The 54,598-nt window shown below is 69.0% G+C and carries 58 protein-coding genes (1 of these 58 running past the window's edge); 35 read left to right on the plus strand and 23 right to left on the minus strand.

The annotated features are described in order from the left end of the window. Positions 1-472 precede the first annotated feature (472 nt). From ACMGDM_RS10430 to ACMGDM_RS10445, 4 genes are all read right to left on the minus strand, one after another. Positions 473-679 (minus strand): DUF2842 domain-containing protein, encoded by a 207-nt coding sequence (locus ACMGDM_RS10430; RefSeq protein ID WP_436804059.1) that lies wholly within the window; start codon positions 677-679, stop codon positions 473-475. Then, the gene (locus ACMGDM_RS10435) at positions 676-1,227 is read right to left on the minus strand and encodes a 5-formyltetrahydrofolate cyclo-ligase (RefSeq protein WP_436804060.1); all 552 of its coding nucleotides are present in this window, start codon (positions 1,225-1,227) and stop codon (positions 676-678) included. The genes ACMGDM_RS10430 and ACMGDM_RS10435 overlap by 4 nt, the downstream gene beginning before the upstream one ends. Before the next feature lie 179 nt (positions 1,228-1,406). Beyond that, positions 1,407-1,712 carry a cell division protein ZapA gene (locus ACMGDM_RS10440; protein ID WP_436804061.1) on the minus strand — a complete coding sequence of 102 codons (306 nt, stop codon included), beginning with the start codon at positions 1,710-1,712 and terminating at the stop codon, positions 1,407-1,409. Further along, positions 1,712-1,888 (minus strand): hypothetical protein, encoded by a 177-nt coding sequence (locus tag ACMGDM_RS10445; RefSeq protein ID WP_223010091.1) that lies wholly within the window; start codon positions 1,886-1,888, stop codon positions 1,712-1,714. Before ACMGDM_RS10445 ends, ACMGDM_RS10440 begins: the two co-directional genes overlap by 1 nt. A 137-nt stretch (positions 1,889-2,025) precedes the next feature. Here ACMGDM_RS10445 and gap point away from each other — a divergent pair, with 137 nt between their 5' ends. The 3 genes from gap to ACMGDM_RS10460 are packed head-to-tail and all read left to right on the plus strand — an operon-like array spanning position 2,026 to position 4,686. Then, positions 2,026-3,027, plus strand: coding sequence for a type I glyceraldehyde-3-phosphate dehydrogenase (gene gap / locus ACMGDM_RS10450; protein ID WP_183920871.1), 1,002 nt, complete (start codon positions 2,026-2,028; stop codon positions 3,025-3,027). A 13-nt stretch (positions 3,028-3,040) separates the two neighbouring features. Then, complete coding sequence (locus ACMGDM_RS10455; protein ID WP_436804062.1) at positions 3,041-3,571, plus strand: MOSC domain-containing protein; 531 nt, start codon at positions 3,041-3,043, stop codon at positions 3,569-3,571. Beyond that, positions 3,496-4,686 carry a phosphoglycerate kinase gene (locus ACMGDM_RS10460; protein ID WP_436804063.1) on the plus strand — a complete coding sequence of 397 codons (1,191 nt, stop codon included), beginning with the start codon at positions 3,496-3,498 and terminating at the stop codon, positions 4,684-4,686. Before ACMGDM_RS10455 ends, ACMGDM_RS10460 begins: the two co-directional genes overlap by 76 nt. A 134-nt stretch (positions 4,687-4,820) precedes the next feature. Here the strand turns inward: ACMGDM_RS10460 and ACMGDM_RS10465 are convergent, their stop codons facing one another. From ACMGDM_RS10465 to ACMGDM_RS10480, 4 genes are all read right to left on the minus strand, one after another. Further along, positions 4,821-5,270, minus strand: a complete 450-nt coding sequence (locus tag ACMGDM_RS10465; protein ID WP_436804064.1) for a MaoC family dehydratase — start codon at positions 5,268-5,270, stop codon at positions 4,821-4,823. Between the two features lie 68 nt (positions 5,271-5,338). Continuing rightward, positions 5,339-6,658: an alkaline phosphatase family protein gene (locus ACMGDM_RS10470; protein WP_436804065.1), complete on the minus strand. Its 1,320-nt coding sequence runs from the start codon at positions 6,656-6,658 to the stop codon at positions 5,339-5,341. 218 nt (positions 6,659-6,876) lie between these two features. Further along, entirely contained in the window at positions 6,877-8,346 is a 1,470-nt protein-coding gene (locus tag ACMGDM_RS10475) for a hypothetical protein (protein WP_436804066.1), read from the minus strand. A gap of 52 nt (positions 8,347-8,398) precedes the next feature. Then, positions 8,399-8,710, minus strand: coding sequence for a hypothetical protein (locus ACMGDM_RS10480; RefSeq protein ID WP_436804067.1), 312 nt, complete (start codon positions 8,708-8,710; stop codon positions 8,399-8,401). 72 nt (positions 8,711-8,782) lie between these two features. Here ACMGDM_RS10480 and ACMGDM_RS10485 point away from each other — a divergent pair, with 72 nt between their 5' ends. Further along, positions 8,783-9,037: a hypothetical protein gene (locus ACMGDM_RS10485; protein ID WP_436804068.1), complete on the plus strand. Its 255-nt coding sequence runs from the start codon at positions 8,783-8,785 to the stop codon at positions 9,035-9,037. Here ACMGDM_RS10485 and ACMGDM_RS10490 read toward each other — a convergent pair. Together ACMGDM_RS10490 and ychF are read right to left on the minus strand one after the other, a co-directional pair. Further along, entirely contained in the window at positions 9,004-9,372 is a 369-nt protein-coding gene (locus ACMGDM_RS10490; RefSeq protein WP_436804069.1) for a hypothetical protein, read from the minus strand. The two genes, ACMGDM_RS10485 and ACMGDM_RS10490, sit on opposite strands and share 34 nt — an antisense overlap. Then, positions 9,369-10,469 (minus strand): redox-regulated ATPase YchF, encoded by a 1,101-nt coding sequence (ychF, locus tag ACMGDM_RS10495; RefSeq protein WP_436804070.1) that lies wholly within the window; start codon positions 10,467-10,469, stop codon positions 9,369-9,371. The genes ACMGDM_RS10490 and ychF overlap by 4 nt, the downstream gene beginning before the upstream one ends. 103 nt (positions 10,470-10,572) lie before the next feature. On the opposite strand from ychF, the gene ACMGDM_RS10500 reads away from it, so the two are divergent. Both ACMGDM_RS10500 and ACMGDM_RS10505 read left to right on the plus strand, forming a co-directional pair. Then, positions 10,573-11,157: a TetR/AcrR family transcriptional regulator gene (locus ACMGDM_RS10500; protein ID WP_436804071.1), complete on the plus strand. Its 585-nt coding sequence runs from the start codon at positions 10,573-10,575 to the stop codon at positions 11,155-11,157. A 400-nt stretch (positions 11,158-11,557) separates the two neighbouring features. Beyond that, positions 11,558-12,307, plus strand: a complete 750-nt coding sequence (locus ACMGDM_RS10505) for a hypothetical protein (RefSeq protein WP_436804072.1) — start codon at positions 11,558-11,560, stop codon at positions 12,305-12,307. 243 nt (positions 12,308-12,550) lie between these two features. Here the strand turns inward: ACMGDM_RS10505 and ACMGDM_RS10510 are convergent, their stop codons facing one another. From ACMGDM_RS10510 to ACMGDM_RS10520, 3 genes are read right to left on the minus strand one after another with little or no spacing between them, the layout of a single operon-like run. Continuing rightward, positions 12,551-14,071, minus strand: a complete 1,521-nt coding sequence (locus ACMGDM_RS10510) for an efflux transporter outer membrane subunit (protein ID WP_436804073.1) — start codon at positions 14,069-14,071, stop codon at positions 12,551-12,553. Beyond that, positions 14,071-15,642 carry an MDR family MFS transporter gene (locus tag ACMGDM_RS10515; RefSeq protein ID WP_436804074.1) on the minus strand — a complete coding sequence of 524 codons (1,572 nt, stop codon included), beginning with the start codon at positions 15,640-15,642 and terminating at the stop codon, positions 14,071-14,073. Before ACMGDM_RS10515 ends, ACMGDM_RS10510 begins: the two co-directional genes overlap by 1 nt. 1 nt (position 15,643) lies before the next feature. Beyond that, a complete protein-coding gene (locus ACMGDM_RS10520; protein ID WP_436804075.1) occupies positions 15,644-16,822 on the minus strand; it encodes an HlyD family secretion protein in 1,179 nt (392 codons plus the stop codon). A gap of 419 nt (positions 16,823-17,241) precedes the next feature. Here ACMGDM_RS10520 and ACMGDM_RS10525 point away from each other — a divergent pair, with 419 nt between their 5' ends. Next, complete coding sequence (locus ACMGDM_RS10525) at positions 17,242-17,982, plus strand: FadR/GntR family transcriptional regulator (RefSeq protein WP_436804076.1); 741 nt, start codon at positions 17,242-17,244, stop codon at positions 17,980-17,982. Between the two features lie 9 nt (positions 17,983-17,991). On the opposite strand, the gene ACMGDM_RS10530 is transcribed toward ACMGDM_RS10525, so the two are convergent. After that, positions 17,992-18,525: a molybdenum cofactor guanylyltransferase gene (locus tag ACMGDM_RS10530; protein ID WP_436804077.1), complete on the minus strand. Its 534-nt coding sequence runs from the start codon at positions 18,523-18,525 to the stop codon at positions 17,992-17,994. A 228-nt stretch (positions 18,526-18,753) separates the two neighbouring features. Here ACMGDM_RS10530 and ACMGDM_RS10535 point away from each other — a divergent pair, with 228 nt between their 5' ends. Both ACMGDM_RS10535 and ACMGDM_RS10540 read left to right on the plus strand, forming a co-directional pair. Next, positions 18,754-19,875 carry a M23 family metallopeptidase gene (locus tag ACMGDM_RS10535; protein ID WP_436804078.1) on the plus strand — a complete coding sequence of 374 codons (1,122 nt, stop codon included), beginning with the start codon at positions 18,754-18,756 and terminating at the stop codon, positions 19,873-19,875. A gap of 8 nt (positions 19,876-19,883) precedes the next feature. Continuing rightward, on the plus strand, positions 19,884-20,375 hold the full coding sequence (locus ACMGDM_RS10540; protein WP_436804264.1) for a bactofilin family protein: 492 nt from the start codon (positions 19,884-19,886) through the stop codon (positions 20,373-20,375). Between the two features lie 56 nt (positions 20,376-20,431). Here the strand turns inward: ACMGDM_RS10540 and purB are convergent, their stop codons facing one another. Together purB and radC are read right to left on the minus strand one after the other, a co-directional pair. Beyond that, positions 20,432-21,766 carry an adenylosuccinate lyase gene (gene purB / locus ACMGDM_RS10545; RefSeq protein WP_436804079.1) on the minus strand — a complete coding sequence of 445 codons (1,335 nt, stop codon included), beginning with the start codon at positions 21,764-21,766 and terminating at the stop codon, positions 20,432-20,434. A 109-nt stretch (positions 21,767-21,875) separates the two neighbouring features. Next, the gene (radC, locus tag ACMGDM_RS10550; protein WP_436804080.1) at positions 21,876-22,565 is read right to left on the minus strand and encodes a RadC family protein; all 690 of its coding nucleotides are present in this window, start codon (positions 22,563-22,565) and stop codon (positions 21,876-21,878) included. Between the two features lie 98 nt (positions 22,566-22,663). Between radC and ACMGDM_RS10555 the strand changes: the two genes are divergently transcribed. From ACMGDM_RS10555 to leuB, 12 genes are all read left to right on the plus strand, one after another. After that, complete coding sequence (locus ACMGDM_RS10555; RefSeq protein ID WP_436804081.1) at positions 22,664-25,759, plus strand: intermembrane phospholipid transport YdbH family protein; 3,096 nt, start codon at positions 22,664-22,666, stop codon at positions 25,757-25,759. Between the two features lie 32 nt (positions 25,760-25,791). Next, positions 25,792-25,956, plus strand: a complete 165-nt coding sequence (locus ACMGDM_RS10560; protein WP_436804082.1) for a YnbE family lipoprotein — start codon at positions 25,792-25,794, stop codon at positions 25,954-25,956. 12 nt (positions 25,957-25,968) lie between these two features. Next, positions 25,969-26,343, plus strand: coding sequence for a YdbL family probable chaperone protein (locus tag ACMGDM_RS10565; RefSeq protein WP_436804083.1), 375 nt, complete (start codon positions 25,969-25,971; stop codon positions 26,341-26,343). A gap of 193 nt (positions 26,344-26,536) precedes the next feature. Further along, positions 26,537-26,869, plus strand: coding sequence for an AtpZ/AtpI family protein (locus ACMGDM_RS10570; protein ID WP_436804265.1), 333 nt, complete (start codon positions 26,537-26,539; stop codon positions 26,867-26,869). A gap of 26 nt (positions 26,870-26,895) precedes the next feature. Further along, on the plus strand, positions 26,896-27,684 hold the full coding sequence (locus tag ACMGDM_RS10575; RefSeq protein ID WP_436804266.1) for a F0F1 ATP synthase subunit A: 789 nt from the start codon (positions 26,896-26,898) through the stop codon (positions 27,682-27,684). A 41-nt stretch (positions 27,685-27,725) separates the two neighbouring features. Continuing rightward, positions 27,726-27,953, plus strand: a complete 228-nt coding sequence (locus tag ACMGDM_RS10580) for a F0F1 ATP synthase subunit C (RefSeq protein ID WP_019515901.1) — start codon at positions 27,726-27,728, stop codon at positions 27,951-27,953. Between the two features lie 64 nt (positions 27,954-28,017). Then, entirely contained in the window at positions 28,018-28,512 is a 495-nt protein-coding gene (locus tag ACMGDM_RS10585; RefSeq protein ID WP_436804084.1) for a F0F1 ATP synthase subunit B family protein, read from the plus strand. Continuing rightward, positions 28,505-29,122 carry a F0F1 ATP synthase subunit B family protein gene (locus ACMGDM_RS10590; RefSeq protein ID WP_436804085.1) on the plus strand — a complete coding sequence of 206 codons (618 nt, stop codon included), beginning with the start codon at positions 28,505-28,507 and terminating at the stop codon, positions 29,120-29,122. Before ACMGDM_RS10585 ends, ACMGDM_RS10590 begins: the two co-directional genes overlap by 8 nt. Before the next feature lie 424 nt (positions 29,123-29,546). Continuing rightward, complete coding sequence (locus ACMGDM_RS10595) at positions 29,547-31,364, plus strand: DUF885 domain-containing protein (protein ID WP_436804086.1); 1,818 nt, start codon at positions 29,547-29,549, stop codon at positions 31,362-31,364. A 195-nt stretch (positions 31,365-31,559) separates the two neighbouring features. Further along, positions 31,560-33,479: an excinuclease ABC subunit UvrC gene (gene uvrC, locus ACMGDM_RS10600; RefSeq protein WP_436804087.1), complete on the plus strand. Its 1,920-nt coding sequence runs from the start codon at positions 31,560-31,562 to the stop codon at positions 33,477-33,479. Positions 33,480-33,654: 175 nt separating this feature from the next. Further along, entirely contained in the window at positions 33,655-34,386 is a 732-nt protein-coding gene (gene recO / locus ACMGDM_RS10605; RefSeq protein WP_436804267.1) for a DNA repair protein RecO, read from the plus strand. A 28-nt stretch (positions 34,387-34,414) separates the two neighbouring features. Next, complete coding sequence (gene leuB / locus ACMGDM_RS10610; protein ID WP_436804088.1) at positions 34,415-35,467, plus strand: 3-isopropylmalate dehydrogenase; 1,053 nt, start codon at positions 34,415-34,417, stop codon at positions 35,465-35,467. A gap of 174 nt (positions 35,468-35,641) precedes the next feature. Here the strand turns inward: leuB and ACMGDM_RS10615 are convergent, their stop codons facing one another. Further along, positions 35,642-36,883: a glycosyltransferase family 39 protein gene (locus tag ACMGDM_RS10615; protein ID WP_436804089.1), complete on the minus strand. Its 1,242-nt coding sequence runs from the start codon at positions 36,881-36,883 to the stop codon at positions 35,642-35,644. A 197-nt stretch (positions 36,884-37,080) separates the two neighbouring features. Between ACMGDM_RS10615 and ACMGDM_RS10620 the strand changes: the two genes are divergently transcribed. The 4 genes from ACMGDM_RS10620 to ACMGDM_RS10635 are packed head-to-tail and all read left to right on the plus strand — an operon-like array spanning position 37,081 to position 40,011. Continuing rightward, complete coding sequence (locus ACMGDM_RS10620) at positions 37,081-38,286, plus strand: trans-sulfuration enzyme family protein (protein ID WP_436804090.1); 1,206 nt, start codon at positions 37,081-37,083, stop codon at positions 38,284-38,286. A 14-nt stretch (positions 38,287-38,300) separates the two neighbouring features. Further along, positions 38,301-38,699 (plus strand): Co2+/Mg2+ efflux facilitator ApaG/CorD, encoded by a 399-nt coding sequence (apaG, locus tag ACMGDM_RS10625; protein WP_436804268.1) that lies wholly within the window; start codon positions 38,301-38,303, stop codon positions 38,697-38,699. Continuing rightward, positions 38,696-39,487, plus strand: a complete 792-nt coding sequence (locus ACMGDM_RS10630; protein ID WP_436804091.1) for a LysR family transcriptional regulator — start codon at positions 38,696-38,698, stop codon at positions 39,485-39,487. Before apaG ends, ACMGDM_RS10630 begins: the two co-directional genes overlap by 4 nt. Further along, positions 39,484-40,011: a GNAT family N-acetyltransferase gene (locus ACMGDM_RS10635; protein WP_436804092.1), complete on the plus strand. Its 528-nt coding sequence runs from the start codon at positions 39,484-39,486 to the stop codon at positions 40,009-40,011. The genes ACMGDM_RS10630 and ACMGDM_RS10635 overlap by 4 nt, the downstream gene beginning before the upstream one ends. A 74-nt stretch (positions 40,012-40,085) precedes the next feature. On the opposite strand, the gene ACMGDM_RS10640 is transcribed toward ACMGDM_RS10635, so the two are convergent. From ACMGDM_RS10640 to ACMGDM_RS10650, 3 genes are all read right to left on the minus strand, one after another. Continuing rightward, positions 40,086-40,700: a hypothetical protein gene (locus ACMGDM_RS10640; protein ID WP_436804093.1), complete on the minus strand. Its 615-nt coding sequence runs from the start codon at positions 40,698-40,700 to the stop codon at positions 40,086-40,088. A 77-nt stretch (positions 40,701-40,777) separates the two neighbouring features. Beyond that, positions 40,778-42,208 (minus strand): AMP nucleosidase, encoded by a 1,431-nt coding sequence (locus ACMGDM_RS10645; protein WP_436804094.1) that lies wholly within the window; start codon positions 42,206-42,208, stop codon positions 40,778-40,780. A gap of 81 nt (positions 42,209-42,289) precedes the next feature. Continuing rightward, on the minus strand, positions 42,290-42,769 hold the full coding sequence (locus ACMGDM_RS10650) for a peroxiredoxin (RefSeq protein WP_436804095.1): 480 nt from the start codon (positions 42,767-42,769) through the stop codon (positions 42,290-42,292). Between the two features lie 97 nt (positions 42,770-42,866). Here ACMGDM_RS10650 and ACMGDM_RS10655 point away from each other — a divergent pair, with 97 nt between their 5' ends. Continuing rightward, positions 42,867-43,427 carry a YqgE/AlgH family protein gene (locus ACMGDM_RS10655; RefSeq protein ID WP_436804096.1) on the plus strand — a complete coding sequence of 187 codons (561 nt, stop codon included), beginning with the start codon at positions 42,867-42,869 and terminating at the stop codon, positions 43,425-43,427. Positions 43,428-43,500: 73 nt separating this feature from the next. Continuing rightward, entirely contained in the window at positions 43,501-44,973 is a 1,473-nt protein-coding gene (ahcY, locus tag ACMGDM_RS10660; protein WP_436804097.1) for an adenosylhomocysteinase, read from the plus strand. A gap of 113 nt (positions 44,974-45,086) precedes the next feature. On the opposite strand, the gene ACMGDM_RS10665 is transcribed toward ahcY, so the two are convergent. Further along, entirely contained in the window at positions 45,087-45,896 is an 810-nt protein-coding gene (locus ACMGDM_RS10665) for a shikimate 5-dehydrogenase (protein WP_436804098.1), read from the minus strand. Between the two features lie 46 nt (positions 45,897-45,942). Then, on the minus strand, positions 45,943-47,019 hold the full coding sequence (gene dinB, locus ACMGDM_RS10670; RefSeq protein ID WP_436804099.1) for a DNA polymerase IV: 1,077 nt from the start codon (positions 47,017-47,019) through the stop codon (positions 45,943-45,945). Between the two features lie 71 nt (positions 47,020-47,090). Between dinB and ACMGDM_RS10675 the strand changes: the two genes are divergently transcribed. From ACMGDM_RS10675 to ACMGDM_RS10710, 8 genes are all read left to right on the plus strand, one after another. After that, on the plus strand, positions 47,091-47,753 hold the full coding sequence (locus ACMGDM_RS10675; RefSeq protein ID WP_436804100.1) for an epoxyqueuosine reductase QueH: 663 nt from the start codon (positions 47,091-47,093) through the stop codon (positions 47,751-47,753). A gap of 145 nt (positions 47,754-47,898) precedes the next feature. Then, the gene (locus ACMGDM_RS10680) at positions 47,899-48,609 is read left to right on the plus strand and encodes an AAA family ATPase (RefSeq protein WP_436804101.1); all 711 of its coding nucleotides are present in this window, start codon (positions 47,899-47,901) and stop codon (positions 48,607-48,609) included. After that, positions 48,609-49,004, plus strand: a complete 396-nt coding sequence (locus ACMGDM_RS10685) for a ribbon-helix-helix protein (protein WP_436804102.1) — start codon at positions 48,609-48,611, stop codon at positions 49,002-49,004. Before ACMGDM_RS10680 ends, ACMGDM_RS10685 begins: the two co-directional genes overlap by 1 nt. Further along, complete coding sequence (locus ACMGDM_RS10690; protein WP_436804103.1) at positions 49,001-50,236, plus strand: tetratricopeptide repeat protein; 1,236 nt, start codon at positions 49,001-49,003, stop codon at positions 50,234-50,236. The genes ACMGDM_RS10685 and ACMGDM_RS10690 overlap by 4 nt, the downstream gene beginning before the upstream one ends. Before the next feature lie 72 nt (positions 50,237-50,308). After that, positions 50,309-51,118: a TIGR04290 family methyltransferase gene (locus tag ACMGDM_RS10695; RefSeq protein WP_436804104.1), complete on the plus strand. Its 810-nt coding sequence runs from the start codon at positions 50,309-50,311 to the stop codon at positions 51,116-51,118. Then, positions 51,115-52,038, plus strand: a complete 924-nt coding sequence (locus tag ACMGDM_RS10700) for a glycosyl hydrolase (protein WP_436804105.1) — start codon at positions 51,115-51,117, stop codon at positions 52,036-52,038. The genes ACMGDM_RS10695 and ACMGDM_RS10700 overlap by 4 nt, the downstream gene beginning before the upstream one ends. Continuing rightward, on the plus strand, positions 52,035-53,006 hold the full coding sequence (locus ACMGDM_RS10705; protein WP_436804106.1) for an MDR/zinc-dependent alcohol dehydrogenase-like family protein: 972 nt from the start codon (positions 52,035-52,037) through the stop codon (positions 53,004-53,006). Before ACMGDM_RS10700 ends, ACMGDM_RS10705 begins: the two co-directional genes overlap by 4 nt. Continuing rightward, complete coding sequence (locus ACMGDM_RS10710; RefSeq protein WP_436804107.1) at positions 52,999-54,003, plus strand: Gfo/Idh/MocA family protein; 1,005 nt, start codon at positions 52,999-53,001, stop codon at positions 54,001-54,003. Before ACMGDM_RS10705 ends, ACMGDM_RS10710 begins: the two co-directional genes overlap by 8 nt. 61 nt (positions 54,004-54,064) lie before the next feature. Here ACMGDM_RS10710 and ACMGDM_RS10715 read toward each other — a convergent pair whose 3' ends face one another. After that, positions 54,065-54,598 carry the 3' portion of an NADH:flavin oxidoreductase/NADH oxidase gene (locus ACMGDM_RS10715; RefSeq protein ID WP_436804108.1) on the minus strand. 588 nt of this gene lie beyond the right edge of the window, so 534 of the gene's 1,122 nt are visible here — the last part of the coding sequence; the start codon falls outside the window, past its right edge; its stop codon occupies positions 54,065-54,067.

A 54,598-nucleotide genomic window follows, 5' to 3' on the forward strand; every position in this document is an offset into this window, starting at 1 on the left:
CGGGTGTAGCTCAGTTGGTTAGAGCGCCGGCCTGTCACGCCGGAGGTCGCGGGTTCGAGCCCCGTCACTCGCGCCACGGTTGGTGGTGTTGATCCTGCGCGGCAGCGTCTTTCTGACAAGTCTTCCGAGTTGCGCCGAGCCGTGCGCTCGCTACCTGATGCCGTCATTCACGCGCGGGCGAGATCAAGAGGCGCGGACATTTCAGCTCCAAGGCCGAACGGCGGCGCACCTGGGTTCTCGCCGTTGCGAGCTCCCTGAGAAACCACTTCGGTTCTCTCGGGCCTTACCCGGAATCCGTCGTGCCCCGTACGCCCAGGCCGTTATTTTGTGATGCCATGGACCCGGGCTCAGGGCCGGATGACGAAGTTCGAGCAGTTTCGCCGTGACCTCGCCTTCGGGCGGATAATGAATCGGAGTGAGGCGCTTTCGTGAAGAGGCGCGAGAAGGAAAACGTCCGAAACTCGCCGTCACCTCAGCGCCAGCGACCGGTCTCCATCCAGCGTAGCAGCGGCTTGAGCGGCGTGATCCAGATGATGCCGGTCACGAGGTAGAAGCCGAGCTGGAGCAGCGCAGGCCAGCGCCCGATCACGCCGGAGAGCGACGCGATCGCCACGCACCACAAAGCGATCAGCAGCAGGATCGCGAGCATCCCCACCGGCTTGCGCCACGACGGCGTCACCGCGACGGTCCCGCGATCCAGCCGCGCTCGGTCACGATCGCGTCGAGCGGGGCGTCCCAAGGGTCTGGAGTGATCGAGTCGAGCTGTTGCACGCTCCACGCGATACCGATGCGCCGCGCCGCGGGATAGGCCGCGAAGGCGCGGTCGTAATGGCCCGCGCCCTGGCCGATGCGGTTGAGCGCGGCGTCGAACGCCACCAGCGGGGTGAGCACCAGGTTGGGCACGACCTCGGCGTGCGCACCATCGGGCTGGCGCAGACCGAACGGTCCGGTCGCCAGTGCGTGGCCGGCGTTCCAATCGACGAAACGGATCGGGGTGGCGCGATCGACCACATGCGGCAGCGCGAGCCGGCAACCGGCGGCGCGGGCGGCGTCCTCCAGCGCGGCCGGATCGGCCTCGCTGCCGATCGGCGCGTAGCTCGCGACGACGAGGCCGGGCGCGAGCAGCGCGACGAACTCCTGCGGGCAGGGAAGGGCTGGCGCACCCGCCGCGACGAACGAGTCGCGTGCGCTGCGCGCCGCCGCACGGAGTGCGCGCTTATCGATCATGGGGAAAGCGGGTGGCGGGACCGCCGTGGCCGTTGGCCGATGTATCCACTGACGCCCAGTACGTCAGGTGGGGATCATGTACGTCGGACCAGGATCCGGGCAGGGACAACCCCCATGGAAGATGAATAGCCTCAGGGATATTTATAAGCTCGTACCGGGCAGAACCCGCCGACCCCTATCTAGGACGTCGGCGGCGCCTGCTCAAGGGCCGCGGCGAGCTTCTCGAGCCGTTCCGACAGGCGATCGAGCGCGATCCCCTCCGGCGTCTCGGGCGGGGGCGCCTCGCGCGCCTCGATCAGCGCGTCCGCGACCATCAGCGCGGCGAGCAGCATCGTGCGATTGACCCCGCCCGCGCCCGCGGCGCGGCGCGCGTCCTCCCAGCGCTCGTCGATCAGCGCGGCAGCCTGCATCAGTCGCGCCTCGCCGCCGTCACCGCAGCCCAGGTCGTAGCTCGTCTCGCCGATCTTGAGCGTCACGCGGGCCATCAGTCCTGCCCCCCGCGTGCGATGATCTCGTCGAGTGCGGCGACCGCCTCGCCCATCTTCTCGCGAAGCGCTTCGTGGCGGCGCGCGAGCGTGGCGGCGGCGGCGAGGCGCTGTTCCAAGACGCGTTCGACGCGGGTGATGGCGGCATCGAGCCGGTCGATCGCTGGGTTGTCCATAACGAGACGCGATAGGATCGCGCGCGCGCGCCGACAAGATGGCGCGGAGACGAGTGGATGCACCGCAGCGGTTGACGGCCGCGCGCCGTCCGGCGCAAAGACCCGCGCGACACCGAACTTACGGCGGAGACAGGCGCATGACCAAGGTAGCGATCAACGGCTTCGGACGGATCGGGCGGCTGGTGGCGCGCGCGCTGATCGAGCGTGGCAGCGACCTAGAGCTGGTGGCGATCAACGATCTTGCCGACACCAAGTCGAACGCGTGGCTGTTCAGCCGCGACAGCGTCCACGGCAAATATGCCGGCACGGTCGAGGCCGACGGGCAGGACATGGTGATCGACGGCAAGCGTATCCGCGTCACCGCCGAGCGCGATCCCGCCAACCTGCCGCACAAGGAGCTGGGCGTCGACATCGTGCTGGAGTGCACGGGCTTCTTCACCGATCGCGCCAGCGCGCAGAAGCATATCGACGCCGGCGCCAAGAAGGTGCTGATCTCGGCGCCCGCCAAGAACGTCGACCTCACCGTGGTTTACGGCGTGAACCACGACAAGCTCGAGGCCGGACACACGATCGTGTCGAACGCATCGTGCACCACCAACTGCCTCGCGCCGGTCGCGAAGGTGCTCAATGACGCGATCGGGATCGAGCGCGGCTTGATGACCACGATCCACGCTTATACCAACGACCAGAAGATTCTCGACCAGATCCACAGCGACCTGCGCCGCGCCCGCGCGGCGGCGATGAACATCATCCCGACGACGACCGGCGCGGCGCGCGCGGTGGGCGAGGTACTGCCCGAGCTTAAGGGCAAGCTGGACGGCTCCGCGATCCGCGTGCCCGTGCCCGACGGCAGCCTCGTTGACCTCACCTTCACGCCGAAGCGCGACACCAGCAAGGAAGAGGTCAACCAGCTGCTCAAGGCCGCGGCCGAGGGCGCGATGAAGGGCGTGCTGCATTATTCGGACGAGCCGCTCGTCTCGATCGACATCGTCCACACGCCATATTCGTCCACGGTGGACAGCCTCGAGACCGCGGTGATCGACGGCAAGTTGGTGCGCGTGGTCAGCTGGTACGACAATGAGTGGGGCTTCTCCAATCGCATGGTCGACACCGCGACCGCGATGGCAAAGCTCGGCTGAGGCGAGCACGGGCGTGGCGGGTGTGCTGCTCGGCATCGCGCGCCACGCCCGCTCGCGCGCACCGGTCGAGACGGTTGCGCGCGTCGAGGTTTCGCTCGCGCGCGGCGTCCAGGGCGACTTTCGCGGCGCGATGCGCGGCAAACCCTACAAGCGCCAGGTCACGCTGATCGAGCGCGGCGACTGGGAGGCGGCGTTGCGGCTGGTCGGTCATACGATCGACTGGTCCGAGCGGCGGGCGAATCTGCTGGTCGACGACCTCGACCTGCCGCAGCGCGCGGGCGCGGTGCTCCGCATCGGTGCCGACGTTTTGCTCGAGGTCACGCGCGAGTGCGATCCATGCCAGCGGATGGAAGCGCTCGCGCCCGGCCTCAAGGAAGCGATGAGGCCCGACTGGCGCGGCGGCGCCTGCGCGATGGTGATACAGGGCGGCACGATCGCCGTCGGTGACAGGATCAGGATCGAGGACCCATGGCCAAGTCTTTTCGAACGCTCGACGACATCGGCGACGTCGCCGGCAAGCGGGTCCTCGTCCGCGAGGATCTGAACGTCCCCTTCAAAGACGGCCACGTCACCGACGACACGCGGCTGCGCGCCACCGTCGCGACCGTTGCCGAACTGGCCGACAAGGGCGCGATCGTGCTCGTCCTGGCGCATTTCGGCCGCCCCAAGGGGCAGCCCGCCCCCGAGTTCTCCCTGGCGCAGATTACCAAGCCGTATGAGAGCGTGCTCGGCCGCCCGGTGCGCTTCGTCGACTGGGCAGGCGCCGCCGAATCGATTGCCACGCTCCAGCCCGGCGACATCGCGGTGCTGGAGAACACGCGCTTCTTCGCCGGTGAGGAGAAGAACGATCGCGCGACGATCGACCGCATCGCTGCGCTCGGCGATCTCTTCGTCAACGACGCCTTCTCCGCCGCGCATCGTGCTCACGCCTCGACCGCCGGACTGGCGCAGGTGCTCCCGGCTTTCGCCGGGCGAGCGATGGAGGCCGAACTGGACGCGCTTCAGAAGGCGCTCGGCACGCCCGAGCATCCCGTCGCTGCGGTGGTCGGCGGCGCCAAGGTCTCGACCAAGCTCGACGTGCTCAAGCATCTCGTCGGCAAGGTCGATCATCTCATCATCGGTGGCGGCATGGCCAACACCTTCCTCGCCGCGCGCGGCGTGAACGTGGGCAAGAGCCTGTGCGAGCACGATCTCACCGGCACGGCCGAGGAGATCCTCGACGCCGCCGACCGCGCCGGCTGCACCGTCCACCTGCCCTATGACGTCGTGGTGGCGACCGAGTTCCGCGCCAACCCGCCGGTGCGCACCGTCAACGTCCACGAGGTCGCCGCCGACGAAATGATCCTCGACGTCGGGCCCGCTGCGGTTGAGGCGCTGGGCGATGTGCTCAAGACCTGCCGCACCCTCGTATGGAATGGCCCGCTCGGTGCGTTCGAGACGCCGCCGTTCGATGCCGCGACGGTGGCGCTGGCGCGCACCGCGGCGGCGCTGACCAAGGAGGGCAGCTTGGTCTCGGTGGCGGGCGGCGGCGATACGGTCGCGGCGCTCAACCAGGCCGGGGTGGCGAAGCAGTTCAGCTTCGTTTCGACCGCAGGCGGCGCGTTCCTCGAGTGGATGGAAGGCCGCGAGCTGCCGGGCGTGGCTGCGCTCCAGCGCTGATCAAGGTGAGCTGAGGGCAGCGCTGCGCTCAGCCGTGCTCCTGCGCACGCAGGAGCACGGTGCAGCGAGCGCCCCCACTCATTATTCTAGGCTCCTGCGTGCGCGGGAGCACGGCAATCGCTGGACCTGCTCGCTCACCCAACCGGCCGCGTCGCGATCAGCGCGTTGGACACCATCGTCAGCACGGCGACATCGTGCTGGTTGAAGGCGGTGAGCCGGCTTCTGAAGATCCCCATCTCGGGTCGCGATCGTGAGACGCGCTTGTCGAGTACCTCGGTCTCGCACCGCAGCGTATCGCCGGGGTAGACGGGGGTGAGCCAGCGCAATGCGTCGATGCCGGGTGAGCCGAGCCCGGCCTGTTCGACCGAACGAAGATGCTCGACCAGCATCGCCATCACCATCGCGCAGCTGTGCCAGCCACTCGCCGCGAGCCGGCCGAAGTGGGTGGCCGCGGCCGCTTCGTCCGAGAGGTGGAAGGGCTGCGGATCATACTTGCGCGCGAACTCGATCACCTCGTCGCGGCTGACATGATACGCGCCGAAGCGCGCGAGCGCGCCGACCGCGATGTCCTCGAAATATTGCATGGCGCGCTCCTCTCTCCGTCAGCACGCCGCCACGATCGCGGTCGGTGGTCAAGCCTCTCGCGCGGGGGTCAGCGGCGCAGGACGCCACGAAACGGCGCATCATCGCCGTCAAGCGCGACGCCGCCCGGCAGGCCGAGCAGATCGCGCAGTAAGGGTGCCACGTCGGTGTTGTCGAAGGTCCGCAGCCGCTTGCCGGCGGCAAAGGCCGGTCCGTTGGCAATGAACAGCGCCCGCATGTCCGGCGAATCATTGTCATAGCCATGCGCGCCGCCGTCGGTCGCCTCATCGGTCGCGCTCTTGGCGAGGATCCAGCCGCCCGCGGCGCCGTCCTCGGCCAGGCAGAGGAAGGCGGGCACGCGCGAATTGTGCCCATAGCGGAAGCGCGGCGGCAGCGCCTCCTTGCGCCAGCATGTCATATGCGGGTGCGGGCGCAGCAGCGCGCGCGCCACCGCTGCGTCGCGCCCGGGCAAAGGGGCGAAGGTCGCATAGGGGCCGCTCTCGATCACTCGTGCGTCGCTGGCGGAGACGATCGAGTCGATTACGATGCGCCGTTCGGGTGCGATCGGCGCCATGCCATGATCGGCGACGATGACGAGATTGGCCGGCTGGCCCAGCGCGGCGAGGTCGTCGACCAGGCGTCCGATGCTCGCATCCGCCGCGGCCACCGCCGCGAGCGTGCGCTGATCGGCCGGGCCATATTCGTGGCCGGCGGTGTCGACCTCATCGAAGTAAAGCGTAACGAAGCGCGGGCGGGTCGCGGCGGGCCGCCGCATCCAGTCGATCACCGCGTCGACCCGCTGCCGGTCACTCACTGCCTGATTGAACTGCTGCCAGTCGCGCGGGCGCGTGCCGCCGCTGGTCTCGCGCGGTCTGGCGGGATCGCGCGTACCGCCCCAGGCGACGTTCGAGCCGGGCCAGAACATCGTCGCAGTCGGGATGCCGGCGCGCTCGGCGGTGACCCACAGGGGTTCGGCCGCTTTCCACCAGAACGGATCGTCGCTCGCCATGGTGAAGGTCTCGCCAGGTCGCGCCGGATCTTCCAACGAGTTGGCGGTGATGCCGTGATGATCGGGAACGAGCCCGGTGACGAGCGTCCAATGATTGGGGAAGGTCTTGGAGGGGAAGGAGGGTCGCATGGCCGCGCTCACCCCACGTGCTGCCAGCGCGGAGAGCCGCGGGGTCACGCCGCGCTCGAGGTAATCGGGGCGGAAGCCGTCGATCGAGACGAGGATGGTGACGGGCGGGCGCGCCTCCGAGGCGGCGAGGCGCGCGGGTGCGGCCGTTGCGGGGACGGCCGCGGTAACCGGCGGAAGCGCGCGAGGCGTATAGGGATAAGCGCACCCGCCGAGAGCGAGTAGCGCGGCGGGCAGAACCGAGCGAAACGTCATGCCGCGCGCCTTACGCCGTGGACATGACGGCGAGAAGTCTGCGAGGCGAGTGGCGCGTCGCCGTAGCCCTTGCAAGCGCTCATGCTGCTGCCATCGCTAACCGGTTTCCGGACTACCGGATTGGCCGAAAAGCCCCCTCCTCGAAAGGAGAGGGCTTCCAAGCTGCATGCCGCTGCTCAACCAATCATCGATCCGCCAGCGTGGACGCGGTCAGCCTCTCACAGTCCTACCGCCAGCTTGGCGAACAGCGTCCAGCTCACCGGCGAGTCTCCGTAAGCGGCATCGAGCGCGTCGGCCTTGGCATAGGCCGCCACCGTTCCGCCCAGAGCGACGCCGAGCGGCCCGGCGATCGGCAGGCGATAGGCATAGCCCGCCTCCGCCTTGGTCACGCGGAAGCGACGATCGTGCAGCGGGTCGTCGTGGTAGGTAAAGAGTTCGTCGTTGGTGACATTCTCCACCCGTGCGAATACCGCATGCCGCGGCGTCAGCTCGTAGGTAGCCTCGGCGAGGAAGGCGTCGAGCACGTCGCCCGGCTGACGGTCCTTGCGCGACCAGGCGACCGTGGTGGCGAGGCCGGCACGCGCATATTGCATGCTCGCGGTGGTGCGGTTCTCGTCCTCGCCGGGGTGGAGCACCTCCGGCGTCCGCAGCCGGCCATGGCTTAGCTGCACCGCGACGAAGGGGGAGGGCGTCCAGGTGCCGCGCACGCTCCACGAGTCGAGCCGGATCGGGTCGAAGCCCCAGCGCCGCTCGTCGGGCTCGCGTCCCTTGAACCAGGAACCCTCGAGCTGCACCGTGGGTGCGGCGACGCCCGCGGTGAGCACCCCATAGGTAATATGAGTCGAGTCGAACCAATGGTGCGTGATCGGCGACATCGGCTGGTAACGCGCCGAGGCGCGATGCATGAACGCACTCGGTCCTAGCGCCGGCTCGCCGACCGGCGCGGCATAGACGAACAGGCTGGTGTCACCGCCGAGGCGATAATCGGCGCGCATGGCCAGTTCCATGAACAGGTCGTGCGGATGCTGGCGATCGACCAGCGCGACGCCGTTCGCGGTCTCGCCAGTGGCGAACAGATTGGGGTAACCGCGCGCGCCCATCGCCGGCTCCAGGCTACCCATTGCACGTAGCTGGAGGTGGAGCCGGTCGGACAGGTCGTTGTCCGCCATCACCATCGCCATCGACTGAACATAGCCGCCGTCGCCGCCGCGTAAACCGCCCTGGTCGGTCGCCAGGGCCCAGGCATAACCATGGACCATCAGCATCCAGTCGCCGGCGTGGAGCATGGCGCCACGCATCGGTCCTTCCCCGGCGGGGTTGCGCGCGGTGCCGCTTCCGGGCGTGTACCAGCCCGCTGCGGTCCCCATCGTCATGCCGGGCATAGCGGCTCCCTCCGGTGCGTGCGCCAGCGCGGCGTCGGCGGCATCGCGCCAGCGCTGCGGCGCGGTGACGGCGGCCATCGCGTCCGTCATGCCGGCCTGATCGGCGGGCGCGCCGGCGCAGGCTGCTGGTGGCGTACCGGAATGCATCGCGCCGTGATCCATGCCGTGGTGTTGCTCCGTCATGGGGCCGGGTGCGCATGGCGCGGCAGGCGGGGGAGCGGAGTCGTGGTCGTGGTGCTGCGCCGACGCGAGCGCGGGGCACAGCGCGGCCGCCGCGACTGCGGCGAGCAGGGTATTGCGCAACATGTTTTCTCTCCGGGAGACGAGGATGACAGGCCGAGGCGGGCGCCTCGGCGGGTCACACCGCGCGCGGAGGAGGAGAGAGTGGCTTCAGTGCCGCGCCCGCGGTGCTACTCGCGCGCATCGGCGGGCGCTGCCGCTCGAGCGGACGCAGGCGCGCCGCCACGACGAAGGGCGCGAGGTTCGCGGGCGGGATGCAGCCGAGGCAATCGTGCATCACCGCGGTCGGTGTGGCGGGTCGGTGGTCGTGATGGTGCATCGGCGCCGCAACGGTCGCCACCCTTGCCGCCACCGGCTCGTGACACGCCGGGGCGGCGCTCGCCGGAAGGGCGAGCAACAGCGCGAGGATCGAGATCAGCAGCCGGAGCACGCGCGCGCCTTACCCGCTCGTCGGCACTCACGCCAGCCCGCGGGAACGTGCATGGGCCTCGCGCTTTGTCGCATGATGCGCCTTCTTCCGTATCTCGCTCTTCCCTTCCTCGCTGCCTGCGGGGGCGGCGACGGCGGCGGTAATCAGGCAGCGCCCGTGCCGAAGGCGACCGGCCCTGCTCCTAAGACGCCCGTGATGGAGATCACTCCGGCTCCCGGCAATCAGGCCGAGTGGATGGAGCCGCGCGACGCGCCCGGCGCACCGACAAGCGCGCCCTACGCCAATCTGCTCGATCAGCCGGTGGTAAAGGGTCCGCCGGCACGATAGCGCCACGTCACGGCCCAGACCAGTACCGCGAACATGGCCTGCAACGGCACCGCCGATGCGAAAGCCTCGAAGCCGAGCGCGCGCCAAGCATAGAAGTTTACCGCAACGTCCGCCGCCATCAACAGGCTCGCCGCGAGCAACCCCAGCCGCCAGTGCCACGCCAGCAGCGCGATCACGACGACGTCCAGCGGCAGCAGCGCGTTCCAGAACAGGTTCAGCGGCGACGGCCCGAAGCGATAGGGCCACCAGCCATGGTGGAGAAAGTCGGCGGCGTGGAACGCCGCGCCGAGCCCGAGACCGAGCGCGACCAGCGCAACCGATCGCGGCGATGTCACACGTTGAAGCGGAACAGCATCACGTCGCCGTCATGGACGACATATTCCTTGCCCTCCTGCCGCAGCTTGCCCGCGTCGCGCGCGCCCGCTTCACCGTTGCAGGCGACGTAATCGTCGAACGCGATCGTCTCGGCCCGGATGAAACCGCGCTCGAAATCGGAGTGGATCGCGCCCGCGGCCTGCGGCGCCTTCGATCCCGCCTCGATGGTCCAGGCGCGCGCTTCCTTGGGCCCGACGGTGAAGAAGGTGAGCAAGTGGAGCAATTCGTAGCCGGCGCGGATCACGCGCGCGAGCCCGGTCTCCTCCAGGCCCAGTTCGGAGAGAAACTCGCCGCGCTCGTTCGCGGGCATGGTCGCGATCTCGGCCTCGATCGCGGCCGACACCACCACCGCCTGTGCGCCTTCCGCCGCGGCCTTGGCGAACACCCGCGCGGAATAGTCGTTGCCCGCGGAGGCATGCTCCTCATTGACGTTGCACACGTACAGCACCGGCTTGGCGGTGAGCAGCTGCGCCTGATCGAGCACGCGCGCCTCCTCGGCGTCGTTCGTCTCGGTCAGCCGCGCGGGCTTGCCGTCGCGCAGCAGATCGAGCGCGCGGCCGAGCACGACCGCGGCAAGCTTGGCCTCCTTGTCGCCCTGCTGGCCCTTCTTCGCAAGATTGGGGACGCGCTTCTCAAGGCTTTCCAGGTCCGAGAGCATCAGCTCGGTCTCGACCGTCTCGGCATCGGCGATCGGATCGACGCGATTGTCGACGTGCTGAATGTCGTCGTTCTCGAAGCAGCGCAGCACGTGAACGATCGCATCGACTTCGCGGATGTTGCCGAGGAACTGGTTGCCCAGTCCCTCGCCCTTGCTCGCGCCGCGCACCAGCCCGGCGATGTCGACGAAGCCGAGCTGCGTCTCGATCACCTTGGCCGATCCCGCGATCTGCGCCAGCGCCGCGAGCCGCGGGTCGGGCACGCCGACGTTCCCCACATTGGGCTCGATCGTGCAGAACGGATAATTGGCCGCCTGCGCCGCCGCCGTCTCGGTGAGCGCGTTGAAGAGGGTGGACTTGCCGACGTTGGGCAGGCCCACGATGCCGCAGCGGAAACCCATGGGGAGAACCTGTGTGATGGGGAAAGCGCGCCAGATAGGCGAGGCACGCGTCCGTGGCTAGGCCATGCTTTCCCCGCCCGCGCTCACCCACTAACAGGGTGCGATGAGCGACGAGACCAGCCAAGCGGGAGCACGCCCGCTGCGCCGCGACGCGCAGGCGCGCCGCGACGCGCTGATCGAGGCGGCGCGGCTGTGCTTCGCGCGCTCGGGCTATTTCGTGCCGCTGGAGGACATCGCCGATGCCGCCGGGGTGGGGCGTGGCACCTTCTACCGCAACTTCAAGGATCGCATGGCGCTCGCCCTGGCGGTGTTCGAGCAGGAAGTGGAGCGGATGCAGGCGCGGCTCGATCCTGCGCTGCCGCTTCAGGCCGCGCTGGCGCATGTGGTCTTGGAGGGTGCCGACGCCGCGACGCTTTTCGCACGACTTGCGCTCGACATGCCGCGCGCCGGCGCTGACCGCACCGTGTTCGACGGGCTGCGACGCCGGCTGGAACGTCTGTTTGAGCCGATCGCCGCCCGCGCGCACCGCGACGGTGCGCTCGCGCCCGAACTCGGCGCACGCGACCTGGTGCTGGCGATGCGGATGCTGAGCGGCCTGCTGCTCAAGCACAACAATGCGGCGGAACGGCGTGAGCAGGTGGATGACGCGTTGCGCCTGCTGATGGCGGGGCTGCGTCCGCGCGGCTGAGCGGGTGACGAAGCGGTCGACAAGGCGCGCGGGACCAATTTACTCATTCTAGCGGCAGCGCAGTCATTCCGGGGAATCGCGCAGGCCGTGGCCGGGGCGGGGCGCGAAGAAGCTTCTATAAAGCAGGAAGCCACGGAGTTCCTCGCGAGACGCTGTCCAGATCTGTTGTCCGTCGACCGAGCCTCCGCGCTGACCAGCGCTTTGTCGTGGTCGAGGACTAAAGAATCGGGGAGCAGCCATGAGCATTGTAACAGCAGTAAGCGCGGCCCGCCCCGCGCAACACATCCCGGAATATAGCGACACGGCGGCTTTCGCCTTTGCACGCGGCGATGGGGGACGCGCGTCTTACGCTACGATGCTTGCATCCTCGTCGCGACCGTCACGGCTGGCGGCAAGCGGGGTGGCACCCACCGAGACACCGCTCACCGCGCACGACGACAGAGCAGAGAAGCGCCGCTTGGAAGTGATGCAGGACGTTGCGGTTCGGCTTGCCCGGCTTGCCGAATCGAAACGGAGCGACCTGGCCGTGCGCGCGCTGGAGGCGCTGCGACAGAAGTTAAGGCTGCTCAAGATGCAGGCGCTGGCAGCGATCATGCGCGGTGATCGCAGCGTGGCGCTCACCCTCGCCGACGAAGTTGCCGAGCTTGCCCGTGCGATCGTCGCATCCGAACGGGAGGCACAGGCGGCAGGTCAGCAAACCTTCGGCGCAGACGACACCCTCGTCCCGATCCTCGGACCTCAGACCAAGTCAGCTGACTCCACTCCGCCAATCGCGGGAGAGACCGTCGCCGAGATGACAGCACGGCGCCGGCCGGATGGCGCGAGTGGCGATGATGACGGCAACGCGGCCGACCTGGTCCGCGCGGCGCTCGGGCTCCGCGACGCGCCAGCTATCAGCGACACGCATGATCTGGTCGCCTCACTGACGAAGCGCTCGTCGCCGCTGCTGCCGCTCTTCGACACGAGCGATGGCCCGGACGCGGTAGCCAGCGAGGCAGCATCGCTGATCCGCTCGCTGCGCCGCGCCGCGAACCGTCCGGCGAGACCGCACGGCACGATCGACCCGGCCGCGCGCGCTGACGCGAGTGTTATCGCGGCATCGCTCGGCAATGTCGGCGTCGCTGCCATGGCGATGGTCAGCGTCGCTTGATGATGCGACGACTACTATTCCAGCACGGCTGCGCTTGAGTCGAAGCCGTTAAAGCTCTGTCGGCCGACATCGCGCCATGAGCGGCGGTGTAGGCCGACGATGCGTAAGTCAGCCGATAGGAAGTCTGCCTGGTTTTCTATGCTGGTCGAGTGGCCGAGGAGGAACGTACCTCCAACCGGCTGCTCGATTGCGTTGTCGGCCGAAACGTCGGCCGGTTGATTTGTCTTCGGTGAATGCCGTCGCTCACCGGACATCATCGCGCGCGTCGACGGGGCGGCGTTTCGAGCGATTCGACACTCCGCCGCTGGCCGCCTCGCTCCAGCCGAGTCCAAGGCTTTTCTGCACCGCGATGTAGCTGTCGGTGAGTTGTGCGCGCGCCTGCGCCACCGCGATCGCAGCGGAGAGCCGTTGCCGCTCGACGTCGAGCTGGTCGATCACGCTGCTCGTCCCCGCGCTCACGCGCTGGCCGTTGAGCGCGGCCGCGCGCGCCGCGGTCTGATCGGCGCGTAACAGCTGCGCATATTGCAGCCGCGTATTGCCGAAGCGCGAGAGACTGGTCTCCGCGTCTTGCAGCGCTTCGAGCACGCGTTGCCGATATTGCGCGGCGGCGAGGTCGCGCTGTGCTTCGGACTGGTCGATCGCGGCGCGCGTGCGACCGAAGTCGAGGAAGGACCAGCTCAGCATCGGTGCGGCCAAGGCGGTGAGCTTGTTCGGATCGACGACGTCGCCGATGTTGGTGCCGCCAAGCCCGAAGATGCCGAGGAAGCTGAGGGAGGGGAACAGCTTGGCGGTGTTCACGCCGATTTGCGCGGTGCTGGCGGCCAGCGCGCGCTCGGCCGAGCGAACGTCCGGCCGGTGCGCGATCAGCGCCGCGGGGTCGCCGATCGGGACCTCGGCGGGGGGTAAGGGCACCGGCATGGCCGCGGCGAGCGTCTGGTCGAGCGCGCCGGGGGTTCGGCCGGTCAGCACGGCGAGCTGATCGAGATATTGCGCGACCTGCGCGGCCAACGGGATGCGCTGCGCGTCCGTGCTCTCGAGCTGGTTCTGGAGGCGATTGACCTGAAGCGCGGAAGCCGCCCCGGCGGCATAGCGCTGGCGGGTGAGCTCCAGCTGGCGCTGCTGCAAACGGCTCGACTCGGCGTTGAGCCGCACGCGCTCCTGCACGTCGCGTAAGCCGACATAGGCCTGCGCCACCTGCGCCGAAAGGCTCACCTGCGCGTCGGCGAGGTCGGCGAAGCGTTCCTCGACCGTGGCGCGCGCGCCCTCCAGGCCGCGACGCCGCGCGCTGAACAGATCGGGCTCCCATGAGGCGGTGCCGCCGAGATTGTAGAAGTCGACCGCGCTGCTATCCGACGTGCCCGACGAACTCTCGCCGCTATCGCCACCGGCGCCGAGCGCGGTGCCGGGCAGCCGCGCATGGAGATAGGTGGCGCTGGGGCTGACGCTGGGCAGCTGGTTGGCGCGCTGCGTCCGCAGCCGCGCGCCGGCCTCGCGGATCCGGGCTTGCGCCGCGTCGATCGTAGGACTGTGCGCGAGCGCGTCATCGACCAGCGTCGTCAGCGTGGTATCGTTCAGCGCCTGCCACCAGCGCGCCACGCCGGGCGCCGCACGCAGCGCCGGATCGCTCGCGCGCACGAAGGTGCCGCGCTGGACCGCGTCCGCGGCGGTGGCGGGCGGCCCGTGATAATCGGGGCCGACGGTGCAGGCGGCGAGCAGCGCGAGCGGCAGCAACGCGAAGGCGGGGAGCGGGAGTGAGTGTCGCATCAATGTGTCGCCGCCGGAGGAGCGCCCTTGGGTAGGGGGCGAAGGAACAGAACCAGCGGCAGCACCGCCAGCGTCCCCATGCCCATGATCCAGAAGATGTCATTGTAGGTCATCACCAGCGCCTGTCCCTGGATCTGCTGCCCCAGCGCGCGCAACGCGCTCGCGCGGCCCCCGAGGGCTTGGGCGGTGCCGTTGACATAGTCCTGCACCATCACCGAATTGGCGTTGAGCGTTTCCTCGATGCGGCGGCTGTGGAACCAGCTGCGCTGGTCCTGGATCACCGAGATGCCGGCTAGCGCGAAGCTGCCGCCGAGGTTGCGCGCCGAGTTGAACAGGCCGGAGGCGTCACCTGCTTCAGCGGGCGGCACCGATCGCACCGCGGCCTGGCTGAGGAAGAGCATCGCCAGAATCTGCCCCACTCCGCGCAGCAGCTGCGAGTCGACGAAGTCGCCGCCGACCGCGTCGATCGTCAAGGTGGAGTCGAGCAGGGCGGACGTTCCCATGATCAACAGCCCGGCGCCGACCGCGAGGCGCACGTCGACGTGGCGCAGCAGGATCGGCACGATCGCCATCATGAAGAAGCTGGGGATACCCGACAGCAGCACCACCTTGCCCGATTGCAGCGCGTTATAGTTCGCGATTGCGGCGAGGAATTGCGGGATCGCGTAGGAGGTGCCGTAGAGCACCACGCCCACTACCATGCCCATCAGTGCGACCGAACCGAACTGCCGATCGAGCAGCAGCCGCAGCTTGATGATCGGTCGTCGCGCGAGGAACTGTCCCGCCAGCAGCAGCGCGAAGCCGACCATCGAGGTGACGAACATGTAACGGATCAGCTCGGAAGAGAACCATTGCTCGCGTTGTCCTTCCTCGAGGAAGACCGTCAGCCCTCCGAGCCCGAGCGCGAGCCCGAGGATGCCGAGCCAGTCGGCGTCGCCGATCAGATGCAGCTGCGCCTTCTCGTGCTTGAGCCCGACCAGCAGCAGCACCACCAGGATGGCGCAGATCGGCAGGTTGATGAAGAAGGCGTAATGCCAGCTGATATTCTCGGTCAGCCAGCCGCCGACGAGCGGCCCGAGCACCGGGCCGAGGATCGCGGTCATGCCGAACCCGGAGATGCCGATCGGCTGCTGTTCGCGCGGCAAGCGCTGCGCGATGATCGTCTGCGCGGTCGGGATCATCGCCCCGCCGGTGAAACCCTGCCCGATCCGCCCGACGATCATCTGCGGCAGCGTATCCGCGGTGCCGCAGATGATGGAGAACAGCGTGAACAGGGTGGCGGCGATCAGCAGGAAGGTGCGCAATCCCAGCAGGCGGGTCAGCCACGCCGACATCGGGATGATCACGATCTCGGCGACCAGATAGGCCGTCGCCACCCAGGCGCCCTCCGTCCCGCTGGCGCCGATCTCGCCCTGGATCGTCGGCAGCGCCGAGTTGACGATCGAGATGTCGAGCGTCGCCATGAACGCCCCGAGCGTACCCGCCGCCACCGCGAGCCATGCCGCAAGGTCGGCGCGCTGCGGCGTGCCTGCTGCCGGAGCGGCGCCCCGCGGCACGGCCGCGCTCGCCACCTCAGCGCTCCCGCTGGTTGAGCTGCTTCTGCCGGTCGCGCAGCCGGTCGATCTCGTCCTTGGCCGAGATTGTGTCCACCGTCGCGGTCACCGACAGGCCGGGCACGAGCAGGCGGCGCACCTCGGGGGTGGCCTCGAGTTCGATCCGCACCGGCACGCGCTGAGTGATCTTGGTGAAATTGCCCGTCGCGTTCTGCGGCGGCAGCAGCGAGAATTGCGCGCCGGTGCCGGGCGAGAAGCTGGCCACCCGACCCTTCAGTGTCACCCCGTCGAGCGCGTCAACGCGGATCTCCGCGGGTTGGCCCGGTCGCATCAGCGCGAGCTGGGTCTCCTTGAAATTGGCGGTGACATACAGCTTGTCGAGCGGCACCAGCGACATCAGCCGCGTCCCGGTCTGCGCATATTGGCCGATCGTCACCGTCTTGTCGCCGACGCGACCATTGATCGCCGCGCGGATCAGCGTCGCGCCGACATTGACGTTGGCCGAGGCCAGTTGCGCCCGCGCGGCTTGCGCCTGCGCCTGACCCTGCCGGATCTGCGTGGCATAGGAGGCGACCCGACGCCGCTGCATCTCCACCGCTGCCGCTTGCGCACGTGCCTGGTCCGCCGACTGGCGCGCGGCGAGCTCAAGCTGGGCGAGTTGCTCGCGGCTCTCCGCGCCTGACGCGGCGAGCGGGCGGTAGCGCGCAACTTCCGCGGCATCGTGCGAGGCCCTTGCCTGCGCGGCGGTCAGTTGCGCCTGCGCCTGATCGATCGCGGCATATTGCTCGCGCACCTGCGCGCGCGCGCTGTCCGCCTGCGCGTCGGCCACCGCGATCTGCGCCGTGGCCTGCTCGGCCTGTGCGCGTGAATCGCGGGGATCGATGCGGACCAGCGGCTGGCCGACGCGTACGTCCTGATTGTCCTGCACGAACACTTCGGCGACATAGCCCGCGACGCGCGGCGCCACCGTCACCATGTCCGCGCGTACCTGTGCGTCGTTGGTGTCCTGCAGATATTTCCCGTGGCTCTCGTAGCGCAGGTACCAGATCGCCACCCCGGCAAGCGCGCCGAGCGCCAGTGCCATCAGGATCGTCTTGGCCCTGCCGCTCAGCTTTCGCTTGGCGGGAGCCTGCTGTTCGTCCTTCGTATCGGCTTCCTCTCCAGGCGTGTCGTTCGCGTGCGCAGCCTGTTCAGCCATGTCGTCTCGTCCAGCAGCAGCAGGCCGCCCACGGAGACGTTCCGCGGGCGGTCGGCGAGTCGTAGTAAGCGGACAATATGTCCGGTTAGCGGTTTTTGCAAGCATCGCGCTGATGCTGTCACCACGCGCTCAACGTCGCGGCCGCCAGAATGTGACCCGGCGCTCACTAGCCGCGAGGCCGAACGGCGATTGCTCCCCCGCTATGTCAGGTGCGCTTGGACGCTGATTACATTCAGCGGCTGCCGGAGCAGGCCCGCACATAAATCGCAGCCGCACGACTGATCATAGGGTTGCCTGCGAAACCTGGCCACGTGATGTGTCTCAGCTCCCACCTGATTAATCTTCTCGTAACCCGTTGCGCCGGCTAGGATCGTCCGTCGGGTCGCCACGACCCTCACGTCAGCTACGAGGGCCCGTCAGTGCAGCACGAACTCGGCCGCAATCTCACGTATGGACTGCAGGAGGTGCTTGGGCGCGCGATCGTGGTGGGCGATTACGACGACCGGCCTTTCCCCAATGAGGCCGACATCGTCAAGGCGCATGGTGTCAGCCGCTCGGTCACCCGGGAGGCGGTCAAGATGCTGGGCGCCAAGGGGTTGCTCGGCGCCCGCCCGAAGCAGGGGACGTTCGTCCGGCCGCAGGATGCGTGGAACCTGTTCGATCCCGACGTGCTGCGCTGGCTGCTCGAGCGCAAGCTGTCGATCGAGTTGCTGCGCCAGTTCAACGAACTGCGGATCGCAATGGAGCCGGAGGGCGCGGCGCTCGCGGCGCGGCGTGCGTCGCCGGAGCAACAGGCCGCGATCACCGCCGGGCTGGAGCGGATGCGCGCCGCCGAGCGCGGCGAGGACGACACGCTGGACGCCGACATCGCCTTCCACGTCGCGGTGCTGCGCGCCTCCAACAATCCGTTTTTCACGCGGCTGCGCGACATCGTCACCACGGCGCTGCGCACCTCGATCCGCTTCACCAATCGCATTGCGGGACGTTCGGCCAGCATCGCCGAGCATACCGCGGTGCGGGACGCAATCGTCGCGCGCGATCCGGAGGCAGCCTATGCTGCGATGCGCGTGCTGATCGTCAACGTGCTGACGCTGATCGAGCAGGTGGAGGCGCGCGAGCGTGAGGCCTCCGAGGAAGTGACGCAAGCGACCGAGTCGTGACGGGCGCGGCTAGCGCAATGCGGCGAGCCGGCGCAGGTCGTCGGGCGTATTGACGTTGGCGAGCTCGAGTCCGGCGCACACTGCCGCCAGCCCCGCCGCCGCCGCCCAGCGCCGGATCGATCGGTCGCCGTCGTCGCCGAGGTGCGTCAGCAGCGGGGCAGCCAGGCGGACTGGCCAGTAACCGACCGTAGGCGCTTCGGCGGCATGCGCCCCGCCGCTGCCGCACAAGGCGGCGACGAGCGGAGCCGGCAGGAACGGCGTGTCGCATGCGGTGGTCAGCACCGCGTCATAGCCGTGCGCGACGGCGTGCACGAGCGCCCCGGCGATCCCGCCGAGGGGGCCCAGATGGGCGCTTGGTTGATCCGGCACGGTCGCAACCGGGGCAGTGACCCGACCGACCACCACCGTCGCGGCGACATGCGGCGCGAGGCTCGCCAGCGCGTGATCGAGCAGTGCGGCATCGCCGAGGCGCGCCGTCGCCTTGTCGCTGCCGAACCGTCGTGCCTGCCCGCCCGCGAGGACGGCGCCGAGTATCTTGCCCATGGCTCTGCTTCTCGCGCGTCGGCGCATCGCAGGGAAGGGGCATCAAACAGGCAAAGAATTGCCGAATGCTCGCGCTGAATTCTGGCAGCAACGATCAATAAGCCCAATGGAAAAACTGGATCTGCGGCAGTAGCTAGCCCGATTTGGCGAGTTTTCACCCCTCCGCATTGGCGCTTCGCCGCCGGTATTGTTAGGCGCGATCGGGGCTGAACAGCGGGTGGAGCGTCTTTGTCCAGAAACGGCTCGTGGCGGGCGGTAGCGGCTTGGTCGCGCCAGACCTTTGTTGATCGCGAGCTGTTCCTGCGCAGCGATGGCCGCGTGCGCTTCATTCGTGTCAGCCGCCGGACGCAGCTGCGCGCGGCGGCTGCGGGCGCGCTGGTGCTGGTCGTCTGGGCGGGCGGCACGATCACCGCAGTCGTGCTGAGCCTGCGCGCGCCCGTCGCCACGCCATACCGCGACGATCGGCATGTCGCTGCGGCAGCCCCGTCCGCCACGCCCACACTCGCCCGCGCGGCCGCCGGAACAGCGTCGGCGCACCCGCCAGAGCCGACGCCCACGACGGACTCACCGGCCGTGCGCGAGCTGCTGCGGCGCCAGCAGCTGATCGAGCAACTCGTCGCCACCAAGCTGGGGCAGCCCGTACCGCACACGGAGCTGGGGCGACCGGTCGGCGCGAACAAGAGCCCTGAAAGCGCGCTTGATGCCGCGCAAAAGGCCTTGGCGCGTGGGCTCAGCCACGCCTTTGACGCCGATCGTCAGCGGCGCACGGTCGCGTTGCGCCGGCTCGGGCTGGAAGCCGACAAGCTCGCCGCGCAGGCGCGCCGCGCCGAGGGTGGTCCGCTGATCCCTTGGCCGGACGACGGCACCACCGCACCGCCTGCGCTCGAAGCGCTGGCCTCCGCCATGGTGCGTTGGGCCGCGGTCGGGCAGGGGGCGGCGGCGGTGCCTTCCGGCCATCCGACCCGCGACCTCAGCCAGACCAGCAGTTTCGGGGTCCGCGCCGATCCGTTCAACGGCCGCCCGACCTTCCATGCCGGGCTCGATTTCCGCGGCAGCTACGGCGAACCGATTTATGCCGCGGCGGCGGGCCGCGTGAGCTTTGTCGGCGAGCGCAGCGGCTATGGGCGGTTGGTCGAGATCGATCACGGCAACGGCATCGCGTCACGCTATGGCCATCTCTCCGGCGCCGAGGTGACGCTCGGCCAGCATGTCGCGCGCGGGGAGCGGATCGCGCGGATGGGCTCCACCGGGCGCTCGACCGGTACCCACGTCCATTTCGAGGTGCGACTCCACGGCACGGCGGTGAACCCGCAACCCTTCCTCGATTTCGGCGAAGCAAAAGGAAGATGATCTTGTCGATGTTCGGTAGCCGCCACGCCGCTCCACCGCCGCCCCCGCCACCGACGCGCGCTGCGGCGCTCGTTCCGCCCGCGCCCGCTACGGGGGCCAAGCACACCCCCTTTTCGCTGATCGGCGGCGACGTGGTGGTGACCGGCAACCTCACCGCGACGGTGGACATCCATATCGACGGCCGCATCGACGGCGATCTCGAATGTGCCACGCTGGTGCAGGGCGCCGAGAGCGTGATCTGCGGCAACATCGTCGCCAAGGCGGCGCGGATTGCTGGCCAGGTTGAGGGCAGCATCACCGCCGACAACCTGGTGATCGAACGCTCGGCGCGCATCTTCGGCGATTGCCGCTACGGCACGCTGGCGGTGGAGAACGGCGCCGAGGTGGAGGGGCGCTTCTCCTCGCAGCATACGATCGTCTCGCCGCCCGAACTCACCGCTGAGGTCGAGGAGGTCGATTATGTCGAAGAGGTCGACCCGCACGACAGCTACGTCGACTGAACCGGCGGCGCCGCACGGGCGCGCTCCCGCGAGCCCAGGCCCGCGGGAGCGGCGCGTCAGTCGCCTCGCCCGAAGACGCGGGCGAAGATCGTGTCGACGTGCTTGAGGTGGTAGCCGAGGTCGAACTTGTCGTCGATCTCCGCGGCCGAGAGCGCGGCGGTGACCTCCGCGTCCGCCTTCAGCAGGTCCTGGAGCGAGAGCGCGCCGTCCGAATCCCATACCTTCATCGCGTTGCGCTGCACCAGCCGATAGGCGTCCTCGCGGCTCACGCCCGCTTGGGTGAGCGCGAGCAGCACGCGCTGCGAGTGGACCAGTCCGCCCATGCGATCCAGGTTCTTCTGCATGCGCTCGGGATAGACGAGCAGCTTGTCGACGACACCGGTGAGCCGCGCCAGCGCGAAGTCGAGCGTGATCGTCGCGTCCGGCCCAATGTAGCGCTCCACCGACGAGTGCGAAATATCGCGCTCGTGCCATAGCGCGACATTCTCGAGCGCCGGCGTGACATAGCCGCGGACCATGCGCGCGAGCCCGGTGAGGTTCTCGGTCAGCACCGGGTTGCGCTTGTGCGGCATCGCCGAGGAGCCCTTCTGCCCCGGCGCGAAATATTCCTCGGCCTCGAGCACCTCGGTACGCTGCAGGTGGCGTACCTCGGTCGCCACGCGCTCGATCGACCCCGCGATCACGCCCAGCGTGGCGAAGAACATCGCGTGGCGGTCGCGCGGGATCACCTGCGTCGAGACCGGCTCCACCGCGAGCCCGAGCTTGGCCGCGACATGCTCCTCCACGCGCGGGTCGATGTTGGCAAAGGTGCCGACCGCGCCCGAGATCGCGCAGGTGGCGATGTCCGCGCGCGCGGCGATGAGCCGCGTCCGGCAGCGGTCGAACTCGGCATAGGCCTGCGCCAGCTTGAGCCCGAAGGTGACTGGCTCGGCATGGATGCCGTGGCTGCGCCCGATCGTCGGGGTGAGCTTATGCTCGCGGGCGCGGCGCTCGATTACCACGAGCAGGCGGTCAAGATCGGCGAGCAGCAGGTCGGCCGCGCGGGCGAGCTGGACCGCCAGCGTGGTGTCGAGCACGTCGGACGAGGTCATGCCCTGGTGCATGAAGCGCGCCCAATCATGTCCGGCGTGGGCGCCGACCTGTTCCGCGACCCAGGTGAGGAAGGCGATCACGTCGTGCTTGGTCACCGCCTCGATCGCGTCGATCGCGTCGACGTCGATGGTCGGGTTCGTCGCCCACCAGGCCCAGAGCGCGTCCGCGGCGTCCTGCGGCACCACGCCGAGCTCGGCGAGCTTCTCGGTGGCGTGCGCCTCGATTTCGAACCAGATGCGGTAGCGCGCCTCCGGCGTCCAGATCGCGGTCATCTCGGGGCGGGAATAGCGGGGGATCATGCGCACGGTCCTGAAGCGGCGGGAGGATGCGCGGGCGGGTAGCAGCGGGTTGCGGGCGGGGCAAATCGCGCCGCGCCCGCATCTCCGACAGCGCGCGACCCGCGCCGCCTCAGATCAGTCCTCGCGCGCGCAGGCTCGCCTGACCGGTCGCGCCGACGATGACGTGATCGTGGATTGCAATGCCCAGCGGTCGTGCGGCGGCGACGATCGCGCGCGTGATGTCGATGTCCGCCCGGCTCGGCGACGGGTCACCGGAGGGGTGGTTGTGGACGAGGATCAGCGCGGCGGCGCCGGTATCGAGTGCGCGCTTGATCACCTCGCGCACGTGAACCGCCGCCTGATCGATCGTGCCGCGCGCCATCACTTCGTCGCGCACGATCATATTGCGCGTGTTGAGGTGGATCACGCGGAACCGTTCGATGCGGTCGTGCGCCATGTCGGCATGAAGATAGTCGGCGAGCGCCTGCCAATTGGAGAGCACCGGAGCGGCGCTGGCGCGCTCGCGCAGCAGCCGGATCGCGGTCGCGTGCGCGATCCGCAGCGCGGCGACGCTCGTCTCGCCCAATCCGGGCATGCGGGCCACCACGATGGGATCAGCGTCCATCACCGCGGCGAGACTGCCGAACTCGCGCAGCAGCGCCTTGGCGAGTTTCTTGGTGTCGACCCGCTTGAGCGCGAGCCCGAGCAGATACTCGATCAGCTCATAGTCGTGCAGCCCGTCCGGGTCGGCGAGCAGCCGCGCGCGCAACCGCGCGCGGTGGCCCTGAACATCGTCCGCGATCGTGTCGGCCTCGACCATCGCGGGTCGCCTATTCGCCCGTTCGCGTGCGCGCAATTGCGCGCGGCAGGTGTGACGGCCTATGCTGGCGATAGCATGACGCGCGACGGATCTCCGAGGTGACGAGCGCGCGCCGCCGCGCGCTGATGGCGGTCTCCGGTCTGGCGCTCGCGGGCGGCGCTACGCTGTGGCTGTCGCGGGTGCCGATCGCGACCCATGTGATCGATCGTGCGCTCGCGCGTCGTGGCGTCCCGGCTCGCTATACCATCACCGATCTCGGCTTCGGACGCCAGCGGCTGACCAACGTGGTGATCGGTGATCCGCAGGCGCCGGATCTCGTCGCCGACTGGATCGAGACCGATACCGACCTTGGCCTCTCCGGCGCGCAGCTGTCCGGCGTTCGCGCAGGTCATGTCCGGCTCGCGGCACGGCTTGCCGACGGACGGGTGTCGTTCGGTGCAATCGATCGGCTGCTGCCCGCCTCGTCCGGCGGCGGATTCGCGTTGCCCGCGTTCGATCTCGACGTCGCCGACGCCCGGATCGAACTGAGCACGACCCAGGGAGCGGTGGGCTTGCGGCTGAGCGGTCGCGGGCGGCTCAACGATGGCTTCCGCGGCCGGCTTCGCGTCGCCGCGCCCGCGCTCGAGGCGCACGGCTGCGTGCTGCGTGGACTCGATTCATCGCTGTCGATCGCGATCGCCGAGGCGGCACCGAGGCTCACGGGACCGGTGCACGCCGCGGTGATCGACTGCGGCGGCGCGCGTGCCACTGCTCCCGCGCTGATGGTCGATGCCGCGCTCTCGCCCGCGCTCGACCGGTGGCGCGGCACTGCGCAGCTGAATGTGGCGCGGGTGGCCGCGGCGAGCGGTCGGGTGGATCGGCTCGGCGGAGCGATCAACTTCGCCGGGAGCCCGCAACGCAGCGGCGGCACGCTGGCGCTCACCGCGAGGCGAGTCGTCACGCCCTCGCTCACGGGGGAGGGGACGGGTTTCAGCGGCACCTGGCGGTTCGGCGAGCGTGGTACGACGCTGGCCGGTCGGCTGTCGGCGACCGACCTCGCGCTGTCGCCATCGACGCGGGCGCGCCTCGCCGCGCTGCGGAACGCGACGGCTGGCACGCCGCTCGCACCGCTTGCGACCGGGATGGCGCACGACCTTGATGCGGCGGCGCGACGCATGCGGGTCGTCGCCGACGTCGCGCTGGCGAACGGGACGCCGACGCTGCTCACGATCGATCGGGCCGAGCTGGTCGCCGCGACGGGCGCGCGCGCCACGCTCGATCAGGGCGGGGTGCTGCTGGGGCACCCCGCCGGCCCACGCATTGCCGGCCATCTCACGCTCGGAGGCGGCGGTCTGCCGAGCGGCGAGGTGCGGCTGGCGCAGGCCGCGCCGGGCGGGCCGATCAGCGGCACAGCAACGCTCGCGCCCTATGCTCGCGACGGCGCGGCGCTTGCGCTCGCGCCGGTGCGTTTCTCGACCGATCGCACGACCACCCGTTTCTCCACCGCGCTCACCCTGACGGGGCCGTTGCCGGGCGGACGTGTCGAGCGTCTGTCGCTGCCGGTCGAAGGCCGCTGGGACGGGTCCGACCTCGTGGTCGGACGGGCGTGCACGCCGGTGCGCGTGGACCATCTCGCGGTGTCGGGCCTCACGCTCGCGCGGACGGCGCTGCGTTTCTGCCCGCTCGACGGCGCTTTGGTGCGCGTGACGGACGGACGCGTGGGTGGTGGTGCGCAGCTCGGCGCCGTCGCGCTCGCGGGGGCGTTCGGCGGCACGCCGTTGCGCGTTGGCGCCAGTGGCGCACAACTGCGGCTCGCAGGACGCGCCTTCACGATGAACGACGTGACGGTGCGGCTCGGCACGCCCGATCGCATGACGCGGCTCGACGCGGCGCGGCTCGACGGTGCGCTGACCGCCACGGGCGCGGCGGGCCGGTTCGCCGCGGCGGCGGGGGCGATCGCCAACGTGCCGCTGGCGATGAGCGGTGCGGATGGAAGCTGGCGCGTTTCCGCCGGCGCGCTGGCGGTAACCGGCGCGCTGACGGTGGCGGATCAGGCAAAACCGGCGCGGTTCGAGCCGCTCGCCGCCGGGGACGTCACGCTGTCGCTTCGGGACGGCGCGATTGCTGCTGCGGGCACGCTCCGCGAGCCGAGCACGGGGATCAAGGTCGCGGATGTCGCGATCACGCACCGGTTCGCAAGCGGCGTCGGTTCGGCACATCTGGCAGTCCCGGGCCTCGCCTTCGGCGACGCGCTCCAGCCCGAGCGGCTGACGCGGTTGACCTTTGGCGTGATCGCGGACGTCCGCGGAGCGGTGAGCGGGCAGGGTGATATCGCCTGGAGCCCCGCGGGGGTCACCAGCAGCGGCAGCTTCACCACGCCCGGCACTGATCTGGCCGCCGCCTTCGGCCCGGTGGAGGGGATCGCGGGCACGATCCGTTTCACCGACCTGCTCGCGCTCGAGAGCGCGCCCGATCAGGTCGCGACGGTGCGCTCGATCAACCCGGGCGTGCCGGTAACCGACGGGCGAATCACCTATCAGACGCTGCCCGACACCCGCATCCGTGTGACGGAAGGGCGCTGGCCGTTCGCCGGGGGCACGCTGACGCTCGAACCCACCCTGCTCGATTTCGGCACCGCGCAGCAGCGTCGGCTCACGTTCCGGGTCGACGGCATGGACGCGGGCAAGTTCCTGCAGCAGTTCGACTTCAAGAATCTGAGCGCGACGGGCACGTTCGACGGCGCCCTGCCGATGCTGTTCGACGAGAGCGGCGGCCGGATCGCGGACGGGCGGTTGGTCGCGCGCCCGGGCGGAGGCAGCATCGCCTATCTCGGCGAGCTGACCGAGAAGGATCTCGGCTTCTGGGGCAATCTCGCGTTCCAGTCGCTGCGCTCGCTGACCTATCGCGACCTGGCGGTGGAGATGAACGGGCCGCTCGCGGGTGAGATGGTGACCGGCGTCCGCTTCGCCGGAATCCGGCAGGGGCAGGGCGCCAAGAGCAACTTCCTGCTGCGCCGGCTCACCCGGCTGCCGATCCAGTTCAACATCACCGTGCGCGCGCCGTTCCGCGGGCTGATCGACTCCGCCGCTAGTTTCTATGATCCGCAGCGGCTGGTGAAGCGCAATCTCCAGGCGCTGATCGAGGAACAGAACCGCCGTGGCGGCGCCGTTCAGCCTCCCGCAAGCGCCCCAGTGGCAGAACCCAAGAAGGATTGACGAACCTGATGCGCCTCCCGATCTTGACAGCGATGATGACGCCGACGCTGGCGGTGGCCACCGCGGGATGCGTGAATATCTCCGCGCCCGACAAGCCGATCCAGATCAATCTAAACATCAACGTGACACAGGAAGTGGTGTATCGCCTCGACAATGAGGCCAAGACGCTGATCCAGCAGAACCCGGGGATTTTCTAGGAGGTGACGACGATGAAGGCGTTTCTGACGCTCGCCGGTGCGGTGGCGCTCGCCGGCCTGTCCACCGCCGCGCTCGCGCAGCGCGACCCCGCTTATGCCGCGGCGCGCGCCGCCGGGCAGGTCGGCGAACAGCCCGACGGCTATCTTGGCGTGGTCGGCGGCGGCAGCGCCGAGCTGCGCGCGCTGGTGAGCAACATCAACATCCAGCGCAAGGCAGCGTACACGCAAAAGGCGCAGGCCAGCGGCGCAACGGTGGAGCAACTCGCCTTCACCAGTGGCTGCAACCTGATCGCGCAGACACGACCGGGCGAGAAGTACAAGGCGCCCGACGGCAGCTGGCAGACGCGCGGCGGCGGCGCACCGCTGCGCGACCCGCGCTGCGTGTAAGCGAAGCGCGTTCGCAGGACGACGATGGCTCGCGAGGTCCGGCGCACCATCTCGGGCAACCTCCGTTAACCCCGTGTCCACACAGGTTGACACCCCCCGACCCCCCGGCTAACCGGACGGCGCCTTGGCGGGGCTGCTCGCCGCTCGCGCGCAATCTCTCCTGGTCAACGAACTTCAGGGCGAGGGTGGCGGCGTGGCGGAGAACGGGCCCGGACAGGATTTCCACGACGCGGCGGACCCGCGCCTCGCTTCGCTCGACGATCGGCTGAAGCAGGCGCGCCGGGACGAAGCGGTTCGCACGGGGGTTGTGCGCGGCGGGGGTGAAGCGGGCTATGCGCTCGGCAACCGCGTGCTCGCTGCCCTCATCGGAAGTCTCGTCGGCTCGGCGCTGATCGGCTGGCTTCTCGACCGCTGGTTCGGCACCGCGCCGTGGGTACTGATCGTGATGCTGTTCCTTGGAATAGCGGTCGCGTTCAGGCAGATCATTCGGTTGACGACCAAGCGCCCGGACGAACCGGGCGCTTGACGTATGTAGACGGCAGGGACCAGCACGTGGCGGCAGAAGGCGGCAAGATCGATCCGATGCACCAGTTCCTGATCGAGCCCGTGCTCGGTCAGCGCTGGATCGTGGGCGGCTATGACCTGTCGTTCACCAATTCCGCGTTGTGGATGGTGATCACGTTGGTCGCGTTGTGGCTGTTCATGCTCGGCGGCATGAAGCGGGAACTCGTTCCGGGCCGCTGGCAGGCGGCGGTGGAGGGGTTCACCGGCTTCGTCCAAAACATGCTGACCTCGAACGTCGGACCTGAGGGCAAGCGCTTCGTGCCCTATGTCTTCTCGCTGTTCATGTTCATCCTGTTCGCCAACATCCTCGGGCTGCTGCCGGTCGGCATCGTGCCGGGCTGGCATCCCTTCACCGTCACCAGCCATCTTACCGTCACCGGCGTGCTGGCGATTATCAGCTTCTCGATCGTGCTGATCGTCGGCTTCGGCCGCCACGGCTTCCACTTTTTCAGCCTGTTCGTGCCGCACGGCACGCCCGCGCTGATGGTGCCGCTGATCTTCGTGGTCGAGCTGATGAGCTTCCTGGTGCGCCCCTTCTCGCTGGGTCTGCGACTGTTCGTCGCGATGACCGCGGGGCACATCCTGCTCAAGGTGCTCGCCGCCTTCGTGATCAACGGGATCAATCTCGGGCCGGGCTATGCGGTGCTGATCACCGTGCCGAGCTTCGTGCTGATGCTGGGGATCACGCTGCTGGAGCTGCTCGTCGCGGCGATCCAGGCCTATGTCTTCGCGCTGCTGACCAGCGTCTATCTCAACGACGCGGTCAACCTGCACTGAGTTTCCACACCAACCATTGTTTCTGAACGGGAGTTACTGACATGGACGCAAACGCCGCCAAGCTGCTCGGCGCCGGTCTCGCCGCGATCGGCATGGGCATTGCCGCGCTGGGCGTGGGCAACGTGTTCGCCGCCTTCCTCGAGGGTGCGCTGCGCAACCCGGGTGCTGCGGACGGCCAGCAGGGCCGCCTCTTCATCGGCTTCGCGGGCGCCGAGCTGCTCGGTCTGCTCGCCTTCGTGACGATGATCATCCTGGTGTTCGTCGCGTAACCTGACGCCGACGGACTTGCCCCGCCCGGCAGATCGGGCGGGGCCGCAAGGATAGCGGATCACCATGCCCCAAATCAGTCAGATCGCCGCCACTTACGCCTCGCAGATCTTCTGGCTGCTCATCACCTTCGGTATCCTGTATTTCGGGATCGGCAAGCTGATGGTGCCCAGGGTGCAAGGCGTGATGGACCTGCGTGAATCGAAGATCGCACAGGACCTCGCGAGCGCGGAGAGCGCGCGCGTCGCGGCGGATACGACCGAGGCGGCATGGAACGCCGACATGGACGCGGCGCGTGCCGCGGCACAGGCTGAGGTGGGCGCCGCCAAGGCACGCGCCGCGGCTGCAGCCGAGGCGCAGCTGCGGGCCGCCGACGCCGACCTGGCCGAGCGGGTCGCGCATCACGACGTCGCGGTGGCGAATGCCAAGGCGGCGGCGATGGTCAACGTCCAGACGATCGCCACCGAAGCCGCGCAGGAGCTGGTCCAGCGCCTTGCCGGCCTGACGATTTCCACCGATGCCGCCAATGAGGCGGTGCGCAGGCAGCTGAATCATGGCTAACGCTCCCGCCAACCCGACGCAGGGGCCTGCCTCCGAGGGGCTCGTGTCGCACGATCTTGCCAACGGCAGTGGCTATGCTTCCTCGACCGAGCACGGTGGCGCCGGCGACCATGCCGCGCCGACCGCGCTGGGCTTCAACGACACTGGTTGGGTCGGCATCGCTGCGCTGGTGGTGCTGATTGGCATGGTGCTGGTGCGCGTGCCGGCCACGATCGCGGCGATGCTTGACAAGCGCATCGGCGAGATTCGCCGCCAGCTCGACGAGGCCGCGGCGCTGCGCCGCGAGGCCGAGGCGCTGCGCGACGAATATGCCGCGCGTGCCCGCTCGGCCGAGGCCGATGCCGCCAAGATGCGCGAGAATGCGCATCACGAGGCCGCTGAGATCGTCGCCAAGGCCAAGGCAGACACCGAGCAGCTGATGGAGCGCCGTGCGCGCATGGCGGAGGACAAGATCGCCGCCGCGGAACGCGCCGCCATTGCCGAGGTTCGCGCGCGCACCGCCGAGGCTGCCGCCGCGGCCGCCGCCGCGCTGATCGCGGAGCGCCACGGCGCCGAGAGCGACCGCGCGCTGATCGACCGCGCCATCGCCGGGGTCGGCCGACTCAACTGAGCAGTTGCGTAGGCAGCGGACGTCCCTTCTCCTCGCGAGAAAGCGTGCTCCTGTGCATGCAGGAGTGCAGGGCTAAGGTCGGCGTCGCCCGCAACCCTTGGCTCCGGCGTTTGCCGGAGCACGGCGGCGATTGACTCAGCCGGTCGTGGGTTGCCGCCAAGGAACTGGCGGCAGGCGCGACGCCGCCCGCTTACCGGCGTCACCCTGGACTGTTTTAGGAATTACCGTCCGGTGAGCGCCGCAGCACCCAGGTGCGCGCCACGATGGATCCGGAAACGAGTTCAGGCTGACGCACCCGGATCAGCCGGATCAGCCGGATCACGGACGGTGCCACGGGTGGCGTGGGCGCGCCTTTCGGTGCATCACTCCGCCCCACGCTGCCATGACCATCCGTCCCACCATCAACCCACATCGAGGTGACCTGATGTCGCGCCCGCTCGCCGTCGCCCTGCTGCTCGCGTCCGGCCTTGCCGCACCCACCCCCGCGCTCGCCCAGGCGGCACCCAGCACCGCTGCCCCCGGCGACTCCGCGGAGGACACCAAGCTGAAGGCGCTGTTCGCGGCGAGCGACGAGGCCTCGCTCAAGCGCAACCCGGTCAATGCGCTGTTCCGCGGTGATCTGCGCTACGCCGACCGGCTCGGCGACCCGTTCTCGGACTCGTACATCGCGGCCGAGCGCGCCGCAGCACAGAGCGACCTCGCCGCGCTCGGCCGGATCGATCGCGCCAAGCTGACCCGTACCGATCAGATTGCGTACGACGTGTTCCAGCAGCAAAGTTCGGTCACGCTGCGCGGTCTCGCACCCGATCTGGTCGCGCTCAACATCGTCCGTCCGCTCGACCATTTTTTCGGCCTGCAGACCTTCTATCCCGAGCTCGCCTCGGGGCAGGGGGCAGCGCCGTTCAACACGGTGGCGGACTATGAGAACAATCTGAAGCGCAACGCGCGGTACGCCGAGCTACTCGATCAGGCGATCGCGCGCTTTCGCGAGGGCATGCGCGCCGGCGTCGTCCAGCCCAAGCTGGTGGTGCGCAACATGATCGCGCAGTTCGATCACCTGCTCGAGGGCGGCGTCGAGGCCTCGACCTTTTACGGCCCGGTAAAGGCCTTTCCGGCAGCCGTTCCGGCGCCCGACCAGGCGCGGCTCCGCACGGCCTATGCGCGCCAGATCGCCGACGTCCTCAACCCGGCGCAGCAGCGAATGCGCGACTTCCTCGAGCGCGACTATCTCCCGGCCGCGCGTGATACCGTCGGCCTCTCCGCCATGAAGGGAGGCGACACGCTCTACGCCTATCTGATCGAGGCCAACACCACGCTGTCGCTCACCGCCGATGCAGTGCATCGGCTCGGCCTCCGCGAGGTGGCGCGGATTACGCGCGAGATGGAGACGCAGAAGGGCAAGACCGGCTTCACGGGCTCGCTGGCCGAGTTCTTCACCTTCCTCCGCGAGGACAAACGCTTCCAGCCTTCCTCCAAGGAGCAGCTGCGGCTCGGCTATGAGGCGATCGGGCGCCGCGTTGACGCGCGCGTGCGGGAGCAATTTTCGCTCATCCCGCGGACGACACTGGAGATCCGGCCGGTGCCCGCATTCAAGGAAAAGACCGACGCGGGCGGCTCCTATCAGGCGGGCACGCCGGATGGATCGCGCGCGGGCGTATTCTACTACAACACCTATGATCTGCCGGTCCGCTACATGTGGGAGATGGAGACGCTGTTCCTCCATGAAGCGGTTCCGGGGCACCACTTCCAGATCAGCCTTGCGCAGGAGAATGAGTCGCTGCCCGCTTTCATGCGGTTCGGTGGCAACACCGCTTATGTCGAGGGCTGGGCGCTTTACGCCGAGACGCTTTGGCCTGAGCTGGGCATGGAGACCGACCCGTATCAGCGAATGGGCGGACTCAACGACGAGATGCTGCGCGCGATGCGGCTGGTGGTCGATACCGGCATCCACACCAAGGGTTGGACGCGCGATCAGGCGATCGCGTATATGCTGTCGCACTCGCCGATGGCGCGCACCGATGCGACCGCCGAGGTGGAGCGCTACATCGCCATCCCGGGGCAGGCGCTGGCGTATAAGATCGGGCAGCTGACGATCTCGCGGCTCAAGGCGGACGCCAAGGCGAAGCTCGGCGACCGCTTCGACGCGCGCGCCTTTCACGCGCAGGTGCTGGACACGGGCGCGCTGCCGATGCCGGTGCTTGAGGCAAAGATCGGCGATTGGGTGAAGGGCGGGGGCAAGTAGGGGCGTGCCTCTAGCTTTCCCCCTCCTTCTTCCGTCGTCCTGAACCCGTTTCAGGATTCACCGCCCCGCACGCGCCCCGGCGGTTGAGTATGCGGCACCCTGGATCCTGAAACGAGTTCAGGAAGACGCCAGCGAGCATGGGGCGAGGCTCCACCCCCGTTGTCCCGCGCCGCGCCAGCCCCTAGATCGCCCGCGATGAACGGCAGTTACGGCCCACCCGACCGCTTCAACGAAGAGCAGGCCACCTTCACCATCCGCGGTGCCGACGCCCCTGACCTCAAGGCGGGCGAGGCGGCGATCCGCAACGTGCTCAAGACGCTGCCGCTCAAGCCCGGCGTTTATCGCATGCACGACGCCAAAGGCGACGTGCTCTACGTCGGTAAGGCGCGCGCGCTGAAGAATCGCGTCGCCAATTACGTTCAGGTCGAGCGCCTGCCCAAGCGGCTCCAGCGGATGGTGTCGCAGACGCGATCGATGACGATCGTGACGACGAACAACGAGGCCGAGGCGCTGCTGCTCGAGGCGCAGCTGATCAAGCGCTACCGGCCCGCCTACAACGTGCTGCTGCGCGACGACAAAAGCTTCCCCTTCATCCTGCTGCGCGCCGACCACGACTTCCCGCGTATCCAGAAGCACCGCGGCGCGCGCCGCGCCAAGGGGGATTATTACGGTCCCTTCGCCAGTGCGGGCAGCGTCAACAACACGCTCAACGCGCTGCAGAAGCTGTTCCTGTTGCGGAGTTGCACCGACGGCTTCTTCAAGACGCGCGATCGGCCCTGCCTGCTGTATCAGATCAAGCGCTGCTCCGCGCCTTGTGTCGGCCGGATCGACCCTGCGGGCTATGCCGATCTCGTCGGCGACGCCAAGAAGTTCCTCGCCGGCAAGGCCACCGACGTTCAGGCCAAGCTGGGCGCGCAGATGCAGGCGGCCGCGGAGAACATGGACTTCGAGCTGGCCGCGGTGCTGCGCGACCGGCTCAAGGCGCTCACCTTCATCCAGGGCACGCAGTTCATCAACGCGGAAGGCGTGGGCGATGCGGATATCTTTGCGCTCGCCTGCCACGAGGGGCTGATCGGGATCGAGGCCTTCTTCATCCGCGGCGGCCAGAACTGGGGTCACCGCAGCTTCTTCCCGGCGCATACCGCCGACGTGCCCGAGGACGAGGTGCTCACCCAGTTCATGATGCAATTCTACGAGGAGGTGCCACCCGCGCGCACCATCCTGATCGACCGCGTCCTGCCCGAGGCCGAGTTGTTGACGCAGGCTTTAAGCGAGCAGGCCGGTCGCAAGGTAGAATTGACCGCGCCGCAGCGCGGCGTGCGCAAGCGGCTGCTCGATCAGGCCAGTCGCAACGCCAAGGAGGCATTGGAGCGCCGCCTCGCCGAGAGCACGACGCAGGCGCGGCTGCACCGCGAGCTCGCCGAATTGTTCGAGCTGGGCGACCCGCCCGACCGCATCGAGGTCTATGACAACAGCCACATTCAGGGCACCAACGCGCTCGGCGCGATGGTCGTCGCCGGACCGGAAGGCTTCCGCAAGGGCCAGTATCGCAAGTTCAACATCAAGCAGGCGGCGACCGATGACGATTATGCGATGATGCGCGAGGTGCTCCAACGCCGCTTCGCGCGCGCGCTGGAGGAGGACCCCGATCGCGACGGCGATGCCTGGCCCGACCTGGTGTTGCTCGACGGCGGCCGCGGCCAGCTCAACGCCGCCAAGGCGGTGCTCGAGGATCTCGGGATCGAGGACGTGTGCCTCGTGGGCGTCGCCAAAGGGCCGCACCACGGCCGCGAGGGGCGCGAGGTGTTCCACCTGATGGACGGGCGCGAGCTGACGCTGCCGGTCAACTCGCCCTTGCTCTTTTATCTCCAGCGGCTGCGCGACGAGGTCCACCGCTTCGCCATCGGCGCGCATCGCGCCAAGCGCGCCAAGGCGATCGGCGCGAGCCCGCTCGACGAGGTGCCCGGCATCGGACCAGCGCGCAAGAAGGCGCTGCTGATGCACTTCGGCACCGGCCGCGCGGTACGCAACGCCAGCCTGGAGGATCTGCGCAAGGCGCCGGGGGTAAGCGCGGCGGTGGCGCAGCAGGTCTACGACTTCTATCACGCGCGCTAGCGAATGTTCCATCTGGTGTGAACCAGCCGGGTGCTCCTGCGCACGCAGGCGCCCACAGCCACGGGCATCACGCCTGCGACCCTGGGCTCCAGCGTTCGCCGGAGCACGGATCTTTAGAAGGTGAATTGAACTCTTGGGTCTGTCGGCCGCGCGCGCCGCGCCCTATCTCGCCCTGATGCACCTCGCCGCTGATGCTTTGGTCCTTTCCGCCCGGGCGCACGGCGAGCATGGCGCGGTGGTGCGCGCCTTGACTCGCGACGACGGTGTGCGCCCGGGCTATGTCCGCGGCGGCCACTCGCGCCGGGTACGGCCCGCGCTGCAACCCGGCAACATGGTGCGCGGCGACTGGCGCGCACGCAGCGACGACCAGCTCGCCGCGCTGACGGTGGAGCTGGTACACAGCCGCGCGCCGCTGTTCGCCCAGCCGCTGCCCGCCGCCGCGATCGAGTGGCTATGCGCGCTGACGGCCGGCGCCCTGCCCGAAGCGCAACCGTATCCGCGTCTGCACGACGCGCTTGCCGGCGTGCTCGACGCAGTCGAGGCGGCCCCGAGCGCGCGAGGCTGGGCCGGCAGCGTCGCGCGCTACGAACTGCTGCTGCTCGCCGAGCTCGGCTTCGGGCTCGACCTGAGCGGCTGCACCGTCACCGGCGCGCGCGACGATCTGGCCTATGTCAGTCCGCGCAGTGGCGCCGCGGTGAGCCGCGCCGGCGCGCTCGGCTATGAAGCGCGGCTGCTCGCGCTGCCGCCGTTCCTGCTCTCGGGGGGCGCGGCGGGCTGGGACGAGGTGCTCGCCGCGCTGGCACTCACCGGCCATTTCCTCGCGCGCGACGTGCTGGTCGATCGTCGGCGCGAGCTGCTCGCTGCGCGCGAGCGACTGGTGGGGCGGCTCGCGCGGGCGGTTGCGTGAGCGCGCGCGCCGCGCCATGCGGTGCGGCATGACCGACTCCACCCTGATCGCGATCCTGCCCGGCGACGGCATCGGCCCCGAAGTGACGCGCGAGGCGCGCCGCGTGCTCGAGGCGCTCGACCTTGGCCTCCGCTTCGAGGAGGCGCCTGTCGGCGGCGCCGCCTACCGCGCCAGCGGCCATCCGCTGCCGCAAGAGACGCTAGCGCTGGCCGATCGCGCCGCGGCGGTGCTGTTCGGCGCGGTGGGCGATCCGGCATTCGATTCGCTCGAGCGAGCGCTGCGACCGGAGCAGGCGATCCTCGGCATCCGCAAGCATCTCGGCACCTTCGCCAACCTGCGTCCGGCGCGGATCTTCCCCGGCCTGGAGGACGCCTCGACGCTCAAGCCCGAGGTGGCGCGCGCGATCGACCTGGTGATCGTGCGCGAGCTCAACGGCGACGTCTATTTCGGCGCCAAGGGTCGCGGCACGACGGCCGAGGGCAAGCGCGAGGGGCACGACCTGATGCGCTACGACGAGGACGAGGTGCGCCGTATCGCACGCGTCGGCTTGGAGACTGCGGCGAAGCGGCGTGGCAAGCTCTGCTCGGTCGACAAGGCCAATGTGCTCGAAACCTCACAGCTGTGGCGTGACGTGGTAATCGAGGTCGCCGCGGATTATCCGCAGGTCGAGCTGACGCACATGTACGTTGACAATGCGGCGATGCAGCTGGTGCGCAACCCCGGCGCGTTCGACACGATCGTGACCGGCAATCTGTTCGGCGACATCCTCTCCGATCAGGCGAGCATGTGCGTCGGCTCGATCGGCATGCTGCCGTCGGCGGCGCTGGATGGCGCCGGCAAGGGCTTGTACGAGCCGATCCACGGCTCGGCGCCCGATATCGCGGGACAGGGCAAGGCCAATCCGTGCGCCGCGATCCTGTCCGCCGCGATGCTGCTGCGCCACTCGCTGGGCCAGGACGCGGCGGCGGATCGCGTCGAGGCGGCGGTGGCGGCGGCGCTGGCGCGCGGCCTGCGCACCCCCGACATGGGCGGCGATGCGACCACGGCGGCGATGGGCGAAGCGGTGCTGGCGGAATTGTGAGGGCGGGCGATCCAGCACCCAATCTTACCCGCTTCCGCTAGCGTCATCCTGAACTCGTTTCAGGATCCACCGCACCCCGCCTTCAGAAGCGACCGTGTTCGCGGGACAGTGGATCCGCAAACGAGTCCAGGATGACGGACGAGGAGGGAGCTTCGCACGCGCCAAGCCCACGCCTCACACCCAGCTCGCAAACCAGGTCCAGCGGTGGAACGCTGCGGCATGCGCCAGCGGCGCGGCGGTCAGCACCGGCAGGAAGTAGAGCGTCAGCGCGAACGCCAACAGCAGGTACGCCTCGTCCCACCACCCCAGCCGATCGCGCCAGTGATCCATAGCCACCGCCAGCGCGACGCTGAGGAACACGCTGGCAGGGTAATAATAATAATAGAAGCCGAGGGACTTGGGGATGATCGCGAAGATGGCGACGGCAAAGGTCCACAGCGCCGCGGGCGCGAGCAGCCGCGCCGCTCCCGTCTTCACCCAGCCCCAGTAGCAGGCGGCGACCGCCGCCAGCCCGCCCCACATCACCGCGGGGTTGCCGAGCAGGATGATGCCGCGTTGCGCGCCGTCCACCGGCTCGTACAGATACCAGATCGGGCGGATCAGCAGCGGCCACGTCCACCAGTCCGACTGATAGGTGTGGTGCGGCAGTCTCTCCGTCTGGCGCAGGTACATGTCCCATTGAAACGGAAGCAGGCGAGCGAACGTCAGCGGCTCGCTGGCGTAGAAGAAAGCGGGCGCGAAGGTAAGCAGGTAGGCGCCGGCCGAGATCACGCCGAGCAGCAGGACGCCGCGCGCGAGGCCGATCCCCGGCCACCGCGCCGGTCGCTCGCGCTTCATTATCACGAAGGTCAGCATGGCCGCGCCGACGTAAGGCGCCGCCGCCCATTTGCAGGAGGTGGCGAGGCCGAGCAGCGCGGCGCCGCCGATCCATCGCGCGACGCTGCCGTCGCGTCTGGACGCGGCGAGCAGCACGATTCCCCAGATCAGGAAGGCGAGCATGAACGTGTCCAGCATCGCGATCCGCGCCTGGACATAGACGGTGAAGCCGAGCAGCGCGAGCAGCGCGCTGATGGCTGCCGCTCTCGTCCGCCGGGTGAGCAGCCAGGTCAGCGCGAACACGCCGGCGACGGTCGCGCTGCCCGCCAATGTCGACATGATGCGCCAGCCGAACGGCACGTCGCCGACGATTCGCAGCCCCAGCGCGATCAGCTCCTTGGCCAGCAGCGGATGCTCGATATTCACGGGTCCGCTGAGGTCACGCAGTGCGCGCGCGGCGGGCAGATAATGGACCTCGTCGAACACTGGCTTGTCGGGCACGGTCAGGCGGAACAGGAACAGCAGTTCCGACGCGAGCGCGATCGCCAGCGCGAGTAACCAGATGCGTGGTGGCGTCACCGTCTCGTTGCGTGCGGCCATCTACATCCCCGTAAGTGCTCCTGCGCACGCAGGAGCCGGTGGCCGCGAGCGTGGCGGGTCGTAGGCCCGTGTTCCTGTGGGCGCAGGAACACGGGCTGTCGGTCCACCTTTCCCTTGCGGCACCGTTGTCGTGGCGACAAGCCCATGGGGCCGCTGCCCCTTGTCTCATCGACGCGCCGGGGGCAAAGCGTGCGGCCATGAAGCGGCGCAGCGGACAGGACCGGTCGGTCACCCAGCATTGGCGTCCCGCCACCCTCGCGGTGCGCGGCGGCACCGCACGTTCCGAGTTCGGTGAGACCTCGGAAGCGATCTTCCTCACCTCGGGCTACAGCTATGACTGTGCCGAGGACGCGGCGGCGCGGTTCGCCGGCGAGCAGGAGGGGATGACCTATTCCCGCCTGCAAAATCCCACCGTCCAGATGCTGGAACATCGCATCGCGCTGCTGGAGGGCGCGGAGGCGTGCCGGACCATGGCGACCGGCATGGCGGCGATGACCGCCGCGCTGCTGTGCCAGCTCCAGCAGGGAGATCACGTGGTCGCGGGTCGCGCCGCTTTCGGCTCGTGCCGCTGGCTGGTCGATACGCTGCTGCCGCGCTTTGGCATCCAGTCGACCACGGTGGACGCGCGCGATCCGGCTGCCTTTGCGGCGGCGGTCCGGCCGAACACCAAGCTGTTCTTCTTCGAGACGCCGGCGAATCCGACGATGGACGTGGTCGATCTGCGCGCGGTGTGCGGCATCGCGCGTGAGCGCGGCATCGTCAGCGTGGTCGACAATGCCTTCGCCACTCCCGCGCTCCAGCGACCGCTTGAGTTCGGCGCGGATGTGGTGGCCTATTCCGCGACGAAGATGATGGACGGGCAGGGCCGCGTCCTCGCCGGCGCGGTGTGCGGCAGTCGCGACTTCATCGACAACACGTTGCTGCCCTTCACCCGCAACACCGGGCCGACGCTGAGCGCGTTCAACGCCTGGGTGGTGCTCAAGGGCCTGGAGACGCTCGACCTGCGCGTCCGCCGCCAGTCCGAGAACGCGCTGACCGTCGGCCGCTTCCTCGAAGCTCGCGTGCCGCGCATTCTTCATCCAGGTCTCGCCAGCCATCCGCAGCACGCGCTGGCGATGTCGCAGATGGCGGCGGCCGGGCCGATCTTCGCCTTCGAGGTGGCGGATCGCGCGCAGGCGCATGCGCTGCTCAACGGCCTGTCGCTGATCGACATCTCAAACAATATCGGCGACTCGCGGTCGCTGATGACGCATCCCGCCTCGACCACTCATTACGGCGTCAGTGCGGAGGCGCGCGCGGAGATGGGCGTGACAGAGGGGCTGTTGCGGCTCAACGTCGGGCTTGAGGATCCGCAGGACCTGATCGAGGACCTCGACCAGGCGCTCCGTCAGGTCGGGCTATGACGGGCGCGATCGGCATGGAGGCGCTGTTCCCGCTGGCCGCGACGACCGGCTCGGTCACCGTCCGCGTGTCGGTCAGTTATCTGCCCGAACAGTCCGAACCCGGGCGGGGACGCTGGTTCTGGGCCTATCACATTCGTCTGGAGAATGACGGGGAGGGCGCGGTTCAGCTGCTCACCCGCCATTGGATCATCACCGACGGCAATGGCGCGCGCCACACCGTCGAGGGCGAGGGCGTCGTCGGCGAGCAACCGCTCATCGCGCCGGGCGGAAGCTACGATTATGTCTCGGGTTGTCCGCTGGCGACGCCGAGCGGTGCGATGCAGGGCAGCTATCGCATGATTGCGCAGGACGGTCGGCTGTTCGACGTCGCCATCCCGCGCTTCGCGCTGACCGCACCGGCGGTGGCGGAGTGAAGCGCACCCACCTGCCGCTCAACGGCTTGCGCGTGCTCGATGCCGCGGCGCGGCACCTGTCGTTCACCCGCGCCGCGGACGAGCTGGCGGTCACCCCGGCGGCGGTGGGACAGCAGATCCGCGCGTTGGAGGACACGCTGGGCGTGGTGCTGTTCCGCCGCACCACCAAGGGGCTGGAGCTGACCCCCGAGGGCGAGGCGGGTCTGGGTCCGCTGCGGCAAGGTTTCCTCGAGTTCGAGGAAGCCGTACGCGCGATGCAGGCGGGGCAGTCGTCCAAGTCGCTGACGATCGCGGCGCCGCGTGACGTTACCGAGAAATGGCTGCTGCCGCGGCTGGCGGAGATCGCCGCCGCGGATGCCGAGTTGCGCTTCGCGCTGGTCGCCGCGGACGACGTGGTCGATTTCACCGAGGCCAACCTCGATCTCGCGATCCGCTGGGGCGAGGGGCCGGGCGCGCTGGAAGGCGAGGCGATCGAGAGCGAGGGACTGATCACCGTCGAGCGCGCCGGCGGTGGCGCCGAGGCGGTGATCCACTGGCCCGGCGCGCCGGGCGCCGACGCGGCGGCGCAGGTGCGGGTTGGCGACGCCGGGCTGGCGATCGACGCGGCGGCGGCGGGACTCGGTCGCGCCACCGTGCCAGAGCTGCTCGCCACCCGCGACCTCGTCACGGGACGCTTGACCATGGTGGGCCCGCCAGTCCCGTCGCGGCTGGGCTATTGGCTGATCGCACCGACTCCGCAGTGGCGGCAACGCAAGGTGCAGGCGTTGGTCGAGGCGCTGGGCGGATGATCCCGCGGCTCGCGACCGCGCGGCTGGTGCTGCGCGCGCGCGTGCCCGACGATGCCGACGCGTTGTTCGCTGCGATGAGCGACGCCGAGACGATGCGGTGGTGGTCGCATGCGCCGGTCGAGTCGGTCGCCGCGCTGCGCGAGCGGTACGTCGCCGCCGACGGTGGCGCCTGGCGCACCTGGGCGGTCACACTGGCGGGTGACGACACTGCGATCGGCTTCGTCGCGGCGGGTGCGAAACGCACCGCGGTGGCCGAGATCGGCTATCTGCTCGTGCCGGCGGCGCAGCGGCGCGGCTTTGCGCGCGAGGCGGTGCGCGCGGTGATCGAGCAGCTCTTCGCCGAGGGCTTTCGTCGCGTCTTCGCCGATACCGATCCGGAGAATGCCGGGTCGAACCAACTGCTCGAGTCGCTCGGGTTCATGCGCGAGGGCCTGCTCCGCGCCGAGTGGGAGACGCATATCGGCGTGCGCGACACCGTGCTGTGGGGGCTGTTGCGAAGCGACTGGGACAGGTCGCCGGCGTAAGTCTGGGGCGATAGGGGGATCGGCGATAGTCCGGTGTCTCACACCGGGGTCTTCCACCGAGCCCCCCGATGGCATCACTCCGGGACGGTGTTCTCGTCCGCGATCTTGGCGTCGAACGACTTGCTGGCGTCGGTCCCGTCCGGCTGATGTGCGCCGCCGTGCTTGGCGGCTGGCTTGCCTTCTTTAAGCCCGCCTTTGCTCTCGGGCGCCGGCTTGGGCGCCGGCGGCTTGGGAGACGAGCTGCGCAGCGACAGCAGCGCCGCGGTCGCCGCCGCGCCGATCGCCGCCACGCCGCCCGCGATCGCCGCCGCGCCCCACTTGCCGCCGACCTTGTCGGTCGCGCGCGTTGCCGCCTTGCCGGCGCTGCGCGCGCCACGCGACGCGCTCTTGCGCGTATCACCGGCGACCCGCGTGACTCGCTTGCGCGCCGCGCCGGCGGTGCGCGAGACGCTCTTGGTGGCTGCCGTCACTGCCTCGCCGGCCTGCTCCAGCGTGCTCGGCTCGGCCGAGGACGACGACTTCGTGGCAGCGCGACGCTTCGGTGCGGGGGCGTCACCGCCCGACTTGCGCTTGGTCGCCGGCTTGCCCGCCGTGCTCGCGCTGGTCTTGCGCGGTGCGCGCCGACGCGGGGTGGCGGGCTTGGACGAGGCCGGCGCCGGAGTCGGGGTATCGCTGCTGTCGTCGGCCATCGTCTGCTCCCTGGCGAAATGGTACGCCTCCGAAACGCGCGGCCGGCCGTTCGTTTCCAAGCAGATGACGCGGGCGCTCAGCGGAACGGCGGCTCGTTGAACGCGCGCAGCTTGCGGCTGTGCAACTTGGCGCCCTCGCGACGCAATTCCTCGCACGTCTCGATGCCGATCCGCATATGCTCGCTGATCGCGCGCTCGTAGAAGCGGTTTGCCTGCCCGGGCAGCTTCAGCTCGCCGTGGAGCGGCTTGTCCGAGACGCACAGCAACGTGCCATAGGGCACGCGGAAGCGATAACCCTGCGCCGCGATCGTCGCCGATTCCATATCGATCGCGACCGCGCGGCTGAGCGAGAAGCGCAGCGCCGACCGGGCGTAGCGCAGCTCCCAATTGCGATCGTCGGTGGTGACGATCGTGCCGGTGCGCAACCGCCGCTTGAGCGCGTCGCCGGTTTGGCCGCTCACCGTCTCGGCCGCGCGCGCGAGCGCCTGCTGCACCTCCGCGATGGCGGGGACGGGGATCTCGGGTGGCAGCATGTCGTCCAGCACGTGGTCGTCGCGCAGATAAGCGTGCGCGAGCACATAGTCGCCGATCCGCTGTGACGGACGCAGGCCGCCGCAATGGCCGATCATCACCCACGCCTCGGGCCGCATCACCGCGAGGTGGTCGCAGATCGTCTTGGCGTTGGACGGGCCGACGCCGATGTTGACGAGCGTGATGCCGGTACGATCGTCCGCCATCAGGTGATAGGCCGGCATCTGCAGCCGCCGCCACGCGCTGTCGTCGAGCAGCGCGGGATCGTCGCCCGCCTTGAACAGCACGCCGCCCGGCCCGGAGAGCGCGGTGAAGCGGCTGTCAGCGCCGACCTGGCTCGCGCCCCAGCGGACGAACTCGTCGACGTAGCGGTGATAGTTGGTGAACAGCACGTAGCGCTGGACGTGCTCGGGCGGCGTACCGGTGTAATGGCGTAGCCGCGCGAGGCTGAAGTCGGTGCGTAGGCCATCGAAGAGCGCGAGCGGGCGCGTGCCGTCGAGCGAGGCCCATAAGCCGTCCGCGATCTCGTCGCCGATATAGGCCAGCTCCGTGGTGGGGAACCAGCGTGCCAGTTCGGCGGCGGAGACGGTGTCAAGGCTGAGCGCGTGTCCGGCGTCGATCACATAGGGGAAGGGGATCTCCTGCGTGCCCGCGACCGCCTCGACGGTGACGTCATAATCCTCGATCAGCAACGTCAACTGCTCGATAAGATAGTCCGCAAAGACCGCGGGCTTGGTGACGCTGATGCGATATTCGCCGGGGCTCACCAGTCGGCCGAACGAGCGCAGCGGCGTGGGGCGATCGTCGCCGCCGGCGAAGCGCAGGCGGATTTCGGGATAGGCAAAGGAGCCGTCCCGCCGTGCGTCGGCGGCAGGCGGCGTGCCCTCGGCGATGTAGAGCGAGATCGCGGCCTTGAGCCGGTCAACCGACGCGGCATAGAGCCGGGCGAGTTCCTGTACGATGTCGTTCGCTGTCATTCCCGACGGTTACATTTGCCGTGTGACCGCGGCAAGTCGCGGGTGTTCGATCCCCGCCGCGGAAGCAGGGAGGATCGTGTCTCACAATCGCGTCAGCAGATGCTCCGCCGAGCTGACGCGGAACTCGCCCGGCGCTTCCACCTCGAGCGACTCGACCACGCCGTCGTTCACCACCATCGCGTAGCGCTGGCTGCGCGTGCCCATGCCGTATTTGCTGCCGTCCATCTCCAGCCCGAGCGCGGTGGTGAAGTCGCCGTTGCCGTCGGCCAGCATCGTTATTGCTGCGGCGTCGTTCTGCTTGGCCCAGGCGGCGAGCACGAAGGCGTCGTTGACCGCGGTGCACACGATCTCGTCGACGCCCTTGGCGCGAAGCTCCTCCGCCTTGTCGAGGTAGCCGGGCAGGTGGCGCGCCGAGCAGGTCGGGGTGAACGCGCCCGGCACCGCGAACAGCGCGACACGGCGGCCTTTGAAGAAGTCGCCGCTGTCGACCGGCTTGGGACCCTCCTCAGTGACCTGGGTGAGGCGCACGGACGGCAAGGTGTCGCCGACGCTGATGGTCATCGCAGGTCTCCGGGATCGAGTGTGGCGACGGTGTCGCAGCCGGTCCGGGTGATTTCAAGCTTTGGCAAGCGCCGTTGCAGGCACTAGGTTCGGTCGGATGGAGCAAGCCAATTTCCTCACCGGTCAGTTCCTGCTCGCCATGCCCGGGATCGGTGACCCGCGCTTCGAGCATTCGGTGATCGCGATCTGCAGCCATGACGAGAGCGGTGCGCTCGGCGTCGGAGTCGGCGCGGTGGTCAACGGGCTGGGATTGCACGACGTGCTCGAACAGCTCGAGATCGCGCCCGGCGAGGCACCTGATGCGCCGGTCCATTTCGGTGGCCCGGTGGAAACGCGGCGCGGTTTCGTGCTCCACTCGAACGACTGGGGCGGGCATGACACGCTCGACGTCGCGGGACGCTGGGCGCTCTCGGGCACGCTCGACGTGCTGCGCGCGATCGCGGCCGGGAAGGGGCCGGCCCGCTGGCTCGTCGCGCTCGGCTATGCCGGGTGGGCGCCCGGCCAGCTCGATGCGGAAATGACGCGGCATGGTTGGCTCAACGTCGCCGACTCGCCCGAGCTGCTGTTCGACACACCCGTGGAGCGGCGGTGGACGCGCGGATTCGCCACCGCGGGTGTCGATCCGCGGCTGCTGTCGAGCGAGAGCGGGCATAGCTGACGCCGGATCGGCAAAGCCATATAAAGATATCTTTATATTTGATCGGCGCTGCGGAGGCGGCTAAAGCGCTCGGATGCCGATCGGTGCGCCGCGCCTTGGTCGGCCCTTTCAGTCTGGAGATAACGCCGTGGCTACCGCCCCCGTGCTCGACACCAACGATTACGTCATCAAGGACATCGGCCTGGCCGACTTCGGCCGCGCCGAGATCAAGATCGCCGAGACCGAGATGCCCGGCCTGATGGCGCTGCGCGACGAGTTCGGCGCGGCACAGCCGCTCAAGGGCGCGCGTATCACCGGCTCGCTGCACATGACCATCCAGACCGCGGTGCTGATCGAGACGCTGGTGGCGCTCGGCGCGGACGTGCGCTGGGCCACCTGCAACATCTTCTCGACGCAGGACCATGCCGCCGCCGCCATCGCCGCCGCCGGGATCCCGGTGTTCGCGGTGAAGGGCGAGACGCTCGCGGATTATTGGGACTATGTCGGTTCGATCTTCGACTGGGACGACGGCAACGGCCAGACCGCCAACATCATCCTCGACGACGGCGGCGACGCGACCATGTTCGCTTTGTGGGGTGCCAAGCTCGAGGCCGGCGCCACCTTCGGCGAGCCCGAGAATGAGGAAGAGGTCGAGTTCCAGCGCTCGGTGAAGGCGTTCATCGCCAAGAAGCCGGGCTACCTGACCGAGACGGTCAAGAACCTGAAGGGCGTGTCGGAAGAGACCACCACGGGCGTCCACCGGCTGTACGAGATCGCCAAGAAGGGCGAGCTGCCGTTCCCGGCGATCAACGTCAACGACTCGGTCACCAAGTCGAAGTTCGACAATCTTTACGGCTGCAAGGAGTCGCTGGTCGATGCAATCCGCCGCGCCACCGACGTGATGCTGGCGGGCAAGATTGCCACCGTCGCGGGCTTCGGCGACGTCGGCAAGGGCTCGGCGGCGTCGCTGCGCAACGGCGGCGCGCGCGTGCTCGTCACCGAGATCGATCCGATCTGCGCGCTGCAGGCGGCGATGGAGGGCTATGAGGTCGTGACGATGGACGAGGCGGTGAAGCGCTCGGACATTTTCGTCACCGCCACCGGCAACGCCGACGTGATCACCGCGGACCACATGAAGGCGATGAAGCCGATGGCGATCGTCTGCAACATCGGCCACTTCGACTCGGAGATCCAGATCGCCGCGCTGTCGAATTACAAGTGGACCGAGGTGAAGCCGGGCACCGACCTCGTCGAGTTCCCGGACGGCAAGCAGATCATCGTGCTCGCCAAGGGCCGCCTGGTGAACCTGGGCTGCGCCACCGGTCACCCGTCGTTCGTGATGTCCGCCTCGTTCACCAACCAGACGCTCGCGCAGATCGAGCTGTGGACCAAGGGCGACGAGTATAAGAACGAAGTGTACGTCCTGCCCAAGCATCTGGACGAGAAGGTCGCCGCGCTCCACCTGGAGAAGCTGGGCGTGCAGCTGTCCAAGCTGAGCGAGAAGCAGGCCAAGTACATCGGCGTGCCGGTGGAGGGCCCGTTCAAGCCGGATCACTATCGCTACTGAGCGACCTCAGCAGCGATGCTGAACGGAAGGGCGGTGCCGTGAGGCGCCGCCCTTCTTCGTCCTATGATCGGTGACGTCCTCGCGGCCATAACGCGGCGGGCGCGATCCGCCGCTCACGTCGCCAGCGCATAGGCCTCCGCCGCGGCCACCTGCGCCGCGCTCGGCCGCACCCCGGTGTAGAGCACGAATTGCTCCAACGCCTGGAGCTTGGCGATCTCGGCTCCGGTCACGACGCGCTTGCCCAATGTGCGGGCGAGTCGCAGCAACGGCGTCTCCACCGGCTTAGCGACGACGTCGATCACGACGTCGCTCGCCTCGATCTGGGCGCGGGTAAAGGCGAGCGTCGCGGCGTCTTCGCCGGTCATGCCAAGCGGCGTGACGTTCACCAGCAGCGGCGCGCGCAGGTCGTCGCCCTCTGCCTGCCATGCACAGCCGAGAGCGTCTGCAAGGGCGCGCCCCTTCTCCTCATTGCGTGCGACGAGTGTGCCCGCGCCGAAGCCGGCGTCCACCAGCGCGGTGGCGGTCGCCTTGGCCATCCCGCCGCTGCCACGCAGCACGAACGGGGCGCGTGTGAGCGGCTCGATCAGCGCCCGCACCGCACTGTAGTCGGTATTGTAGCCGAGCAGCGTTCCCGCCTCGTTGACGACCGTGTTGACGCTGTCGATCGCCGCCGCGGAGTCGCGCAACCCGTCGAGCAGCGGGATGACATCCTCCTTAAACGGCATCGACACCGCGCAGCCGCGGATATCGAGCGCGCGGATGCCGCGCACCGCGCCCGCCAGGTCGGTGGTGGTAAAAGCCTTGTAGACATAGTCGAGCCCGAGCGCCTCGTAGAGATGATTGTGGAAACGCGACCCGAACGTGCCGGGACGGGCAGCGAGCGACATGCACAGGCGCGTGGACGGGCCGATCGGCGGCTTCATCGCAGGTTCTCCTTGTTGACGTTAAGCCATAGCCGATGCGGGGCACTCAGCCGAGCGGCAGCGCGGGCTGCGCCGGTTGATCGTCGCGCACGAGCCCCGACAGGGTCAGACCCAGCAGCCGGATGCCCCCTTGTACCGGCAGCAGCGGCAAGAGCAGGCCGCGTCCGATCGCGAGCAACTGCGGCTTGTCGGTGACAGGAGCGGTCAGCGAGCGCGCGCGCGTGATCGTCGCGAAGTCGGCACGGCGCAGCTTGAGCGTGACGGTGCGGCCGTGCGCTTCGTGCCGCGCGATCCGGGTCCAGGCGGCGTCTGCGACCAGCGCGAGCGCCGCCTCGATCGCCACCGGGTCAATGAGGTTGGTCTCGAACGTTCGTTCCGCGCCAACCGACTTGGCCTCGCGGTGCGCGCGCACCGGGCGCTCGTCGACTCCGCGCGCGGCGCCGTGGAGGTAATCGGCATAGCTGCCGAAATGCGCGCGCAGAAATTCGAGGCTGCGGTTGCGCAGGTCCGCCCCGGTCTCGATCCCGAGTCGGGCCATCTTGGTCGCGGTGACCGGCCCGACGCCGTGGAAGCGCTTCACTGGTAGCGCCGCGACGAAGGCGGCCCCGCGCCCGGGCGGGATGACGCAGAGCCCGTCGGGCTTGTTCTGGTCCGAGGCCAGCTTGGCGATGAACTTGTTATAGCTCACGCCCGCCGAAGCGGTGAGCCCGGTCTCGGCGACGATGCGCTCGCGTATCTGCTCGGCGATCGCGCCCGCCGAGCCCAGCCCACGCACGTCCGCGGTGACGTCGAGATAGGCCTCGTCGAGCGACAAAGGCTCGATCACGTCGGTATAGTCCGTGAAAATCGCATGGATCTGACGGCTCACCGCGCGATAAACCTCGAAGCGCGGCGGCACGAACACCAACTCGGGACAGCGCCGCAGCGCGGTGACCGACGGCATTGCCGAGCGCACCCCGAACGCGCGCGCCTCGTAGCTCGCCGCGGCGACCACGCCGCGCGCACGCGCCCCGCCCACCGCCACGGGCCGGCTGCGCAGCTCGGGCGCGTCGCGCTGCTCGACCGACGCGTAGAAGGCGTCCATGTCGATGTGGATGATCTTGCGGGTCGCGGGCGCGCTCACGCGCGCGATATAGAAGGCCAGGTCGCTCTGATGCGATGACTTTCGCGCGCCGATCGGCTATCGCGCGCGACATGACGACCGACCTTCAGCGACCGATCCTCACGCCCCCCGACAGCGCCCATAAAGTGCTCCTTCACTCCTGCTGCGCGCCCTGCTCGGGCGAGGTGATGGAGGCGATGAGCGCGAGTGGGATCGACTATACGATCTTCTTCTACAATCCCAACATTCATCCCAAAGAGGAATATCTGCTCCGCAAGGAGGAGAATATCCGCTTTGCCGAGACGCACGGCGTGCCGTTCGTCGATGCGGATTATGACACCGCCAATTGGTTCAAGCGCGCGCGCGGGATGGAATGGGAGCCCGAGCGCGGCATTCGCTGCACGATGTGCTTCGACATGCGGTTCGAACGTACCGCCTTGTACGCGCACGAGCACGGCTTTCCGGTGATAACCTCGTCACTGGGCATTTCGCGCTGGAAGAACATGGCGCAGATTAACGACTGCGGCGAGCGCGCCGCGGCGCATTATCCCGGCATCCAATATTGGACGTTCAACTGGCGCAAGGGCGGCGGCGCGGCGCGGATGATCGAAATCTCCAAGCGCGAGCATTTCTACCAGCAGGAATATTGCGGCTGCGTCTATTCGCTGCGCGACACCAACGCGCATCGCGTCTCGCAGGGGCGGGACGAGATCCGCATCGGCGAACTGTATTACGGAGACGAACCGCAGGGATGAGGTGAGGAGAGGCCTCGCGCTCGTGGCGACGGGGAGCCTGAACAGACAAGCGCGCTCGTCCACGCCGGTTGGCGTACATCGTTAACGCTTCGTCCACCTCGTGCTGGCATGCCCACAGCCGAACAAACGGGGGCAGACGGGCGGCATGCGCGTACTCGCGATGGCATCGCAGAAAGGCGGGTCGGGCAAGACCACGCTCTCCGGGCATCTGGCGGTCCAGGCGCAACTTGCCGGGGGCGGCCCGGTGGTGTTGATCGACATCGACCCGCAGGGCTCACTCGCGGATTGGTGGAACGAGCGGCAGGACGACATGCCCGCCTTCGCGCAAACCACCGTTGCGCGGCTTGCGACCGATCTGGAGGAGCTTCGTGGCCAGGGCTTCAAGCTGGCGGTGATCGACACGCCTCCGGCGATCACGATGGCGATCCAGAGCGTCGTCCAGGTCGCCGAGCTGATCGTGATCCCGACGCGGCCGAGCCCGCACGACCTGCGCGCGGTCGGCGCGACGGTCGACCTGTGCGAGCGCTCGGGCAAGCCGCTGCTGTTCGTCGTCAACGCCGCCACCCCCAAGGCGCGGATCACCGCCGACGCGGTGATCGCACTCTCGCAGCATGGCACGGTTGCGCCGGTCACGGTGCACCAGCGCACCGACTTTGCCGCCTCGATGATCGACGGCCGCACGGTTATGGAGGTGGATTCGAGGAGCCGCTCGGCTGCGGAGATCGCGGAGCTGTGGAGCTACGTCTCGGATCGGCTCGAGAAGAACTTTCGTCGGACGGTGTTCGCCGCTCCGAAGCCGGGCGCGGCGCCGGCGCGGCCGCAGCACGTCGGCTTCGGCCGGCGTGTGGTGGCGTGATGGCCGCGACCAAGCCGATGGCATCGCTCAGCGGCGGCCTGCTCGCGCGCAAGGGTGAGGCGCGCCCCGCGATGCGCCGGTCCGACTCGCTCGCGGCGCTGGCGATTGCGGGCGACGAACTGGGCTGGAACGACATGGGGCACGGCGCTTCTGCCAAGCTACCGCCGGTGCTCGCGTCGCGCGAGCGCCTCATGGTGCGACTGGGTGGGGCGTCTTGCCTCGCCGAGCCGGTGCCAGCGCCGGTCGCGGGCAAACGAGTGGCGTTCACCGTGCGGCTCGACCCCGAGCGACACCAACGCCTGAGAATGGCGGCGGCGGCGCACGGTCTGTCCGCACAAGCCTTGATGATTACGGCACTTGACCAGCTCGCCCCGGCGCCGACGGACGCGGCATGAACCGCGTGCTGATGCTCGCCGTGCTGGGGTTGGCGCTGCTCGTCGCCGCCATCACCCAGCTCGTCGTGCCGGCGGCCGCGACCAATGACGGCGCGGCCCGCGTGCAGGATGCGGGACGACACGCGGCGCGCGCCCGGGACGCACTGGCACATCGTCGCTGGCCGCGCGCCATCGCCGAGAGCGAACGCGCGGTGGCGGACTCGCCGCTCGACGGTGAGTATCGCCGCCTGCTCGGCGTCTCTTACCTGCGTGCCGGGCGCTTCGTGTCCGCGGCGCAGGCGTTCGCCGATGCGCTGACGCTCCGTCCCGACGACTCCGCCGCGGCGCTCAACCTCTCCTTGGCGCAGGTCGCGACCGGCGAAGGCGACACTGCTCGCGTCACGCTCGCAACGCATGCCAGCGGGATCGGCGCAACCGATCGCGGCTTGGCGTTGGCGCTCGCCGGGGATCTGCCCGGCGCGCTGCAGCTGCTGATGCCTGCCGCACGCGCACCCGATGCGGACGCCAAGACACGCCAGAACCTCGCGTTCGTGCTGGCACTCGCCGGCCAATGGCCGCAGGCGCGCGCGCTCGCGGCCTATGATCTCCCGGCCGACCAGGTCGATCGCCGGCTCACCGGCTGGGCCGCGCTCGCGCAACAGCGCGCCGCCTCGGATCAGGTCGCGGCCTTGCTCGGCATCATTCCGGCGAGCGATCCAGGACAACCGGCCGCGCTCGCGCTCGTGGCGCCGGCACCCGCGGCGATCGTTCGGATGGCAGATCCGCGCCCGTCAGTGACGTCGCAGATCGTTCCGGCGCCGGTGGCTCCAGCCAGCTCGCAGCCCGTGCCGCCGCCCGCCAGCGAGCTGGCTGCACCGGCGGCGGTGCCCACGATGGCGGGGCCAACGGTGGCGCCGCACCCGCTGCTTCGCGTTGCGGCGGTACTCCGTTCGCGCCCGCCCGCGCGCGGCCGCTACTTCGTTCAGCTCGGCGCGTACGGCAGTGTCGCGGTCGCGCGCGACGGCTGGCGTGGCGCGGTGCGGCGCTGGCCGGCGCTCGGGCAATGGCGTCCGATGAGATTGAAGGTGACAGGTGCGATGACACGCTACCAGCTGTCGATCGGCGGCGTGTCGCGTGGTGACGCGATCAGGCTCTGCCGCGTGTATCGCGCGCGGGGCGGGCGCTGTTTCGTCCGGCTCGTGGCGGGGGACCGGCCGGCGCCGTGGCGCGAGAGGCGCCTCGCGATGCGCTGAGCGCCTCTGCTATGTAGATGGAACGCCTTCGTTGAACGTTCGTTTGCGTAACGAACGGGTGAAGGGGAAAGAATGCCATCTGCCGGGGAGGGGCTGCGCGAGCGGGTCGACGCGCTCGCGCCATGGTTTCACAACATCGATCTCGGCGACGGACTGACCACCGCCCCCGACCACTTTCTCGGCGACTATCCGCGCGAGAAGTTCGCCGCCTTCGCCAGCTGCGTGCCCGACGATCTGACGGGCAGGACCGTGCTCGACATCGGCTGCAACGCGGGCTTCTACTCGGTCGAGATGAAGCGGCGCGGTGCCGCGCGCGTCGTCGGGATCGACTGGGACGAGCGGTATCTGGCGCAGGCGCGGCTCGCCACCGACGCGCTGGGTTACGGCGACAGCGTCGAGTTTCGTCAGCTTTCGGTCTATGATGTCGCGTCGCTCGGCGAGCGCTTCGATCTCGTGATCTTCATGGGCGTGCTCTATCACCTGCGGCACCCTTTGCTCGCGCTCGACCTGATCCGCGAGCATGTCGCACGCGACCTGATGCTGTTCCAAACGATGCAGCAAGGCTCGACCGGGCTGAGCGACGTGCCCGAGGACCATCCCTTCTTCGTGCCGGGGACGTACACGCCGCCGCCCTATTTCGACGACCCGGCCTATCCCAAGATGCACTTTATCGAGCGGCGGTTTGCGGGCGACTGGACCAACTGGTGGGCACCCAATCGCGCCTGCTCGGAGGCGATGTTGCGCGCGTCCGGTTTCGCCGTGCTGGCGCACCCGCAGGACGACGTCTATCTGTGTCGCACGGCCGACGTGCCCTATGCGCAACATGGGCCAGCGGCCGTCTATCCGGCTCAGCCACGAGCAGACAAGGAATTAAGCGCGTGATCGAAGCCGCGATGATCTGGAACGAACCCAACAACAAGTCGCACTGGGATCCGGAGGTCGACCCCGACTGGAGCAAGTTCGCCGACACCGTCTCGCGCGCCGGGGCGGCGATCGCCGCGGTCAATCCCGCGGTCACCCGCGTGCTCGGCGGCATGTCGCCGATCGATCCGCTATGGGTGAAGCAGCTTGAGGCGCACGGCTGCCTCGACGCGGTCGACGTGCTCGCGGTGCACGGCTTCCCGCTCGACTGGAATCTGTGGTCGATCCATGACTGGCCCGCCAAGGTGGCTGAGATCGAGGCGGTCACCGACAAGCCGGTGTGGGTCACCGAGGTCGGTGTCGGCTCGTTCGGCGCGGAAGAGGTACAGGTGTTCGGCGTCGAGAAGACCGCCGAGCTGCTGATCGGTCGCGTGCCGCGGATCTATTGGTACTCGCTGTTCGACCTGCCGCAGGAATGGGGCGCCACCACGCGCCACCGCGAGGCCGAGGGGTCGAGCTACTACCGCCACTTCTACATGGGGCTGATCCGCGCCGACGGGACACCCAAGCCGTCGCTCGACAGCTATGCCAAGGTGGCGAGCGAGATGGGGCTGATGCAGTGGTTCCACTACGAGGATCCGCGGCTGGACGACGCGGTGGCGTGGATGAAGCGGCTCGGCACGCGGCAGCTGCGCACCGGCCTGTCCTGGGCGGACAGCTTCCGCCCCAACGCGGTCGACTGGTTCGATCGTCAGATGGAAGCGCTCGCCGACTTCGACATCACCGTCACCTTCTGCTTCACGCCGGAGCATCTCGGCATCCAGCCGCACCATACCTCGGCGGCGCGCGATCCGCAGGCGTTCGCCGATTTCTGCGCCTGGATGATCGATCGCTACGCGCCCGCGCAGGCCACGCGTCCGACGGCGGCGGCGATCGCGTGAGCGAGACGACGATGGCGGCCGCGGTGCTGGTGGCGCCGCGACGGATGGAGATCGAGCAGGCGCCGGTCCCCGAGCCGGGCGCCGGCGAGGTACGCGTGCGGCTGGAGGGCTGTGGCGTGTGCGCCTCGAACGTCGAACCGTGGGAGGGCCAGCCCTGGTCGACCTACCCGAGCGCGCCCGGCGGCATGGGGCATGAGGGCTGGGGTGTGGTCGACGCGGTCGGCGCGGGCGTGAGCGCGGTAGCACCGGGCGACCGGGTGACGATGCTTTCGGGCAACAGCTTCGCGCGTTACGACGTCGCGCGGGCCGATCAGCTGGTCAAGCTGCCGGATGCGCTCGCCGGCCGCGCCTTTCCGGGTGAGCCCTTGGCCTGCGCCATGAACATCTTCCGCCGCAGCGCGATCGAGCCCGGCCAGACGGTCGCGATCGTCGGCATCGGTTTCCTCGGTGCGGTGCTGACCCGGCTGGCGAGCCAGGCGGGCGCGCGCGTGATCGCGATCTCGCGGCGTGCCGAATCGCTCGCGCTGGCGACCCGCTATGGTGCCGCCGAGACCATCGCGATGGATGATCATTGGGCGATCATCGAGCGGGTCAAGCAGCTGACCGGCGAAGCCATGTGCGAGCGCGTCATCGAGGCAGTGGGCAAGCAATGGCCGCTCGATCTCGCCTCTGCACTGGTCGGCTTTGGCGGGCGGCTGGTGGTGGCAGGTTATCACCAGGACGGGCCACGTCAGGTCAACATGCAGGACTGGAACTGGAAGGGCATCGACGTGATCAACGCGCACGAGCGCGATCCGCGCGTCAACCTCCGCGGGTTGCAGGAAGCGGTCGACGCGGTGGCGAGCGGCCGTATCGACCTCGCGCCGCTGCTCACGCACCGTTATCCGCTCGCCGAGCTTGACACCGCGATCGCGGCGACGCGTGACAAGCCCCACGGCTTCGTCAAGGCGGTGATCGACCTTGGGTAGGCTCGCCAAACCGCGCCTCGGCTTTCTCGGCACCGGCTGGATCGGCCGGCACCGCATGGCGGCGATCCTCGCCAGCGACTGCGTCGAGCCGGTTGCGGTATGCGATCCGTGCCCCGACAACATGCGCGAGGCGGTCGCTCTCGCGGCCGGGGTGAGGCCGGTCGCGTCGCTGGACGAGATGCTGCGGCTTGATCTCGACGGTGTCGTCATTGCCACGCCGAGCGCACTCCACGCGGCGCAATCGATCCAGGCGCTGGAAGCGGGCGCGGCGGTGTTCTGCCAGAAGCCGCTGGGGCGCGACGCGGCGGAGGCCGCAGCAGTGGTGGCGGCGGCGCGCGCCGCTGACCGCCTGCTTGGGCTCGACCTGTCCTATCGCTTCACCGAGGGCGTGCGCCAGATCGGCGAGCTGCTCGCGCGCGGGGCGCTGGGGCAGCTGTTCGCGATCGATCTCACCTTTCACAACGCCTATGGGCCGGACAAGCCGTGGTTCTACGACCGTGCCCAGTCCGGCGGCGGCTGCGTCATGGACCTCGGCATCCACCTCGCCGACCTGGCCTTGTGGCTCAGCGGCTTTCCGACGGCGGAAGTGACCGACGCCGCGCTTTATGCCGCGGGCGCGCCGCTGTCCGGTGCCGCGGTGGAGGATTACGCCGTCGCGACAGTGCGGCTGGGCGACATGGTGACGCTGCGGCTTGCCTGCTCATGGCGGCTCCACGCCGGGCAGGACGCGGTCATCGAGGCGGCTTTCTACGGCTCCGAAGGCGGTGCGGCGCTGCGCAACGTCGACGGCTCGTTCTACGACTTCACCGCCCAGCATTTCCGCGGCACGGCGCGGGAGACGCTCGCATTTCCGCCGGACGATTGGGGTGGCCGCGCGGCGGTCGACTGGGCCGAGCGGCTGGCCGCGGGCGCGCGCTTCGACCCTGAGGCGGAGCGCTTCGTGCGCACCGCGGCGTTGCTGGACTCGATCTACGCGCGCGCGCGCGGGGAAGCGTAGCCGCCGCGGGCCGACGTGCGTGCAGCGTCACGCCGGCCCCGATGCTACGATCGCGTGGAGCTCAGCTCTCCGCACTGCCCTCGACGTCGAACAGCGAGCGATACTGGCGCGGCTGTGAGCGCAGATACTGGTCGGCGGCCTTCACGCGCCCGCCCAGATGTGCCGCGGCATGCCAAGGCCAGCGAGGGTCGTACAGGATCGTCCGCGCGAGCGCGATCAGATCGGCGTCTCCCGTGCTGACGATCGCCTCGGCCTGCTCATAGTCGGTGATCAGGCCGACTGCGACGACCGGCATCGAGACCGCCTGCTTGACCGTGCGCGCGAGGGGCACCTGGTAGCTCGGACCCACCGGGATGTCCTGTCGCGGGTCGAGCCCGCCGCTGGAGACGTGGATCGCCGCGCAGCCGCGCGCCTCGAGCGCCTGCGCGAAGGCGATGGTCTGCTCGGCGTCCCAGCCGCCGTCGACCCAGTCGCTGCCCGAGACGCGCATCGTCACCGCCCGATCGGCGGGGAAGGCGGCGCGAACGGCGTCGAAGACCTCGAGCGGGAAGCGCAGCCGGTTCTCCAGCGTGCCGCCATATTCGTCGTCGCGGCG

Source organism: Sphingomonas larreae (genome assembly GCF_051400595.1).
In the GTDB taxonomy this organism is placed as follows: Bacteria; Pseudomonadota; Alphaproteobacteria; order Sphingomonadales; family Sphingomonadaceae; genus Sphingomonas.

Excerpts from the sequence above, each read along its gene's own strand:
- ACMGDM_RS10435 (WP_436804060.1), bottom strand. The coding sequence starts at position 1,227 with ATGATCGATAAGCGCGCACTCCGTGCGGCGGCGCGCAGCGCACGCGAC.
- ACMGDM_RS10440 (WP_436804061.1), bottom strand. The coding sequence starts at position 1,712 with ATGGCCCGCGTGACGCTCAAGATCGGCGAGACGAGCTACGACCTGGGC.
- ACMGDM_RS10445 (WP_223010091.1), bottom strand. The coding sequence starts at position 1,888 with ATGGACAACCCAGCGATCGACCGGCTCGATGCCGCCATCACCCGCGTC.
- gap (WP_183920871.1), top strand. The coding sequence starts at position 2,026 with ATGACCAAGGTAGCGATCAACGGCTTCGGACGGATCGGGCGGCTGGTG.
- ACMGDM_RS10460 (WP_436804063.1), top strand. The coding sequence starts at position 3,496 with ATGGCCAAGTCTTTTCGAACGCTCGACGACATCGGCGACGTCGCCGGC.
- ACMGDM_RS10465 (WP_436804064.1), bottom strand. The coding sequence starts at position 5,270 with ATGCAATATTTCGAGGACATCGCGGTCGGCGCGCTCGCGCGCTTCGGC.
- ACMGDM_RS10470 (WP_436804065.1), bottom strand. The coding sequence starts at position 6,658 with ATGACGTTTCGCTCGGTTCTGCCCGCCGCGCTACTCGCTCTCGGCGGG.
- ACMGDM_RS10475 (WP_436804066.1), bottom strand. The coding sequence starts at position 8,346 with ATGTTGCGCAATACCCTGCTCGCCGCAGTCGCGGCGGCCGCGCTGTGC.
- ACMGDM_RS10485 (WP_436804068.1), top strand. The coding sequence starts at position 8,783 with ATGATGCGCCTTCTTCCGTATCTCGCTCTTCCCTTCCTCGCTGCCTGC.
- ychF (WP_436804070.1), bottom strand. The coding sequence starts at position 10,469 with ATGGGTTTCCGCTGCGGCATCGTGGGCCTGCCCAACGTCGGCAAGTCC.
- ACMGDM_RS10500 (WP_436804071.1), top strand. The coding sequence starts at position 10,573 with ATGAGCGACGAGACCAGCCAAGCGGGAGCACGCCCGCTGCGCCGCGAC.
- ACMGDM_RS10510 (WP_436804073.1), bottom strand. The coding sequence starts at position 14,071 with ATGCGACACTCACTCCCGCTCCCCGCCTTCGCGTTGCTGCCGCTCGCG.
- ACMGDM_RS10520 (WP_436804075.1), bottom strand. The coding sequence starts at position 16,822 with ATGGCTGAACAGGCTGCGCACGCGAACGACACGCCTGGAGAGGAAGCC.
- ACMGDM_RS10530 (WP_436804077.1), bottom strand. The coding sequence starts at position 18,525 with ATGGGCAAGATACTCGGCGCCGTCCTCGCGGGCGGGCAGGCACGACGG.
- ACMGDM_RS10540 (WP_436804264.1), top strand. The coding sequence starts at position 19,884 with ATGTTCGGTAGCCGCCACGCCGCTCCACCGCCGCCCCCGCCACCGACG.
- purB (WP_436804079.1), bottom strand. The coding sequence starts at position 21,766 with ATGATCCCCCGCTATTCCCGCCCCGAGATGACCGCGATCTGGACGCCG.
- radC (WP_436804080.1), bottom strand. The coding sequence starts at position 22,565 with ATGGTCGAGGCCGACACGATCGCGGACGATGTTCAGGGCCACCGCGCG.
- ACMGDM_RS10560 (WP_436804082.1), top strand. The coding sequence starts at position 25,792 with ATGATGACGCCGACGCTGGCGGTGGCCACCGCGGGATGCGTGAATATC.
- ACMGDM_RS10565 (WP_436804083.1), top strand. The coding sequence starts at position 25,969 with ATGAAGGCGTTTCTGACGCTCGCCGGTGCGGTGGCGCTCGCCGGCCTG.
- ACMGDM_RS10580 (WP_019515901.1), top strand. The coding sequence starts at position 27,726 with ATGGACGCAAACGCCGCCAAGCTGCTCGGCGCCGGTCTCGCCGCGATC.
- ACMGDM_RS10585 (WP_436804084.1), top strand. The coding sequence starts at position 28,018 with ATGCCCCAAATCAGTCAGATCGCCGCCACTTACGCCTCGCAGATCTTC.
- ACMGDM_RS10590 (WP_436804085.1), top strand. The coding sequence starts at position 28,505 with ATGGCTAACGCTCCCGCCAACCCGACGCAGGGGCCTGCCTCCGAGGGG.
- ACMGDM_RS10595 (WP_436804086.1), top strand. The coding sequence starts at position 29,547 with ATGTCGCGCCCGCTCGCCGTCGCCCTGCTGCTCGCGTCCGGCCTTGCC.
- uvrC (WP_436804087.1), top strand. The coding sequence starts at position 31,560 with ATGAACGGCAGTTACGGCCCACCCGACCGCTTCAACGAAGAGCAGGCC.
- recO (WP_436804267.1), top strand. The coding sequence starts at position 33,655 with ATGCACCTCGCCGCTGATGCTTTGGTCCTTTCCGCCCGGGCGCACGGC.
- leuB (WP_436804088.1), top strand. The coding sequence starts at position 34,415 with ATGACCGACTCCACCCTGATCGCGATCCTGCCCGGCGACGGCATCGGC.
- ACMGDM_RS10615 (WP_436804089.1), bottom strand. The coding sequence starts at position 36,883 with ATGGCCGCACGCAACGAGACGGTGACGCCACCACGCATCTGGTTACTC.
- ACMGDM_RS10620 (WP_436804090.1), top strand. The coding sequence starts at position 37,081 with ATGAAGCGGCGCAGCGGACAGGACCGGTCGGTCACCCAGCATTGGCGT.
- apaG (WP_436804268.1), top strand. The coding sequence starts at position 38,301 with ATGGAGGCGCTGTTCCCGCTGGCCGCGACGACCGGCTCGGTCACCGTC.
- ACMGDM_RS10635 (WP_436804092.1), top strand. The coding sequence starts at position 39,484 with ATGATCCCGCGGCTCGCGACCGCGCGGCTGGTGCTGCGCGCGCGCGTG.
- ACMGDM_RS10640 (WP_436804093.1), bottom strand. The coding sequence starts at position 40,700 with ATGGCCGACGACAGCAGCGATACCCCGACTCCGGCGCCGGCCTCGTCC.
- ACMGDM_RS10645 (WP_436804094.1), bottom strand. The coding sequence starts at position 42,208 with ATGACAGCGAACGACATCGTACAGGAACTCGCCCGGCTCTATGCCGCG.
- ACMGDM_RS10650 (WP_436804095.1), bottom strand. The coding sequence starts at position 42,769 with ATGACCATCAGCGTCGGCGACACCTTGCCGTCCGTGCGCCTCACCCAG.
- ACMGDM_RS10655 (WP_436804096.1), top strand. The coding sequence starts at position 42,867 with ATGGAGCAAGCCAATTTCCTCACCGGTCAGTTCCTGCTCGCCATGCCC.
- ahcY (WP_436804097.1), top strand. The coding sequence starts at position 43,501 with ATGCCGATCGGTGCGCCGCGCCTTGGTCGGCCCTTTCAGTCTGGAGAT.
- ACMGDM_RS10665 (WP_436804098.1), bottom strand. The coding sequence starts at position 45,896 with ATGAAGCCGCCGATCGGCCCGTCCACGCGCCTGTGCATGTCGCTCGCT.
- ACMGDM_RS10675 (WP_436804100.1), top strand. The coding sequence starts at position 47,091 with ATGACGACCGACCTTCAGCGACCGATCCTCACGCCCCCCGACAGCGCC.
- ACMGDM_RS10680 (WP_436804101.1), top strand. The coding sequence starts at position 47,899 with ATGCGCGTACTCGCGATGGCATCGCAGAAAGGCGGGTCGGGCAAGACC.
- ACMGDM_RS10685 (WP_436804102.1), top strand. The coding sequence starts at position 48,609 with ATGGCCGCGACCAAGCCGATGGCATCGCTCAGCGGCGGCCTGCTCGCG.
- ACMGDM_RS10690 (WP_436804103.1), top strand. The coding sequence starts at position 49,001 with ATGAACCGCGTGCTGATGCTCGCCGTGCTGGGGTTGGCGCTGCTCGTC.
- ACMGDM_RS10695 (WP_436804104.1), top strand. The coding sequence starts at position 50,309 with ATGCCATCTGCCGGGGAGGGGCTGCGCGAGCGGGTCGACGCGCTCGCG.